Origin of the sequence: Allobosea sp. 117 (assembly GCF_000702305.1) — a bacterium.
GTDB lineage: Bacteria > Pseudomonadota > Alphaproteobacteria > Rhizobiales > Xanthobacteraceae > Ancylobacter.
Genome location: NZ_JNLC01000010.1, coordinates 904070 through 960864 on the forward strand (window position 1 = coordinate 904070; position 56795 = coordinate 960864).

Sequence of the window (56795 nt, forward strand, 5' to 3'; positions counted from 1 at the left end):
GTGAAGGGGTGCGGGCGCGGCGCCTTGTCGGCATAGAGCTTGTGGTAGCTGTCGTCGACGGCGTGGAAGCCGACCGAGGCGGCGAAGATGGCGCCGGCGCGGTGGCGCGCCACGCCTTCCAGCGCCGGACCGGCATCGGCCAGCGCCTGCCGGGCGACGACGACGGCGAATTGCGAGGTGCGGTCGACGAGGCCGAGCTGGCGCGGCTCGAAATGCTCTTCCGGCACGAAGCCTTTCACCTCGGCGGAGATCTTCGCCTTCATGGTGGAGACGTCGACCGCCTGCGTCACGCCGATGCCGACCTTTCCCGCCTTCAGGCCGGCGAGGTGGGTGGCGACGTCATTGCCCAGCGCGGAGAGCGCGCCGAGCCCGGTGATCGCGACGCGGGCGGACATCAGGCGGGCTTCGCCTCTTTCGCCTGCAGCAGCGCGGCGACGTGCTCGACCAGCGCGCCGACCGTCACGTCGTTGCCGTTCAGCGGCCCGTCGTTCGGAATCTCGATGTTGAAGCGGCTTTCCAGCTTGAAGATCGTCTCGATCAGGTCGAGCGAGGAGATGCCGAGATCGGCCACCGGGGTTGCGGGCGTCAGCAGGGCGGGATCGACGCCGACGTCGCCGGCGATGAAGTCGATGATTTCCGAAACGCGGGGGTCGTCTGTCTGCATGCGCCTGCTCGATGTTGCCGGATAGGGGCGGATTCGCGCACCCAAGCCCAGTTTCTTGACGTTCGTATCACAAACAGGTGCCGCTCGGACAACCTGCTGTGGAAAGCTCAGCCGGCTTGCCGCATCACCTGCGACAGGAAGGCATAGGAGGCCTTGGGCGTGCGCGCCAGCGTCTCGAAGTCGACATGGACGATGCCGAAGCGCCGCCTCTTGCCTTCCGCCCACTCGAAATTGTCGAGCAGCGACCAGACGAAATAACCCTTCAGCGCGCAGCCCTGCGCGATGGCGCGGCCGGCGGCGGCGAGATGCTCGCGCAGGAAGGCGACGCGCGGGGCGTCGTCGATCTTCCCATCCTGCGGCGCCGGGTCGTCGTAGCAGGCGCCGTTCTCGGTGATGTAGACGGGCGGATTGCCATAGCCGTCGCGCAGCCGCGCCAGTACCTCGACCAGCCCGTCCGGCTCGACCGGCCAGCCCATGGCGGTGGTCGGCGTGCCCTTGGGCAGCGGGCCGAAATTGGCGCCCGAGAGCACGCAGGCCGGATCGTCGACGATATGGGCGCGCCCGTAATAGTTCACGCCCAGAAAGTCGATCGGCGCCTTGATGGTATCGAGGTCGCCCGCCTTGACCAGCGGCGCGAAGGAGGAGGCGACGATCTCCGGGTAGCGGCCGTGGAACAGCGGGTCGAGATTGACCGTGTTCCACGCCGCGTCGAAGCGCTGGGCGGCCTTCGCGTCGATCTCGCGGTCGCTGGCCGGATGCACCGGCTGCAGCGACAGAACCGTGCCCAGATTCCAGCCGCGGTTCTCGGCGCGCAGTGCGCGGATCGCGGTGCCCTGCGCCAGATTCTGGTGGTGCTGGGCCATCACATAGCTCGCCCAGCCGGTCTGGCCCGGCGCGTGATTGCCGAAGGCGTGGCCAAAGATGGCGTGGACGGAGGGCTCGTTGAACATCGCCCAGTTCTTCACGCGGTCGCCGAGCCGCGCCGTCGTGGCGCGGGCATAGTCGGCGAACCATGAGGCGATGTCGCGATTGTGCCAGCCGCCGCGGTCCTGCAGCGCCTGCGGCAGGTCCCAGTGATAGAGGCAGGCCCAGGGGGTGACGCCCTTCTCCATCAGCCGGTCGGTGAGGCGGTCGTAGAAGTCGAGCCCGGCGGCGTTCACCGCGCCGGTGCCCTGCGGCATCACGCGCGGCCAGGCGATGGAGAAGCGGTAGGCGCCGAAGCCGCCATCGGCGAGCAGGTCGACGTCCTCGCGGTAGCGGTTGTAATGGTCGCAGGCGACGTCGCCATTGGTGCCGTCGGCGATGCGCCCCGGCTGGCGGCAGAAGCCGTCCCAGACGGACGGGGCGCGCCCGTCGGCGGCGACCGCCCCCTCGATCTGGTAGGAGGAGGTCGAGGCGCCCCAGACGAAGCCGCGCGGCAGCTTCGGCAGCTCGGCTTCGGGCAAAGCGAATTCGGCGTGCACGGTGCGCGGCAGCAGGGGCAGGGCAGTGGCGGCCGCCGCGGCGGCGAGCAGGTCACGGCGTCGTATCATCGGAACGCGGATCCCCCGGTGGGTCGAACCAAACGGACGGCAATTCGAACGGCACTGGTCAGCCGGCGAGCGCGCGAAGCAGCGACAATGCCGCGAGAGCCCCGGCCCCTTGCAGCGCGGCCCCCAGGCTGAACCGCGCGAGCCCGCTCGGCGGCGTCATGCGTCCGCCGACGGTGACGAGCCAGAACAGTCCGTCATTGATATGCGGCACCGTCATGGCGCCGGCGCCGACGGCCAGTGCGGCCAATGCGCGCCCCGCCTCGTCGTCGAGGCCGAGGCCGCCGAGGAGCGGCGCCGTCATGCCCGCCGCGGTGATGGCGGCGACCAGCGAGGAGCCCTGCAGCGTCTTCATGACGGCGGCGAGCGCGAAGGGCAGTACCAGCGCGAGCGCTGGCATCGGCTGCCAGCCCAGCAGCCGCTCGGCGTTCATCTCCGGCAGGCCGGTATCCTGGATCAGCTTCTGCAGCCCGCCCGCGGCGCCGATAACGAGCACCAGCACGGCGGCGCGCGCGAGCGCCTGCCCGGCCCAGCCCTCGTCGGCAAGGCCACCGCGCTGCCAATGCCAGCTCAGCAGGAGCAGGAGGCCGGTGCCGGCCAGCAGCAGGATCAGCGGCCGGCCGAAGGCCAGCAGGAATTCGCGGTTCGAGCCGCCGCCGAAAGGCTCCGAGGCGATGTCGCCCAGCGATGCGGTGATCAGGAAGCCGAGCAGCACCAGCGTGACGAGCACGAGTGCGAACGCACCACGCCTCGGCGCGTGGTAGCTGTCCGCATCCGCCGCGCCGGCGAAGGGCTCGGGCGCAGGCGCGTCGGTATCAGCCGCGAAATGGGCGAACACCACGCCGATGAGGAAAGGCAGCACCAGCGCCGGTACGCCGAAGGTGAGCGCGTGGCCCCAGTCGGCGCCGAGGATCGTCACCGCCGCGATCATCACCGGTGCCGGCAGGATGAGCCCGTGGCTCGCCGACAGCGCGAGGCCGAGGGTGAGCGCGCCGCGCGGGCTGTCCCCGGAGATCGCCCGGCGCAGCGGGGTGAGCACCGCGAAGGCGGCCGCCGGGCTGGCGCCGAGCCCGCCGAGGAGGCCGACCAGCGCAAGAGGGAGCGAGCGCCGCCGCCAGCCGCGCGCCCGCGCCTGCAGCCATGAGGTAGCGCCGGTGCCGTCGGCGATGGCCGCCATCAGCGCGCCGGCCACCACCACGAGGCCGAGCGACTGCAGGGTCTGCGAGAAGCCGATGCCGAAGGACTTGCCGACCTGGCTGGTCGCCATGCCGGCGCCGAAGCCGAAGAAGGCGCTCGCGACGATGAGGGCGAGGAAGGCGTTCACGTGCCCGCGCGCGGTGGCGATCACGAACAGGACGAGCGCGGCGAACAGCCAGGCGGCTTGGATGAGCGACATGCGATGCTGATGCTGAGCCGAGGAGGAGGGTCCTTGGATTAGCTTGTGCAGCGCCGCATGTCACGCCGGGGCCGGGAATGGGCGCGGAGCTTGCCCCCTCGGGCGCCGTCATCCTGAGGCGTCCCCGACAAGGACAGGCGCGCGGGTAGGGCGGCAGGGCGGCGTCGTTCCCATTGCCGCCCCACGGCGCTGCGGCTAGCTTCCCGCCCCATGATCGCGCTTCCGCTCCGCCTGCTGTTCCTCGCCGCCGCGCTCCTCGCCCCCATGACGCCGCTCCGCGCCGATCCGGCGCCCGGCTTCATCCGCGCGGAGGGCACGCGCTTCGTGAACCCGGACGGGTCGACCTTCCTCGTCAAGGGCATGAGCTTCGGCAACTGGCTGCTGCCGGAAGGCTACATGTTCAAGTTCAAGGTGCAGCGCTCGCCGCGCGAGATCGAGCGGGTGATCGAATATCTCGCCGGCCCGGAGGAGGCGGCGCGGTTCTGGCACGATTTCCGCGACGTCTATATCGGCGCCGACGACCTGCGTTTCCTCAAAGCCGCCGGCTTCACCACGGTGCGCGTGCCCCTCCACTGGAAGTTCTTCCTCGATCCCGCCGACCCGAACCGCGTCGACCCGAACGGCGAGGGCTGGGCGCTGATCGACCGGGCGATCGGCTGGGCGCGCGAGGCCGGCATCAAGGTCATCCTCGACATCCATGCCGCGCCGGGCGGCCAGACCGGGGTGAACCACGACGACGGCATCGGCTATCCGCTGGTGTTCTACGTGCCGGAATATCGCCGGCAGACCATCGCGCTGTGGACGGCGATCGCCACGCGCTACAAGGACGAGCCCACGGTGCTCGGCTACGACCTGCTCAACGAGCCGATCTCGCCCTATCACGACGCCGACTATCTCAATCCACGCCTCGAACCGTTCTATCGCGAGATCACGCAGGCGATCCGCGCGGTCGATCCGAACCATGTGGTAATCCTGGCGGCGGCGCAGTGGAGCACCAATTTCGGCGTCTTCACCCGGCCCTTCGACGCCAATCTCGCCTACACCTACCACAAGTTCTGGGCGAGCCCGGAGCGGCGCGAGGTGCAGGACTACGTCAATTTTGCCAATCGCTGGGGCGTGCCGCTGTTCCTCGGCGAGACCGGCGAGCTGACCGACGAATGGAACGCGAAATACCGCGCGATGAACGAGAAGTTCGGCATCGGCTGGAGCTTCTGGACCTACAAGAATCTCGATTCCCGCTCCACCGTCGTGTCCATCGCCAAGCCGGAGGGCTGGGACGCCATCGCCGCCTTCGGCTCGGTGCCCGAGAGCGACTGGGCCTCGATGCCGAAGCCGCCGCGCGAGGAGGTGGCGAAGACGCTGCGCGCCTATATCGAGAATGCCCGCTTCGCCAACGCCACGGTGAACCGCAGCTACGTCGCCTCGCTGGGGCTCAAGGCGCCGGAATAGCCCCTCGTTCCCCGGACAAGCCGCACGATGTGCGGCGCCGATCCGGGGCCCAGGAGAGACTCGGCGAAGCCGCCGAATTCCTTCAGGGAAGCGCCTGCGGCGGAGTCTCTCCTGGATCCCGGCTCTGCGCTCCGGCTTCGCCTGCGCTTGGCCGGGACACGGAAGCGCTGAGCGACCGCGCAAAAGCTTCCGGCCCCGCTCAGCCGTTCACCTTGCCGAGCGTCGCCACCAGCTCGGTGATCTTGCGGCGCTGCTCGTCGGCGTCGCCGGAGCGGATGGCGTGCTCGACGCAATGCGCGACATGGTCGCGCAACACTTCCTCCTCGACCTTCTTGAGCGCCGCCCGCACCGCCGCCACCTGGGTGACAATGTCGATGCAGTAGCGGTTCTCCTCGACCATGCGCGAGAGGCCGCGGACCTGACCCTCGATGCGGTTCAGGCGTTTTCGACAGGAAGAGCGCGTGTCGTTCTGCATGCTTGTCATATACCCCCACAGGGTATATATCGCAAGCCGGATGGATACCCCATGAGGGTATGGTGAAGGAGAGGGCGATGGCCGGGCACGATCACCACGGAGCGCATGGGGCGGGCAAGGACGCTGGCGGCTCCTGCTGCGGCGGCAAGGCCGCGGACGGCACGGACGCCAACCATGCCCCCCACCATGCCGCGGAGCAGGGTTCCTGCTGCGGCGGGCACCACGACCATGCGCCCCACGACCATGCGCCCGGCGCTCACGCCGGCCACGACCACGCCTCGCACCAGCACGCCGCTCCCGGCGCCCCCGCCCCACACATGGCCAAGGACCCGGTCTGCGGCATGGATGTCGATCCGCACACCGCGACGCTGAAGGCCGATCACAAGGGCATCACCTATTATTTCTGCTCGGCCGGCTGCCGCACCAAGTTCATCGCCAGCCCGGAAAAATATCTCGGCGATAAGGCACCCGCCGAAGCGGTGCCGGAGGGCACCGAATACACCTGCCCGATGCATCCGGAGATCCGCCAGATCGGCCCCGGCACCTGCCCGATCTGCGGCATGGCTCTGGAGCCGGTGACGGTCAGCCTCGATTCCGGTCCGAACCACGAACTGATCGACATGACCCGGCGCTTCTGGATCGGCCTCGTGCTGACCGTGCCGGTGGCGCTGCTGGAGATGGGCGCGCACTTCATCCCGGCGCTGCATCACTTGGTGCCGGCCGGCACCTCGCACTGGGTGCAGCTCGCCCTCGCTACTCCCGTGGTGCTCTGGGCCGGCTGGCCGTTCTTCGAGCGCGGCTGGCAGTCGCTGGTGACGCGCAACCTCAACATGTTCACGCTGATCGCGCTGGGCACCGGCGTCGCCTATCTCTACAGCCTCGTTGCCGTGCTGGCGCCCGGCCTGTTCCCGCCGGCCTTCCGCGCCGAGGACGGCTCGGTCGCCGTCTATTTCGAGGCGGCGGCGGTGATCACCGTGCTCGTCCTGCTCGGACAGGTGCTGGAGCTGCGCGCCCGCGACGCCACCTCCGGCGCCATCCGCGCGCTGCTCGACCTCGCCCCGCGCACCGCGCGGCGGATAAACGCCGATGGCGGCGAGGAGGAGGTCCCGCTCGATCAGGTCGCCGCCGGCGACCGGCTGCGGGTGCGCCCCGGCGAGAAGGTGCCGGTCGACGGCAAGGTGGAGGAGGGGCGTTCGGCGATCGACGAATCCCTCGTCACCGGCGAATCCATGCCGGTCACCAAGGCTGAGGGCGACCGCGTCATCGGCGGCACGCTGAACCGTTCCGGTGGCCTCGTCATGGTGGCGGAGAAGGTCGGGCGCGACACCATGCTCGCGCGCATCGTGCAGATGGTCAGCGAGGCGCAGCGCTCGCGCGCGCCGATCCAGCGCCTCGCCGACCGCGTCGCCGGCTGGTTCGTGCCGCTGGTGGTGCTGTGCGCCGTGCTCGCCTTCGCGGCGTGGATGATGTTCGGCCCCGAGCCGCGCTTCTCCTACGCTCTGGTGGCGGCCGTGGCGGTGCTGATCATCGCCTGCCCCTGCGCGCTCGGCCTCGCCACGCCGATGTCGATCATGGTCGGGGTTGGGCGTGGCGCGCAGGCCGGCGTGCTGATCAAGGACGCCGCCGCGCTGGAGCGGCTTGAGGCGGTCGACACGCTCGTCGTCGACAAGACCGGCACGCTCACCGAAGGCAAGCCGTCGGTCACCGCCATGGTGCCGGCGGAGGGCTTCGAGGCCGAAGAGGTGCTGCGCCTCGCCGCCGGCGTCGAGCGCCCCTCGGAGCATCCGCTGGCGCACGCCATCGTCGCCGCCGCAGAGGCGAAGGGCATCGCCATCCCTAAGGTGATGGGCTTCGATTCCCCCGTCGGCAAGGGCGCCTATGGCATGGTCGAGCGCAAGCGCGTGGTGCTCGGCAGCGCCGCCTTCCTGAAAGAGCTCGGCATCGAGACGAGCACGCTCGCCGCGCGGGCGGACGAGCTGCGGGCCGAAGGCGCCAGCGCCATCTTCATCGGCGTGAACGGCAAGGCGGCGGGTATCTTCGCCATCGCCGACGCGATCAAGGCGACCACGCCCGAGGCGCTGCGCGCGCTGAAAGAGGACGGCATCCGCGTCGTCATGCTCACCGGCGACAACCGCACCACGGCGCAGGCAGTTGCCCGCCGGCTCGGCATCGACGAGGTGGAGGCCGAGGTCGCGCCCGAGGATAAGAGCGCGGTAGTGGCCCGGCTGAAAAGCGAGGGCCGCGTGGTGGCGATGGCCGGCGACGGCGTGAACGACGCGCCCGCGCTGGCGGGAGCCGATGTCGGCATCGCCATGGGCTCGGGCACCGACGTCGCCATCGAGAGCGCCGGCGTGACGCTGTTGAAGGGCGACCTCACCGGCATCGTCAAGGCGCGGCATCTGTCGGAGGCGACCATGTCGAACATCCGCCAGAACCTGTTCTTCGCCTTCATCTACAACGTTGCCGGCGTGCCGATCGCGGCGGGCGTGCTCTATCCGGTGTTCGGCCTGCTGCTCTCGCCGATGATGGCGGCGCTCGCCATGTCGCTCTCCTCGGTGAGCGTCATCGGCAACGCGCTCAGGCTGCGCGCGATGCGGCTATAGGCAGTGGCTGTACAGGCGGGTTCCTTTCCCCGGACAAGCCGCGCGTCAGCGCGGCGCCGATCCGGGGTCCAGGAGGAACTCTTCTGCCGAAGGCAGGCTCAAGCGAGCAGGTCGTCCGTGAGATCACGCCACTGCGGATTTGCCGCCTCGATCAGATCGAGCTTCCAACTGCGTCGCCACTTCTTGAGCCGTCCCTCGCGCATCCGTGCCTCATCGATCGAGGCGAAATATTCGACATGCACGAGGCGCCTCACGCCGTAGCGCAGCGTGAAGCCCGGCACGAGGCCGGAGCGGTGCTCGGTGAGCCTGCGGGCGAGGTCGTTGGTCACGCCCACATAGAGCGTGCCGTTGCGGGCGCTGGCGAGAATGTAGACGGCGTAGCGCTCCATGAGCCCTCCCTTCCGGAAGGTATCATGAAGCGCCCGCGATGCGGGCGAAGTTGCACGCTGGGTCCCGGCTCGCCCTGCGCTGACGCTTCGGGCGTCCGGGACACGCGTTCCCCAGACAAGCCGCGCGTGAGCGCGGCGCCGATCCGGGGGGCAAGGGAGCACGATCTGCCGGAGGCAGGCTCTATCGCCTCACTCCGCCGCCATCTTGTAGGCGGCGGGGAGCTCGACCGGCATGGCGGAGGAGACCGTCTCGGCCAGCATCTGGGCGGTCACCGCCGAGAGCGTCCAGCCGAGATGCCCGTGCCCGGTGTTGTAGAACACGCCGGGCAGCTTGCCGGCGCCGACGCGCGGCAGCATGCTCGGCAGCATCGGGCGCAGGCCGGCCCACGGCACCACGCGGTCGGTGCTCACATCCGGGAACAGCTTGCGCGTCCAGTCGACCAGCGGGCGGATGCGGTCGGCGCGGATGTCGCGGTTCTCGCCGTTGAACTCGGCCGTGCCGGCGACGCGGAAGCGGTCGACGCCGAGGCGCGAGGTGACGATCTTGGTCTTGTCGTCGAGCAGGCTGACCCACGGCGCGCCCTTCTGGCTCGCCTCGTCATCCAGCATGACGGTGATGGAGTAGCCCTTCACCGGATAGATGTTCACCCGGTCGCCGAGCATGCTGGCGATGGCGCGCGAGCCGACGCCGGCGCAGACCACGAGGCCGTCGGCGGTCAGGCTGTCGCGGGTGGTGACGCCGTTCTCGTCGGCCGGCGGGCTGGTCCAGGTGATCTCGACGCCGGTTCCGAAGTGCCGGATCGCCTCGACGCTCGCCTCGTTGACGAAGCGCACGCCGCGCTGCTTGCAGGCGTCGGCGAGGCCGCGGGTGAACAGGTGGATGTCGCCGGTGGAATCGGAAGGGGTGTAGAAGCCGCCATAATAGTTGCCGTGCAGCGTCGGCTCGATCGCCCTGATCTCCTCCGGCGTCACCGCCTGGCGCTCGAGGCCGCCCTCGACATAGAGCATGTTGGTCTTGGCGGCGCCGTCGAAGCTCGCCTTGTCGCGGTAGATGTGGAGGATGCCGCGCTTCTCGTGCTTGAAGTCGATGTTCTCGCGCGCCGCCATCTCGAACATGTAGTCGCGCGACTTGATGGCGAGGCGGGTGGTCTCGATGGTGTTGGCGCGGTAATTGGCGATCTGGGCGAGGAACTCGGCCATCCAGCTATATTTGTGCCAGGAGGGCTTCGGGTTCATGAGCAGCGGCGCGTCCGGCGTCAGCATCCACTTGATGCCCTTCAGCACGGTCGCCCAGGAATTCCACACCTCGGCGTTGGAAGCGGAGAGCTGCCCGCCATTGGCGAAGGAGGTCTCCATCGCCGCGTAACGGTTGCGATCGATGACGGTGACGTCGTAACCCTTCTCGGAAAGGGCATAGGCGGTGGTCACGCCGGTGATGCCGGCGCCGATGATGGCTACGTGGGGTACGGACTGCTGGCGCATGGGGCTCTCCCGCGCTTGAGGACGACAAGGATCGGACACTCGTCCGTTCCGGCTGTCCCCAAATCTGTCGCGGTACCTGAGAGCTCGCCCCGAGACCAACGGAAACAGACCGTCACGCCGCCTCGGGCTTCCCCTTCGGTGGGTGCCTGGCAAGCCGCGCCGGCACCTCTCTCCAGATTGTCCTGACTATGCGGTCCCTGGTGCCTGAGAGTTTCCTTGGGGGGTTGCTCCGTCGGCGCCGACGCACTCGAGAGAGCCGTCGAACTCTCCCGCATACTCATTATCGGACCTCTATTGCATCGCACACGGGCACGATGAATTCAAGTGCAATCGTCATGCGCGACGCGCATGGGAAGGCCATGAGCCCAGCATTCACGGGCTTTTGCACGCCGGGAGGAGGGGCGCGTGGGGCGGCTGTGGAAAATCGGGGCAGCCGGCAGGGACTATCAGCCGGCCGGGACCGGCGATAGAAGCCGGGACGCCGGGTGGCCGACGGGAGGTGCCAGCATGACATTGAGGATCGAGCCGGCCGGCGAGGCCGACGAGCGCGCCGTGGTCCATCTCTGGCGCGCCTGCGGCCTCACCGTTCCCTACAATGATCCGGCGACCGATATCCGCATGGCGCGCGGCAGGCCGGCCTCCGACGTGCTGGTGGCGCGGCTCGAATGCGGGCGCGTCGCTGGCTCTGTGATGGTCGGCCATGACGGCCACCGCGGCTGGCTCTATTACGTCGCGGTCGATCCGATGATCCAGCGCCGGCAGGTCGGCGCCGAGATGGTCGCCGCGGCCGAGGAGTGGCTGCGCCAGCGCGGCATCGCCAAGGTGCAGCTCATGGTGCGCGAGACCAATGTCGGCGTCGTCGCCTTCTACGAGAAGCTCGGCTTCGAGGTCGCCCCGCGGATCCTCATGTCGAAATGGATCGACGGGCGGGAGTAGCGAGCCGCAACCTCACCGCCGCCCGCCGGCGGGGGACAGCCGCACGCCGGGGGCGGGGCGCTCCAGCAGCACCTCGCGGCGGAAGCGCACAAGGCGCGCCGGTCGCCCGCCGGTCTCCGCCGCCACCTCGCCGGTCTCCTCGACGAGGCGCTGCTGCTCGATCAGCCGGCGGAAGTTCTGCTTGTGCAGCCTCACCCCGGAGAGCGCCTCCACCGTGCGCTGGAGCTGGCCGAGCGTGAAGCTCGGCGGCATCAGCTCGAACACCACCGGACGGTACTTGATCTTGCCGCGCAACCGCGCGATGGCGAGCGCCAGCATGCGGCGGTGATCCACCGCCAGCTCGACCCCGGGCAGGAAGGTCGAGGCGCGCTCGCCTTCGAGGCCGCGCTCGCGCAGGCCCTCCGCCACCATGCCGGCCTCGTAGAGCAGCTCGTAGCGCTCCAGCACGCGCTCCTCGTCGCGGCTCTGGCCGAGCCCGAAGGCGAGCGAGATGCGCTCCGAACGCATGCCGCCAAGCGCCGCGCTTGGTGCCGCCGCCGCCCAGGCGCGCAGGCCCGGCTCCAGCACGTCGAGCACGGCCGGGCGCCCCTCGCGCCAGTCCTCCCAGGGGAAATAGCGGTACCAGCTCTCCCAGCTCGCTTCCGCGTCGCCGGCCGGGCGTGCTTCGCGCACCAGCGCGAGATAGGCGACCGAGAGGGCGCGGGCGGCCTGCTCGCCGTCAGTCTCGCGGCGGTCGCGGTCGCCGAAAGTGTAGAGCTGCTCGACATGGCCGAGCACCTGGTGGGTCTGCCGCTCCACCCATGTGCGCAGGCCGGTCTCCAGCGTGCGGTGCCCGCGCTCCAGCGGTCCGGAGGGCAGCGACTCGCGCCCGGCGTGGCGGATGACCAGCACCTTCGGATCGTCGCCCGTCACCGCGACGATCACCGCGCTCAGCCCGATCGACAGGCTGTCCTCGGCGGCGCCCGGGTCGCTGGAAAGGATGCTGGTCTGCGGTGCGGCGGGCATGAGCGGGTCGATGCGGAGCCTTGCGTGGCGGGTTGTTTCCCGGCGGTGATTCCGGCAAATCGCCGGCGCCGCAATCTAGCACGCTTGCGCGCCGCGCGGCGCGGTGGCATGCCGCCTTCGCACGAACGAGATGGAAAGGCCCTCCAGCATGGCGATCAGGCGCGTGACCCTCCCCGGCGGCGAGAAAGTGCCGCAGCTCGGCATTGGCACCTGGATGATGGGCGAGCGCGCGGCCGCCCTGAAGGACGAGACCGAATCGGTGCGCCTCGGCGTCGAGCTCGGCATGAAGCTGGTCGACACCGCCGAGATGTATGGCGAGGGCAAGTGCGAGAGCTTCCTCGGCAACGCGCTGGAAGGGTTGCGCGACGAGGTGTTCCTGGTCAGCAAGGTCTATCCGCACAATGCCAGCCGCGCCGGCGTGATCGCCGCCTGCGAGCGCAGCCTGAAGCGGCTGAAGACCGACCGGCTCGACCTCTATCTCCTGCACTGGCGTGGCGGCGTGCCGTTCGAGGAGACGGTGATCGGCTTCGAGCACCTGAAGACTCAAGGGAAAATCCGCCACTGGGGCGTCTCCAATCTCGACACTGACGACATGGAGGAGCTGTGGGAGGTGCCGGGCGGCGATGCCTGCGCGGTCAACCAGGTGCTCTACAACCTGACGCGGCGCGGCCCCGAGTTCGACCTCATTCCCTGGCTGCAGGAGAACGAGGTGCCGGTGATGGCCTACAGCCCGATCGAGCAGGGCCGCATCCCGACCGGCGGCGCGCTGGCCGCCATCGCGCAGAAGCACGGCGCGACGCCCTATCAGGTAGCGCTCGCCTGGGTGCTGCGCTTCCCCGGCAACATCGTCATCCCCAAGGCCTCGAAGCCGGCCCATATGCGCGAGAACCGCGGCGCGGCGGACCTCGCGCTCGACGCCGACGACCTCGCCGTTCTCGATGCGGCGTTCCCGCCGCCCACCCGCAAGCGCTCGCTGGAGATGCTGTGAACCGCGCCGCCGCTCGGACCGCTCAGGCGGCCGGGCAGCGGGCCGTCCGGCGCGGCACGTCGGCGATCAGGTAGGCCGCAACGGCGGCGACCACCAGGGCGCCGCCGAGGAGCGCAGATCCCCCGGCCTGTTCGTCGAAGGCGAGCCAAACCCAGAGCGGCGACAGCACCACGTCGAGAAGCATCAGAAGGCCGGTCTCGCCCGAGCGTAAGCTGCGCCCGCCCATCAGTGTCAGCACGTTGGCGAGGCCGGAAGTGAGGACGCCCAGCAGGGCGCAGATCAGCAGAGAATCCCTTGAGGGCAGGCCGATGGGGGCGAGTGGCAGGGCGATGAGCGCCGCACCGGCCGCCGAGACGAGGCTCAACAAAGTGAGATCGAGCGTGGGGTGCTTCTTCGCCTGCACCAGCAGCCCGGCCCAGCTCGCCGTCATGAAAAACGAGACGGCGATGCCGGCGATATCCGTCGCCGAGATCGCGGCGCCGGCCGTGATGACGATGCCGGTGGTCGCCAGCGCGGCCGCGGCGCCGAAGCGCCGGCTCAGCGGCTCGCGCAGTACGACGAGGCCCATGGCGGCGGTGACGAAGGGCAGCGCGGCATAGATGGTCATGACCGTCGCGACCGAGGTGAGCTGGAGGGCGCCGATATAGGAGACGTTGCCGGCGATCGCGAGCCCGACGGTGAGGAGGCCCGCCTTCGAGAAGGTGGCACGAATGCTCTCCGCCCTGTTGCGGCTGGCGATCAGCCAGAACGGTCCGAGAGCCAGCGCAGTGAACAGCGAGCGCCAGAGGACGATCGACCAGGAATCGAGCGCGGCCATCCGGACGAGAAGGCCGACGGAGCTCCACAGCAGTGTGGCGAAAAGCACGAAGACGAGGCCGGCCGAACGCGTGCGCATGATGGACATGGCTGCCTCACTGTGTTCCGATTTCAACATATGTAGATTGGAGTAGACCGGTCGTCTAGTATGAATGGCAAGATCTCCACGCGCGACAGGATCGTCGCGGCCGGCAGGAAGGCGATGCTGGAACAGGGCTATGAAGGCACCGGTATCGGCCCGCTGCTGGCATCGGTCGCGGTGCCCAAGGGATCCTTCTACCACTTCTTCGCCAGCAAGGAGGATTTCGCCGCCGCAGTACTCGCCGCCTATGCTGACCAGTATCGTCAGCAGCGGCAGGAGCTGTTCGCCGACGCCGGCCTGAGCCCGATGGCGCGGATCGAGCGCCATCTCGTGCAGCTCGAGCGGGACACGACGTCGGAGGCGAACGCGGCCGGATGTCTCTACGGCGTTCTCGCCCAGGCGGCGCCCGGCCTCGGTGCCGAGCTGCGCGGCCGGCTGAATGAGGTTTTCGCGGCATGGGAGCAAGATCTGGCCGCGCTCATCGTCGAGGCCCAGCGTGCGGGCGAGGTCGACGCCGCGCTCGATCCGGTGGAAACCGCCGCCCATGTGATCGACGGCTATGAGGGTGCGGTCATCCGGGCGCGCGCCGGTGACGAGCCGGCGGCCTTCGCCCGCTTCCGCAAGTTCACGCTGGCCATGCTCAAGCGCGCCACCGGTGCGGAGCCTCGCTGAGCGCGTGTGAGTATAACCCTATCGACAGGCGGCCGTCCTGACCCGATAAGGCGCTGCGGCGGATATCCGCCGCCTGCCTCTTCCTGCCGCCGGACGCCCCCCGTGCCCAATGCCTCGCTGATATCCCTCGATCGCGTCACCCTCAGGCGGGGCGGGCGCGTCGTGCTCGACGGCATCTCGCTCACCTTCACCGAGCCGCGCATCGGCCTGATCGGCAATAACGGCTCGGGCAAGAGCTCGCTGGTGCGCCTGCTGAACGGCCTGCTCGCCGCCGACGAGGGGCGCGTCGTGGTGCACGGGCTCGACGCGCGCGAGAAGGCCGCCGAGCTGCCGCGCAAGGTCGGCTTCATCTTCCAGAACCCCGACCACCAGATCATCTTCCCGACGGTTGTCGAGGAAATCGCCTTCAGCCTCGAACAGGCCGGCCGCACCCGCCGCGAGGCCGCCGGCGAGGCCAAGGCGGCGCTCGCCCGCTTCGACCGCGAGAGCTGGGCCGACCGGCCCGTTCACGCGCTCTCCGAGGGCGAGAAGCAGCTTCTGTGCATCATCGCCGTGCTGGTGATGGAGCCGGCGGTGATCGTGCTCGACGAGCCCTTCTCCAGCCTCGATCTGCCGACCCGGCGCCGGCTGGAACGCCTCATCGCGGGCCTGCCGCAGCAGGTGCTCATGATCGCCCACGAGCTCGACGCCTTCGACCTCTATGATCGCGTCGTCTGGCTGCATGAGGGCCGCGTGCGGATGGACGGCCCGCCGGTCGAGGTGGTGAGCGCCTATCGGGACATGGTCGAGGCGGAGGCGGGCGGATGATCTCGCTCTACCTCGCCGAGCGAACCTGGCTGCATGGCGTCCCGGCGGGGTGGAAGCTGCTGGCCCTCGCCCTCATCAGCCTCGCCGTCACGCCCTTCGACAGCCTGCCCTTGATGGCCGGCCTCGTCGCGGCGACGCTCGCCCTCTATGCCTCGCTCGGCCGCGCCGCATTCGCGCAGGTGGCATTGCTCAGGCCGATGTGGCCGCTCTTCGCCATCCTGATCGCCCTGCACTGGTGGAACGGCGACATCCTGCTCGGCCTCGTCGTGAGCTTGCGCATCGTCGCGATGATCCTCATCGCCAATGCGGTGACCATGACCACCCGCATGGACGCGATGATGGACGTCATCGAGCCCGCTTTGCGCCCGCTCGGCTGGTTTGGCATACCGCCGCGCAGCGTCGCGCTCGCCGTGGCGATGATGATCCGCTTCGTGCCGCTGCTCTTCGCCCTGTGGGAGGCGCTGAACGAGAGCTGGCGCGCCCGCACCGGCAAGCGGGGCGGCTGGCGTCTTCTCGCGCCCTTCTGTATCCAGACGCTGCGCCTGTCGCACCACACCGCCGAGGCGCTGGCCGCGCGAGGCGGGGTATTCCGGGGAGAACGCCGATGAAGGACCGCACGCTCGTCCAGATCGCCCTCTACGCCGCCATCATCGCGGTGCTCGGGCTGCTGCCGAGATTCGACATTCCGCTCGCCGGCGGCGTGCCGATCACCGCGCAGAGCATGGGCATCATGCTGGCGGGGGTTATGCTCGGCGCCTGGCGCGGGGCGCTGGCGGTCACGCTGTTCCTGTTCGTGGTGGCGCTCGGCGCGCCGCTGCTGGCCGGCGGACGCGGCGGGCTCGGCGTGTTCTTCGGCCCCTCGGTCGGCTTCCTGCTCGGCTATCCGGTCGCCGCTTTCGCCGCCGGCCTGATCATGCAGCGCTTCCGCAACCAGCCGGTGCTCCCGGTGGCGCTCATCGCGGCGGTGATCGGCGGCATCGTGGTGCTCTACCCGCTCGGCATCATCGGCATGTCGACGCTCGGCAGCCTCTCGCCGCTCGACGCCGCCAAGGCGTGCCTGATCTTCATTCCGGGCGACACCATCAAGGCCGTGCTGGTCGCCCTGGTCGCCCAGACGGTGGCGCGCGGCTATCCCGAGGCGCTGATCTCGCGCGGGGCGTGAGGGAAAGCGTGCCTCCCGCCCCGCGCGCCGTCATCCCGAGGTGCTCGACCGCAGGGCGAGCTTTGAGCGATGCTCGTCTTGCCGCGCAGGGGAACCATCCTTCGAGGCCCGGCTGTCGCCGGGCACCTCAGGATGACGTGGTGTGGGCTAGGTCGTGAGCCCCTCGGCGTCCTCCACCTGCACCATCGGCGACCGGCTGGCGGCCTTCGCGGCCGTGGCGCCGGGGCGGGTGGCGCTCGTCTGCGACGACGAGGCGATGGACCGCGCGAGCTTCGCCGGCGCCGTCGCCCGGCTGGCGAGTGAGATCGCCGCGCGCGTGCCGCAGGGCGCCGGGGTGGCGCTCGACCTGCCGAACAGTCCTGAACTGGTCGCCGCCTTCTTCGCCTGCGCCGTCTCGGGCCGGCAGGGGCTGGTCTATGATCCCGGCTGGCCGACGCCCTATCGCGCCGCCATCGACGCCGCGCTCCGGCCTCCGCTGACGCTGGACGAGGGCACCGACTGGCTCGCCGCCGCGCTCGCCTCGGGCGAACCGCCACCGGCCTTCCCGCAGCCGCCCGCGCCGGAGGCACCCTTCTATGTCGGCTTCACCTCCGGCTCGACCGGCCTGCCCAAAGGCTACCGGCGCGGCCATCGCTCCTGGATCGAGAGCTTCGAGGTCAGTGCCGTCGAGTTCGGCCTCACCGAGGACGACCGCATCCTGGCGCCGGGCGGGCTCGCCGCCTCGCTGCATCTCTACGGCATCGTCCACGCGCTGCATGTCGGGGCACAGGCTCTGATGATGCGCCGCTTCCACCCGCGCCGCGCGCTCGACCTGATCGAGGCGCGCGAGGTGACCGCGCTTTACGCGACACCGACGCAGCTTCAGATGCTGATCGAGGCGGCGGGCGGGCGCACCTGCCCGAGCCTTCGCGTCCTCATGATCTCCGGCGCCAAATGGCGGCCCGAGACGCGCGCGGCCACCGAAGGGCTGTTCCCCAATGCCGAGATCGCCGAATTCTACGGCGCCTCCGAGCTCTCCTTCGTCACCATAGGGCGCCCTCGCGACGGCGTGCCGGAGGGCTCGGTCGGCCGCGCCGCCCATGGCGTGCGCCTCTCCATCCGCGACGGCGCGGGCCGCGCGCTGCCCACCGGCGAGGTTGGCGCCATCTGGGTGGAGAGCGCCATGCTGTTCGACGATTATGCCTGCGGCGGCGGCGAGGAGATTCGCCGCGAGGGCAATCGTATGACCGTCGGCGACCATGGCGCGCTGGACGCCTCCGGTTTCCTCACCCTCCACGGCCGCGAGAAGCGCATGCTCGTCACCGCCGGGCTCAACGTCTATCCCGAGGAGGTCGAGGCCGTGCTGGCCCGTCTTCCGGGCATCGACGAGGCCGCCGTGTTCGGTCTGCCGGACCCGCTGCGCGGCGTCGAGCTGGTCGCCGTGCTGCGGATGGATAGCGTGGCGGACGAGGCGGCACTGCGCGCCGCCTGCCGCGCGCATCTGCCCGCCGCCAAGGTGCCGCGCCGCTTCCTGTCGCTTTCCGAATGGCCGCGCACCGCCGGCGGCAAGGCCGATCTCGGCGCGCTGCGCGCAATCGCTGAGGAAAGGCTCAAGGCATGAGCCGGCGCGCTTTCCTCATTGCCGCCCGCCGCACCGCGGTCGCCCCGCGCGGCGGCGCCTTCGCGCGGGTCGACGCGCACGACCTCGCCGCGCCGGTACTGCGCGCATGCCTCGAAGACGCCGGGCTGACGTCGGATGCCCCGGTCGATCAGGTGATCCTCGGCAATGCGCTGGCCGCCGGCGGCAATGTCGCCCGGCTCTGTTCGCTGGCCGCCGGCCTGCCCGAGAGCGTGCCGGCGCTGACCGTCGACACGCAGTGCTGCGCCGGCCTCGACGCCATCCTCCTCGCCGTCCGGCTGGTGGAATCCGGCGCGGCGGAGATCGTGCTCGCCGGCGGCGTCGAGAGCTGGAGCCGCGCTCCGCTGCGCGCCCGCCGTCCCTTCGCGAAGGACGAGGCGCCGGCCTTCTACGACGTGCCGCCCTTCACACCCTGGCCGGAACGCGACCCCGGCATGACGGAGGCGGTCGCCTGGCTGGCGCAGGAGCGCGGCATCACCCGCGAGCGGCAGGGCGCTTTCGCGGTCGAGAGCCACGCGAAAGCGCGCGCGGCGCGGGAGAGGGACGCCGCCGAAATCGTCCTTCTCCCCGAGGCGCCGCTGGAGCACGACGCCTTCACCCGCGAGCTGACGCCGGCGCTCTGCGCCCGCGCGCCGGTGCTCGCCGGGGAAGGGGCGTTCGCCATAGGCGCGGCGACCGTCGCGGTGGAAGCGGATGCGGCGGCGGTGGTGCTGGTCGCCAGCGAGGCGGCCGCCTTGCGCCTCGCGCCCGGCCGCGCACTGGAGGTCCGCGCCGCCGCCTCGGCCGGAGCGGCGCCGGAGCAGCCGGCACTGGCGCTGAGCGCCGCTGTGCGCGGCCTGCTCGCGCGGCAGGACCTCGACGTCGCCGCCTTCGCCCGCGTCGAGCTGATGGAGGCCTTCGCCGCGCAGGCGCTCGCCAATGCCGACGAGCTCGGGCTCGACATGGACACGGTGAATGCCGGCGGCGGCGCGCTGGCGCGCGGCCACCCCATCGGCGCGTCGGGCGCCATCCTCGCGGTGCGGCTGTTCCACGAGCTCCGCGCGCTCGAGCGCGGCGCGCTCGGCCTCGCCGCCATCGCCGCCGCCGGCGGTCTCGGCGCGGCGCTCGTGCTGCGCCGCAACTGAGCCGCGGCGCCTGTGCTGCACCGCAGCTAAGCCATTGATTGCTCAGTATGCCCGCTGTGGTGCAGAGTTCGCTTTCGACTCGGGTTTCATTCGAGCGGGCGAGCGCGTGAATAAGGTCCCATGAACGCCATCTCCCCACGTCAGCAGGACATACTGGGCCTCGCCCGCGCGCAGGGGCGCGTCAGCGTCGACGATCTCGCCTCGCGCTTCGAGGTGTCGCCGCAGACCATCCGCAAGGACCTGAACGAGCTGTGCGTGCGCCGGCTGATGTCGCGCGTGCACGGCGGCGCCATCGTCGTCTCCGGAGTGGAGAACGTCGCCTATGAAGCGCGCCGCGTCATCGCGCAGGGGGCGAAGCGCGCCATCGCCGATGCTGCCGCCCGCATCGTGCCGAACCGCGCCTCGCTGTTCATCAACATCGGCACCACCACCGAGGAGGTCGCCCGCGCGCTGTCCGACCACGAGGACCTGCTGGTCATCACCAACAACCTCAACGTCGCCATGCTGCTCTACCGCCATCCGCGCATCGAGCTGATCATGGCCGGCGGGCGGGTGCGTCACGCGGACGGGGCGGTGATCGGCTCCTCGGCGGTCGATTTCGTGCGCCAGTTCCGCGTCGACTATGCGGTGATCGGCGCCTCGGCCATCGAGGAGGACGGCTCGCTGCTCGATTTCGACTATCGCGAGGTGCAGGTCGCCCGCGCCATCATCGACAATGCGCGGCAGGTCATACTGGTCGCCGATCGCTCGAAGCTGGAGCGCACGGCGCCGGTGCGCATCGGCCATCTGCGCGAGGTCGACACCTTCGTCACCGACGTCGTGCCCTCGCCGCTGCTGCGCGAGGTGTGCAGCGCCGAGCAGGTGGAGCTGATCGAGGTCGGCGGCGGCACCGAGGACGAGGGCTTCTGACCGGCGGCTATTTTCCGGCGGTGGTCTGGTACACGCCGCCGAGGAGGACCAGCGCCAGCACGGCGAAGGCGAGGCCGGCCATGATCAGCGGCGCCACAGATAGCCCGACTGCCCCGAGCGCGGCGGGCACCAGCCAGACCGCCAGGAGATAGGCCGCCTCCACCGCCGCCAGCACGCCGACGAGCGCCGGCGCCGTTCTCGCCATGGCGAGGGTGATGCCCAGCGCCAGCAGCATCAGGCTGACATAGGAAAGCTGGTGGATGACGTGGCAGACCCACAGTAGCGGGATCTGCAGCAGCGCGCCGATCAGCCCCATGACGATGAACAGAAGGGCGAGGTGGCCGCCCTCCGCGCTCCGGGCCGGCGCCGGCCGCAGCCAGCGCAGCAGCAGCGCCGCGGCAAGGCCGGCGAAGAAGAACTTCAGCGAGAAGCCGAGGCTGGTGAAGTCAGCGATGCGGGCGATCCCCGTGGCGTCGAGGCCGCGCCAGAACGGGCCCATCTCGACGATCACGCAGTTCTTCGCGTCGGGCATGAGGAACAGCTCGCGCAGGCCGTAGGCCTTCATGCCGAGCCATTCGTCGACGCCGATCCGACCGTAGGTCCTCGCCAGCGCCTGCAGCACGGTGGTGGTCCGGTCGCCGATGTCGAGATCGCCGGTCAGCCCGGTGCGCAGCAGCGCGTTGACGCCGGGCTGCACGGCGCTCTGCCACCACAGCCACGGCGCATAGACGATGGCGAAGGCGAGGGTGCCCGCGAGCAGCCCGCGCCAGCGCCGCCCGATCAGCCCGAGGGCGAGCACGCCGAAGGGGATGAGGCCGATGACGACGCCGGTATGGAAGAGCGCCGCGCCCGCCGCCGCCGCGCCGGCGAGCGTCAGGTGGAGGGTGGCCGAGCGCCCGTCCTCCGCCGAGCGCGCCCGCAGCAGGCCCCACACGGCGATCAGCCCGAGCGCGGCGGAGAGCATCTTCGGCCAGATGAACACCGTGTTGAAGAAGAAGGCCGGGGCCACCGCCAGCGGCGCGCAGGCGAGCAACGCCAGCCGGCGCCGTCCGGCAAGGTCCTCGACGAAGGCGATGGCGACGCCGAGCCACAGGCACATGACGGTGATGCCGGCGGCCAGATAGAACGGATCGCGCAGCGCCGCCGGCATGCCGATCAGCCGCGCCAGTGAGCGCGGGATCAGCATCAGCACCGAGAGCAGCGGCGGCCGGTCGCCGATCCGCCAGGGCGCGATTGGCGAAAGGCTCGCGCGGTCGCCGGCGTTGAAGAAGGCCTCGGCGACCTTGCCCGGGATCTGGTTGTCGGTCGACCAGCGCAGCGGGCGGAACATGCCGTTCACCGTCCATTGCGCGGCGTCGGGCTGGAAGGCGGCGACGAAGCCGAGATAGGCCAGCATCAGCAGCGCCGAGGCGGTAAGATAGGGCCGGATGCCGAGTCCCGCCTCGAGGCGCGGCGAACGGGCGAGGGCGAGCGCCAGCAGCGCGACGGCGCTGCCGCCGACCAGCGCGATGGAGGCGTGGCGCCCGCCGCTCGCCGAGACATGGAAGACGAGGAACAGCCCCATCGCCCCGGCGCAGAGCAGCGTCAGCGCGGCGAGGAAGCGCGGCGCCGGAGCGAGCCGCGCCGGCAGCAGCGCGGCGATGAGCAGCAGCGGCGCGGTGAGGCTCAGCGCGGCAATCAGCGCGAAGAAGGGCAAAGTGTAGGCGTAGAGCTGGGAGGCATAGCCGAACCAGTCGGTGGCGAACGGCGTGCCGATGCCGACATGGAGGAAGTTGCCCCCCGAGCGGGCATAGACCGCGATCGGCCCCGCGCAGAAACCGGGATCGCTGCGGACGACGCGCAGCCCCCATTCATTGTTGATGCGGCCGATGCCGAGCGAGCGCTCGGCTCCGCTCGCCGCGCAGCGCAGGCCGATGTCGTGGTCCGCGCTCTCGCCCGGAAACCCCGTGAAGGGGATGGCGAAATAGGCCGGCGCCATGAAGGGCGCGCTGGTGATCTCGCCGGCGAGCGCGCCCCGCTCCGGCGTCCAGGAACGCCAGAGCCGGAGCTCGGGCGCCTCCAGCATCGCGCGCGGCAGCGGCCGACCGCCCAGCGTCTCGTTGGTGAAGAAGTCCCGCGCCGCCCAGCCGTCCGGCCCGACCAGCGGCCGGTATTCCGACGGTCGCAGCGTGACGAGCGCGCCGACCGCCGCGAGCCCGGCCCACAGCGCCAGCATCACGGCCGCCAGCAGGCGCGTCACGCGACAGAGCCGGGTTCGGGCGGGGCCGGCGGGAGGCGCGATCGCAGCGGGCTCGGGTCGGGGAGGGGCCGCGATCGATCCGTCCGCCGTCCCGTGTGCCATCGCCATCCGAACCTTTGGAGCGCCGGCGCGCCACGCGCCGGGGTCGTTCGACCTGTGCAAAGCACAGAGCCGGCGCCCCGGCAACCGGGGTGTCGAGTCCGGGCTTGCGGGGCTGGACCCGCCACCCGCTTTCCGTTCATGTAGGCCCGGCAGGGAGGACGCGATGGCCGGCAGCACGATCGACAAGGCGGCGCTCGCGCGCATCATCGACCAGGGCCGCGGCGTCACTGACGCCGATCTGGTGATCAAGGGCGTGCGGTTGCTCGACGTCATCACTGGCGCGCTCGCCGAGACCGACATCGCCATCTGCGGGGATCGCATCGTCGGCACCCATGACAGCTATCGGGGCCAGCGCGAGATCGACGGGCGCGGCCTGTTCGCGGTGCCGGGCTTCATCGACACCCATCTGCATGTCGAATCCTCGCTGGTCACGCCCTTGGAGTTCGACCGCTGCGTGCTGCCCTACGGCGTCACCACCGCGATCTGCGATCCGCACGAGATCGCCAATGTGCTGGGCGCGCCGGGCATCCGCTATTTCCAGCGCTGCGCCGAGCACACCATCATGGACCTGCGCGTGCAGCTCTCCTCCTGCGTGCCGGCGACCGAATTCGAGACGGCCGGCGCGCGCCTCACCAGCGCCGATCTCCAGGCCCTGCGCGGCCATCCGAGCGGCATCGGGCTCGCCGAGTTCATGAATTTCCCCGGCGTGCTGTTCAAGGACGAGGGCGTGCTCGACAAGCTTGCCGCCTTCTCCGGCGGGCATATAGACGGCCACGCGCCGCTGCTCTCGGGTCGCGACCTCAACGGCTACATCGCCGCCGGCATCCGCACCGAGCACGAGGCGACGACGCTTCAGGAGGCGCGCGAGAAGCTCGCCAAGGGCATGACCATTCTGATCCGCGAGGGTTCGGTCTCGAAGGACCTGCACGCACTCATCCCACTGATCGACGCCGACACCTCGGCCTTCGTCGCCTTCTGTACCGACGACCGCAACCCGCTCGACATCGCCGAGGAAGGCCATCTCGACTTCATGATCCGCACGGCCATCGCGCATGGCGCGCCGCTGCACCACGTCTACCGGCTGGCGAGCTGGTCGGCGGCGAACGCCTTCGGGCTCAGGGATCGCGGCCTGATAGCGCCGGGCCGGCGCGCCGACATCGTGCTGCTGGACGACCTGGAGACCTGCGCGGTCCATTCCGTCGTCTCGGCCGGTCGGCTCGTGACGCCGGAGCTGTTCGCAGCGCGCGGCACCGTCGCGCCGGTCGGGCTCGATTCCATGAAGGCCGAGCGGGTGTCGCCGGAGGATTTCCGCATCCCCGCCACCGGCGCCTCGACGCAGGTGATCGGCGTGGTGCCGGGCCGCATCATCACCGAGCGCGTGGTGCTCGACCTGCCGCTCGCCGCCGGCTTCAAGCGGGTCGATCTCGGGCATGACGCGGTGAAGGTCTGCGTCGTCGCCCGTCATGGGAAGAACCGCAATATCGGGCGCGGCTTCGTCCACGGCTTCGGGCTGAAGCGCGGCGCCATCGCCTCCTCGGTCGGCCATGACAGCCACAATATCTGCGTGGTCGGCGCCGACGATGCCGACATGGCCATCGCGGTGAATCGGCTGATCGAGCTCGGCGGCGGCTTCACGGTGGCCGAGGGCGGCGCGGTGCGCGCCGAGCTGGCTTTGCCGGTCGCCGGGCTGATGGCGGCGACCCCTTACGAGGAGGTACGCGCCGGACTGATCCCGCTGCGCGCGGCGGCCAAGGCGCTCGGCTGCACGCTGCCCGAGCCGTTCCTGCAGGTCGCCTTCCTGCCGCTACCGGTGATCCCGCATCTGAAGATCACCGATTTCGGCATGTTCGACGTCGACCGCTTCGAACTGATCGCGGGCTGAGGAGGGCTTTGCCGACCGTTTCTCCTGGGCCCCGGATCGGCGCTCCGGCTTCGCCGTCACTTGTCCGGGGCACGTCATTGGTCCCGGCGCGCCACTTGTGAAGGGCACGACCTGTTTCCCGGACAAGCCGTGCGCGGCACGGCGCCGATCCGGGACCCAGCGAAGACTCTTCGGCAATGCCTTCGCGGGCGCGCGCGCCCGCGCGCTTCAGTCCGCCACCGAGGCCGTCTTGACGAGGGCGCCGAGCATGCCCTTGCGCTTGGCCTCGTAGTAATAGCCCTTGGCGTAGAGCTGCACGGCGCGCGTCTCGTTGCGGCCGGCGACCCGGTAGGCATTGGCGAGATAGGCGACCGCATAGGTCATGTTGGTGTCGGCGTCGAGCAGGTCCGCCGGCTGGCCGCGGAAGCCGAGCCCGCGGGCGGTCTCGACGCGGATCTGCATCAGCCCCCAATAGGGGCCGTTGCGCGCCCGCGGATCGTACTTGCTCTCGCGCCAGACGACGCGGCGGATGAGCTGGGCGGGAACGTCGAAGCGTTCCGAATGCTGCGCGATCAGCGCCTCGATATGCGGCGGCCCCTTCTCGCGCGAGAGGACGTAGCGCCCGCGCAGCGGTGCCTCGGTGATCGGCTTGGCCGGCGGTTCCTCGGGGGCGGCTTCCGGCGCCTCCTCGTTGGGTTCGACGGCGATCCCGGTGCTCGCCATCGCCAGCCGGACGGGGCGCTGGGGCGGCACGGGGATGACGCGCGCGAGGGCCGGCGCTGGTGCGGCAGCGGGCGTCGCTGCCGCGACCTCGGCCGGGGCGGGCGCGGGGGCCGGCCGGCGCGGCGGCAGGGGGATCGCTGCCCGCGCGGCGGTCTTGGGAGCGTCGGCGGCCTTCGCGGCGGCGGCGGCCGGCTGGGGAGCAGGTTCAGTGGTCCGCCCGCGGAGCTCCGGCGCGACCGGCGGCTGCACCCAGATGACGAAGCTGTCGGCGGCGACCGGCTGCGGCACGGCCGGCTGCCGGGCCGGGGTGACGGGCGAAGCGCCGTTCGAGGCGGCCGCATGTTCGGCGGGGCGCGGCGCGGCCTCGGGCTGCGGGGTGAGCAGTTCGGCAGGGATCGCGCCGGGCGCGAACTGCGCCGGAGGCTGCGGCCCGTAGAACAGGGGCTGCACCGGCGAAATCAGCCCGGCAGGAGCTTGCAGCCCGGCCTGAGCCTGCTGTTCGCCCGCCACAGCCATCCCCGGCACCGCAGCCCCCGCCGACATTGCGAGCAGGGGAACCAGCGCCGCGCGACACGCCCTGCGCATCCGCCACTCTCTCCCAATTCGTCCCACGACGTCGTGCCTAGCACAGAATTCCCGGAAACCGGAAATCCGGGCACCTACCGCGCTGGCCGGCGGATCAGTCCGAGCGTTTCGGCGATCCGCCTCGGCGCCTCGGCGCGGCGTGCGAGATGCCACACCGGCGGCACAAGCATCGCGTCCGGCGTCAGCCGCAGGGCGAGGCCGGCGAGCTCGCGGGCCGTGCGCAGCTCGCCGCGCGCGATGTGGGCGAGCGCCGACCAATAGGCCCGTTCGCCGAGGCTGCGGCGCGCGCGCCGGGCGAGGCGCCGGTGATCGGCAAGCCCGGCGCCTTCATTGGCGAAGAAGCTGTCGAAGGCGGCCTCGAATTCGAGGTCCCACGACGGCAGGCTGCCGACGGAAGCGGACTGGTTGTGCGTGTGAACGCGGGCGAACGCCTGCACCGCGTCCGTCTCCGCGGCGTCGCCATGGCAGGCGAACCGCATCCACAGTTCGAGATCGTCGGTGTGGGCGAGGGCCGGGCGGTAGAAGCCGACGGCCTTCTGTATCCGGGTCCGCACGACGCAGCTCGGCCCCGGGCAGTGATTGCGCCCGGTGCGGCAGAAGCGCTCGATGAGATCCCGGCCGCCGACGACCCGCCAGCCGGGATCGGCGGCGGGCATGTCCGAGGGCGAGGCGGGCGCCTCCTCGCCGTTGAAGAGAACCGTGCGGCCATAGGTCAGATGGACGTTCGGGTGCCGCCCCATGATGGCGGTGGCGCGGGCCAGCGCCCCCGGCGCGAGCAGGTCATCGGCGCACAGAATGAGGAAATAATCCGCCGAGGCCCATGCGATGCCCTCGTTGAACGAGGCGTGCGGGCCGAGATTGGCGGGACGCAGGATCGCCTCGACGCGGGGGTCCTCGGCGGCGAGCGCGCGCGCCAGCGCCGCGCTGCCGTCGGTCGAGGCGTTGTCGATGATCAGGACCCGGACCGACACCCCGTCCTGGTCCAGCGCACTCCGCACGCATCCGCGCAGATAGCGCGCATATTGGTAGGAGGGGACGACGACATCGACGCTCGGCATGCGGACCTCCGCGGCGCTCGATGCTTGCGTCAGCCAGGGTGGGCGGCAATCGCCCCAAAGGTGGTAGCGCCCCCGCACCGCCTCCCGCTACGAGCGATGCGGGCAGGGAAGGCCGCCGCTACCCCGTTTGGCCACGCGCCGTTAGCGCAATTGACGAGGCCGCCGCCGCGACGGCCCCGCTAACCTCCGGCAGGAGGCGGCCATGGCCGCCGTCGCCGTCCTTGGCGGACCTTGCCGCCCTTGGCGGAGAACCGGGCCAGCCCTGCTGGCGATCGGAGGAGCGGTGGCGAGTTTGCGGCGTGCATTGCTGCTTGCGACGGCCGAGCGGCATCTGGGGCTGGCGATCAACTTCGCCCTGGTGGCGACCGTATCCCGCCTGCTCACGCCGGGCGAGATCGGCATCTCGGTGATCGGCGCCTCGGTCATCACCCTTGCCGTGTCGCTGCGCCAGTTCGTGACGCCGGACTTCCTGATCCAGCGCCGCCAGATCGACGACGGCGACGTCAGGACCGCGTTCACGCTGCTCTTTCTCTGCACGGCGCTGATATCGGCAACGCTCTTCGCGCTGAGCGAATGGACGGCAGCCGCCTACGGCCAGCACGGGCTGGCCCTCTATCTGCGCATCTGCGCCGTCGCCGCGCTGCTCGATTGCTTCACGCTGCCGATCGTCACCCTGCTTCGGCGCGAGATGAACTTCGCGCCGGTCGCCACCATCAACACCGGCAGCAGCTTCGCCAATGCGGTGGTGACGCTCGCGCTCGCCGCCTGCGGATTCAGCTTCATGAGCTTTGCCTGGGGGGTGCTGGCCGGGTCGAGCGTCGCCCTGGTGCTAGCGCTGCTCTATCGGCCGCAGCCCCGGCTTTTCCTGCCGTCGCTGAAGGGATGGGTCGAGATACTGCATTTCGGCGGCTGCAACGGCATCACCATCGCCCTCGACCGCGCCTATGACGCCATGCCGCAACTGCTCATCGGGCGGCTGCTGCCGATCGCCTCCGTGGGCCTCTACAATCGCGCCAACATGGTCTGCGGCATTCCCGACCGCATCATCCTCGGCGGCGTCTTTTCCGTGGCCCTTCCGGCGCTCGCCAATGAGGCGCATTCGGGCCGAAGCCTCGCGCCGGCCTATCTGCGCGCGCTCACCTTCATCACCGTCTTCCACTGGCCGGCGCTGGTCGTTCTGGCGCTGCTTGCCGATCCGGTGGTGCACCTCGTCCTGGGGAGTCAATGGACCGCGATCATTCCCCTCGTGCAGATATTGTGCGTCGCGAGCCTGTTCTGGTTTCCCGTCATTCTCACGCAGCCGCTGCTGGTCGCGCTCGGCAAGATCCACGAGAACGTCACCTACAGCCTGATAAGCCGCCCTGTCTCGGCGGTCATATTGTGCGGCTCGAGCCTGTTCGGGCTGACGGCGCTGGCCCTGAGTCAGCTCGTCGCGCTGCCGTTCCAGATGCTGGTGTCGTTCGTCTTCGTGCGCCGGCACGTCGAATTCCGCTGGCGGGACGTTGGCGCGGCGCTGTGGCCGAGCTTCCTTGTCACCGCCGCCAGCGCCGCCGGCCCCGCTCTGCTGATCGCGGCGTCCGGCTTCCGCTCCGAACTGTCCCCCGCCATGGCGGTGCTGGCCGGGTTGCTGGCGCTGGTGGGGTGGATTCTCGGTGTCCGGCTGTCCGCGCATCCGCTCAAGGCGGAGATGGACCTCGTCGCGGCGGCCGTTCTCGGGAGCGTGGCGGAAAGCCGGCTGGGCCGCGCCGCCCAGCGCCTGCGCGAAGCTCCGGGACGGCTGGCGGCGCCGAGCCAGGCGAAGGTGCGCAAGTGAGGACGTTCCGCAATCGCGTCGCCTTCTTTGGCCTGTTCGGCACCGGGAACTCCGGCAATGACGGCTCGTTCGAGGCGATGCTCTCCTTCCTGCGGCGGGTCCGCCCCGATGCCGAGGCCATCTGCATCTGCTCCGGGCCGGACTATGTGCGGCGCACATTCGACGTGAGGACGGTCTCCATCGGCGGCGCGGCACCGGGTGCTCCCGCGCGGCGGGCGGCGGGTTCCGTCCCGGGGCGGCTGGTCGGACAGCTCGGCAGCTTCTGGCGCGCGCTGAGGGTCATGCGTGAATGCGACGCGCTGATCATGCCGGGGACGGGCGTGCTGGACGATTTCGGCGACGGCCCCTTCGGGGTTCCCCTGGCACTGCTGGGCTGGTGCGTCGCCGCGCGGCTTGCCGGCGCCCGGATCGCCTTCGTCAGCGTCGGGGCCGGGCCGATCAAGGCCCGGCTCGGCCGCCTCTTCGCGCGGCTCGCGGCCGGGCTCGCGCACTACCGCTCCTACCGCGACGCCGTCTCGAAGGACTTCATGACCGGCATCGGGGTCGATACCCGATCTGATCACGTCGTTCCCGATCTCGCCTTCGCGCTGCCTGCCCCATCCCGGCAGGAGCGCAGCGGCGACGCGCCGCTGACCGTCGGGCTCGGCGTCATGGCCTATTATGGCTGGCGGAACGACCGCAGCGGCGGCGCCGCCCTGCATGCGCGCTATGTCGGCCAGATCGTGCGCTTCGCCCGCGCCCTGCTGCGGGAGGGATACCGCGTCCGGCTGCTGACGGGCGACACCGCCGATCGCGACACGCTCGACGAGATCATGTCCGCGCTGGTGGATGCCGGCCACCCGCCGGACGAGGTCGCCACCGCCCCGATAAACTCGCTGCACGACGTGATGCAGCAGATGGCGCGGACCGACGTCGTGGTCGCGACGCGCTATCACAACGTGGTCTGCGCCCTGAGGATGCACCGTCCGGTCATCTCGATCGGCTATGCCGCGAAGAACGACGTGCTGCTGGGCAAGGTCGGCCTCGCCGGCTTCTGCCAGCATATCGAGGCGCTCGATCTCGAGCTGCTCACGCGCCAGTTCGCCGAACTCGTCGCCTCGCGGGCGGAGCTGGAGGCGCAGATCGGCGCCGCCGTCGACGGGTTCCGGCGCCGGCTGGCGGCGCAGGAGGACGCGTTGCTCGCCGGGGTCCTCGCGCGTCCCTTCGAGGCGGCCATATCGCGCCAGGCGGGAGGCGGATGATGCGTTTCGTCGCAACCGATCTCGCCGGCGTATGGCTGGTGGAGCCTGTCCCGATCACCGATCCGCGCGGCTTCTTCGCCCGCACATTCTGCGTCCGCGAATATGCCGAGATGGGGCTGGAGACCGAGTTCGTGCAGCACAGCCTGTCCCGCAGCGAGCGGCGCGGCACACTGCGCGGGCTGCACTTCCAGCACCCTCCCCATGCCGAGGTGAAGGTCGTGAGCTGCACCAGCGGCGCGATCTGGGACGTCGCGGTCGACCTGCGGCCCACCTCGCCGAGCTACGGCCGCTGGCAGGCCTTTGATCTCAGGCAGGAGAACCACGCGCAGCTCTACATTCCGAAGGGCGTCGCGCATGGCTTCCAGACGCTGTCGGACGGTGCCGAGGTGAGCTACCTGATCTCGGAATTCCACGTGCCGGAGGCGGCCGCCGGCATCCGTTACGACGACCCGACGCTGGCGATACCCTGGCCCTTCGAGCCGATGATGATGTCCGAGCGCGATCTCGGCTGGCCCTCCCTCGCGCTGCTGGAGGCCTGATCGTCGATGAGCCCCGCCCGCGCGAGCGTCTCCGCCGCGTCGGCGATCTCGGTGAAGCGCATGCCGGCGCGCTCGGCCATGTCGAGCAGGCTGTGGCGCCCGTCGGCGAGGTTGAGCACCCAGAGCCGTGCCATGTTACGTGCCGGCGCCTCGGGGTCGCCCCCCGTCGGCGCATAGAGCCCGCGCCGGCCGAGTTGGGGCTCGCCCTTGGGGAAGAGGTTCAGCGGGCGCCGGTCGCGCTCCAGAATGTCGACCGCCTCGGCCAGCAGGGCATAGGAGCGCGCCAGATGCTCCGGCCGGACCAGATCGAGATCGTCGGCCGAGCTGTGATATTCTGGGAAGCGGCCGAACAGGCTGCGCTGGAAGAGGCCGACCGGCAGGTCGAAGCCCGGCGAGCAGAACTGCCGCTCGTCATAGCCATAGGGGAAAAAGTCCATGACCTCCGCGTCCGGACCGGCGGCGGCGAGGACGTGGCGCATCACCCGGTCGATCATCGCGTCGCCGCGCCGGCTCTTCTTGTAGACCGGCCCGCCGCCGTCGCCGACGCAGGAGACCACCAGCCCGTGCCGGATGCGCCCGAGCCGGGGCTCGTTGGCGCTGAGCCACGCCAGCGCGCCGATGGTGCCGGGCGCGAACAGGAAGCGGTAGCTGTAGCGGGTCCGCCGCCCGCGCAGGGTGGCGGCGAAATGGGCGAGCAAGGCGAGCCCGGAGCAATTGTCGTTGGCGAGCGAGGGATGGCAGATGTGCGCGCTCAGCAGCACCTCCGCCTCGCCGCTGCCCCGATGCAGATATTCGCCATAGGTGAGGCTGCCCGGCGCCAGCGTGGAATCGACAACCACGTCGTATTCGCCCTCGGGCAAAGCGAGCAGCGCCCGGTGCGGCAGGCAGAAGCCCCACGCCTCGCGGTAATAGGAAGTGCGGTAGGGCGTGGCGTCGGGATGCGCGGGGTCGGAGAACAGGTGCTCCTTCAGCGCGGCGAGCGGCAGGCGCGCGCGCACCTGAACGCTGTAGCCGAGCAGGTGCAAATTGGAGCGGGCGAAGTCGATCACCCGCTCGCCGCTCGAAACGCAGGTGACGTGCGCCTCGCGGATGTTCCATTCGTCCGGCACGATCCAGTCGAACAGGCGCGTGCCGGTCGGCACCTCGTGCCGCTCGACGTCGATGAGCCGGCCGATGATGTCGAGCGTGCGGCGGACGCCGTCGCCGGTGATGCTGCGGCAGATCGGATAGAGCTCCGCGACGGTCGCGAAGATGTCCTCGCCGCTCGGCAGCGGCCGATCGGGGGTGCTGCCCGTGAGCCGCATGGCGGACCGCTATCCATGTACCGTATGGCGGGCCGTCGCGGCCTCGGCGATGATGTCCGATATCGGTGCGAGCGTCGGCGTGCGGCGCAGCTCGGTATCCAGCCTGCCGCCGGCGATCAGCATCTTGATATGGCCGATGCGCTGATAGGTCGGCCCCTCGAATTCGCGCAGCGTGAGCGCCGAGCGCCGATAGGCCTCGTAGAGCTGCTCGGCCCCGCGGCGCGGATTCCACGCCGGCCGGAACGCCGGCAGGACGCGGGCGATCTTGTCGAAGCTGACCCTGTAGGAGCGCTTGTCCGGCCCGGCATCGGCGGCGAGCTCCAGCCGCGAGCCGGGCACCACCTCGACCACCATCTCGGCGATCTCGCGGATGCGATAGTTGTGGGCGTTCACCCCGACGTTGAACGCCTGGTTGAACACCGCATCGCGGGGCGCCTCCAGCCCGGCGATGAAGGCGCGGGTGATGTCCTCGATATGCACGATGGGCCGCCACGGCGACCCATCGGATTTGAGATGCACGACGCCGGTGGTCACTGCCCAGGCCACCAGATTGTTCAGTACGATGTCGAAGCGCAGGCGCGGCGAGACGCCGTAGGCGGTGGCCGGGCGGAAATAGACCGGACAGAAATCGTCGTCGGCGAGCCGCGCGATGGCGCGCTCGGACAGCACCTTGGAATGGCCGTACGGCGTCACCGGATTGAGCGCGCCGTCCTCGTCGATCATCTCGGCTTCGCTGACCCCGTAATTGCTGCACGAGGAGGCATAGAGGAACCGGCCGACGCCGGCCTGCTTCGCCGCCGCCGCGAGGCGGACGCTGGCGCGGTAGTTGATCGCATAGGTGATGTCCGGGTTGAGGTCGCCGAGCGGATCGTTCGACAGCGCGGCGAGATGGATGACGGCGTCGAACCCGGCCAGATCGTCGGGCGCGACGTCGCGGATGTCCTTGCGGATCGACGGCACCGCGATGATCGCGCCGCCGGCGGCGAAGGTGCAGCGCTCATAAAGGTCACTGTCATAGCCGGTCACCTCGTGCCCGGCGGCGATCAGCGCCGGCACCATGACCGATCCGATATAGCCGCGATGGCCCGTTACCAGCACGCGCATGTCCGTACTCCTGTTGGCTTACCGTCCCCCGTCACTCCGCGGCCTGCGCGGTCGGGGTGTTGTAGCGGCGGTAGACGATCTGCGACGGGCGTCCGACCAGATGGTGTTCGACCCCGTCCTCCAGCGCCCGGCCGTAGATCTCAAGCGCCTCGTCCACAGCCTCGATGGTGCGATCGATGTCCCGGTCGCGATGCGCGTAGCTGACCACCAGCGAGGGCATCAGCACGCCGCGGCGTATGGTTTCCTGCAGCAGCAGGGTGCGGAACGCCTGCGAGGGGCGGCATTCGCCGTCGAGCGCGGCATAGGCGAGATTGCAGGGCCGGCCGAGCACCTTCACATGGTCTGCGAGCCCGCGCCGCCGTATGGCGTCCTCGATGCCGTCGCGCAATCTCAGGCCCTGGCGGTAGAGGTGCTCGACGACCGGCTCGCTCTCATAGATGTGCATGGTCGCCATCGCCGCGGCGAGCGCATGGGTCTCGGCGCCGTGCGTGGTCGAGAGCAGGAAGACCCGCGGCCGGTCGGTGTGGTCGAGCCCGCCAAGCCGCATGAACTCCCGCTTGCCGGCGAGCGCCGACACCGCGAAGCCGTTGCCCATCGCCTTGCCGAAGCAGGACAGGTCGGGATCGACGTCGTAGAGCTGCTGCGCCCCGCCGGCGTGCCAGCGGAAGCCGGTGATCATCTCGTCGAGCACGAACAGCGCGCCATTGTCGTGGCAGAGCTGCCGCAGCGCCTGCAGATATCCTTCCTTCGGGTCGTCGAGCCGCGCCGGCTCCAGGATCAGCGCCGCGATCTTGCCCGGATGCAGGGCGAACAGGGTGCGGGCGCTCTGCAGGTCGTTGTAGCGGAAGGTCAGCGTCAGCGCCTTGACCGCCTCCGGTATGCCGGCATCCATCGCCGTGGTGCCGATGAACCAGTCGTCGGTCGAGAAGAACGGATGGTCGGCGCAGCAGGCGATCCGGTCGCGGCCGGTATAGGCCCGCGCGAGGCGCATCGCCGCCGAGGTGGCGTCCGAGCCGTCCTTGCAGAACTTGACCATTTCGGCGCGGCCGATCAGCCGCAGGAACTGCTCGGCGCAGGCGGCCTCGATCGGCGAGGGGCGCGTGAAGTTGCAGCCGTTCGGCAATGCCCGCTGGGCCGCGCGTACCACCTCGGGATGGGCGTGGCCGAGCCCGACCGCGCGGTTGCCCATGCCGTATTCGATGAACTCATTGCCGTCGACGTCCCACACCCGGCAGCCGAAACCGCGCTCGATGAAGCCGGGCGCCAGCAGCGGATACTGGTCGTCGCCCTTCGCATAGGTGTGGCAGCCGCCCGGTATCAGACGGTGCGCATGCCGGGAGAGCCGTTCGGATGTCCTGAAACTCTGCACGTTGGGGATCATCCCGCGGCCCCTCCCGGCTGTTCTGCGGCGCCGCAGGATATCGCCGGCCGGCACGCGTCGCCGGCCTACAAACGGCGTCGCCGCGCTCGCCCAAATGGCGGGGGGCGAGCGGCGGAAAGGCGTAGCGCCGGCCACCGATAGCCGCCTCACGGCGGATGGCGGCGCAGCCTGACGATGATCCGGGCGGGGGCGGCCTGCCGTGCGTGCGGGCTTCGTCGGGGAGGCGTTCCATGGGCAACCACAGGCCCCGGCGGCACGAGGGCGCCGCCTCATGGCTGGCGGCGGCGGTGCTCGCCTTCGCGCTCGCCTGCATTTCGACGTCGGCCTTTGGCGACGCCATCTCCGGCGAGGTCACCTCCGGCGGCGCGACGTCGCCGGAGCGGCTGCGGCCGGTCGATATGGGCCTGCCCCTGCCGGACCCGGAGCCGGCGCTGCCACCGGCCGCCGATCCCTTCGATCCGCCGAGGCTCGCTACGGCCCCTAACGCGCCGGCGGTCGCCGACAGCCTCGCCACGGCGGGACCGGACGAGACCGTCACGCTGGCCGGCGGGGGCTTCGCGGCCGGGAACATCCGGTTCGCTGTCTTCTCCCAGACCGCCGCATCGCCCGCCAGCTTCGACGTCGTGGACGCGCTCGGCGCCGACGCGGTCTCGGCCTCCTTCACGCTGCCCCGGCGCCTGACCTGGTCGACCTATCTCGTGTGGCCGGAGCAGGACGGCCGGCGCGGCCGGCCCTTCGCCGTCAACCGCACGGAGGCCTGGTGGGTGGGCCCCGACGTCGCGGCGGCCGGCGCGACGGTGTCGGTGTTCGGGCGCAACCTCGCCACCGGGAACGGCACGCAGCAGTCCTTCGTCTACATCAAGCCGACCGGACAGGCCGGACAATGGCTCGAGCCGCTGTCGGTCGATCCCTACAAGGTCGATGTCCGGGTGCCGTCGCTGCAGCCGGGCAGCTATGAGATCTGGGTGCATAACGGGCATGGCGGCCGCTTCGGCTGGAGCGGGCCGCTCGTCCTGACGGTGCGCGCCGCGCCGACCGACGCATCCGCCCGCACCTTCGACGTCCGTTCCTTCGGCGCACGCGGCGATGGCAGCACCGACGACGGCGCGGCTATCGCCAAAGCCATCGCGGCGGCCGCGGCCCAGTCACCCGCGACCCTGTATTTCCCGGCCGGCACCTATGTCGTCGACCGTGTGCTCGACATTCCCTCCGGCGTGCGCTGGCTGGGCGAGGGTCGCGACCAGAGCCGCTTGACGCTGCGCATCCCGCTGTCGAAGCTGCGCGCCACCGCCTTCCTCGGAGGTGGCGGCGCCGACGTGACCTTCGAGCGGATCACCATCGATGCCGACGGGCGGATCGACGATGCCGCCGGCAACATGCTGATGCTCAACGGCCGCGACATCGCCTTCCGGCAGGCGCGCCTCACCTCCTGGGGCGGCATGACCCTGCAGGCGGGTGTGACCCGGCTGTCCTTCGACGATGTCGAGGTGACCGGCAAGGGATCGTTCGTCGGATCGAGCGCGCAGGTCTTCTTTAGGAACAACATTTTCCGCATGACCGACGACGGCGAATCCGCCGTCGCGAGCTGGGGCGGGAACGGCCTCGCCTTCATCGGCAACCAGCTCTTCAATGCCGACGAGACGCGCCCCGACGGCAACGGCATAGGCCGGCTGTTCGTCTCGCAGGGCCATTTCGGCAGCACCCGCAACCTCTATTTCGCCGACAACCAGACCCACAACGCGGCCCCGCGCGACTGCCGCTTCGTCGATTGCAACAAGGGCGAGCAGATCATCTTCGAATATGGCGCGGTGCGGCTGAAGCCGCGCGCCAGCGCGGTCGGACCCGACAGCGTCACCTTCGCGACCCTCACCGAGGACGAGACCCGCCCGCTCTGGCATGTCGTCGTCGCCGCCGGCAGGGGCGCCGGGCAGGCCCGGCGGGTGGTGGCCGTCGAGGGCAACACGCTGCGCCTGGAACGTGCGTGGACGGTGCAGCCGGACACCGCGACCAGCCTGTTCTTCATCACCCCGATCGCCGAGCGGGCGGTGGTCTATCGCAACCGTTTCCAGGGCCGCGCCACCTATGCGGAGCACGATTCCAACTCGACGGGGACGCTGGTCTGGGGCAATTGCCGCGACATCGTGGTCGCCGACAACGACATCGCGAACATGCGGCACGGCATCATGGTGGCGGCCACCTCCGGCACGGCGGAGGACAGCGTGTCCGCGCCCTATTTCGTGCTGGTGACCGGCAACCGCATCGTCGACGGCAATAACGGCCTCTATGCCGGCCTGACCTTCGGCTACGACACCGTTCCGCCGATCCTCGGCGGCATCGGCAATGCGTTCCGCGCGAACACCATCGCCGGCATGAGCCATATCGGCATCGCGCTCGACACCTGGGACACCGTCGGCGGCAGCATCCACGCCACCGTCGTCGAGCACAATCGCCTGCGCGACGTCCGGTTCGGGCTGGCTTCGGCGCTCAAGCTGATCTGGACCGGGCTCGATTTCCGGCCGACGCCGGCGCGCGGCACGCGGCTCGCGCAGACGGTCCTCTACGACAACAGCTTCGATCGCGGCAGCGCCGTCGCGGAGGGCTCGTTCGGCTTCCTTTCCGCCCCGCAGCAGGGCTGGATCGGCCGCGTCAATCTCTGGCGGGATTTTGCGTCGGGCAATGGCGGGCCGGGCGCCGCGCCGCCCTGACGGCGGCCTGAGGGGAGCACCGCGCGCGTCGTCACTCCGTGTCGTCTATGGCGTCGCTGAAGCGCTCGATATCGGGGATGACGAGGTCATTGCCGACCCGCCGCACGAGGCCGATCTCCTGCAGCCGGCCGAACTCCCGCGTCACCGTCTCGCGATTGGTGCCCACACGGGCCGCCAGGCGCGTATGCGTCGGCGCAGGCGAAAGGGTGACGGTGCCGCTGTCGGAGCCGCGCTCCCGGCAGATGCGCAGCAGCTCGGCGTGAATCCGCGCCCGGGCGCCGAGCGTGCTGAACTCCACGACCTGGTCCATGAGGATGCGCAGCTCGCTGGCGAGATGCGCGAGCAGCGCCTTGTAGAGCACGGGATTGCGCACGGCCATCGCCATGAAGGTGTGGCCGTTGATGGCGGCGAACGCGCATTGCCCCACGGCGGTCACGCTCGCCGGAGAGGGGAAGCCGTCGATGAGCGCGAGCTCCCCGAGCAGGGCGGCCTTGGGCGGGCGCCGGATGTGAACCGCCCTTCCCACGCTGGTATAGATCGTCGTCTGCACCTCGCCTTCGAGAAGGAAGTATATGTCCGTGTTTATTTGTCCGAGAGATAAGATCTCTTCTCCGTCGGAATGCGATACCCAGCGGCATTGCGCTTCGATCGTGCCGACTTCTTCAAGCGAAAGTGGAGAGAATAGATTGAGTTTTCGAAAAATTTCTCTCTCATAGTCCCTCATGTCCTCCTCCGCGCGCGTTTCCTTGTTATGTCGTTGGTGGTTTGACGCGTTCCACATGTCGTGCGTCGTCACGCCGATCCCAGCCGCATATCCTTCCAATGCCGAGCCGTTCCCTTTCTTCGGTTTTGCCGGTTGCCGGCCGGCAGGGCACGGCCTTCTGCCGCCACGACGGCGCGCCGGGCGGATTCCCGACGAGATGTGAAAGGCCGATCTTCGACCGGACGGGGGGCGATAGGGATAAGGGGCTGCGCGGCGCGTCATGGACACTGGCGGCGGTCCCGAAGCTCGGAAGCCACGACTGCGCAGTTCCTCTGCCGAAGCGGGAAACTGTCCTTATTTCGGGCCGCTCGCGTCGGCTCAAGACACGCAATCCTTTGATTCAGAGCTTGACGTAAGGTATCCGGATAGCGATCACTTCGAGGCGTGGAAGACGACCAAGTATTACAATTATACACCTAAATTGGTTATAATCTAACTCTCCATTCGGATAGACCGCCGGGCATCCGGATAGCTTGCGTATGCATTCCAGATCACTCCCTCCGTCGAAAAGATCATGGATTTCGCGGCGGCTGGGGAATGTGGCTGGGGAGGCGGCCGGTGACCGCGCCAACATCTCCCCGAACGTGTCGCCGCCATCTCCCGTTGGCCGAATAGGACCGCCGCCGGGCTGGCGCCTAGGCTCGTTCCGGGTGCCGTGTGACGGGGACCAACCCTGGCGGCTGCTCATTCGAGCTTTGGACCGGTCTCGGCGAGGCGCCATGTTGACCTATGCTCTGGCTCCGTTGAGTGCGCTTCTTCTGTCGGCGGCGCTGATTGCCGGCTTCGAGCGGATCGCAATCCCCGCCGGGCTCGTTGATCGCCCGACGGCGCGCAAGGTGCACATCGGCAATGTCCCGGTGGTCGGCGGTCTCGCCATGTTCCTCGCCTTTCTGGCGGTGGGATTACCGGCTGGGGCGGTCCCCGGCGGGCACTGGGAGCTGGCCGCCGCGCTTGCGGTCCTGGTCGGCCTCGGCGTCATCGACGACCGCATCGATCTCGGCGCGCGCACCAAGCTCGCCGTCCAGATCTTCGCCGCGCTCCTGATGACCGCCCCGAACCGGCATGTGCTGGACCTCGGCTTCCTGTTCCCGGGCCTGCCCGGCTTCGCTCTCGCCCTCGCCTGGCCGGTTTCGGTGGTGTTCATCGTCGGGCTGATCAACGCCTTCAACATGATCGACGGCCTGGACGGCCTCGCCGGCGGCCTCGCCGCCTCGGCGCTCGGCTGGCTCGCCTTCATCGCCGGCGCTCAGGATCGCCCCGGCGAATGCCTGACCCTGCTGATATTGCTCGCCGCCACGCTCGGATTCCTCGCCTTCAACATGCGCCACCCCTGGTGCGGCCGGGCGCGGGTGTTCATGGGCGATGCCGGCAGCATGATGCTCGGCGCGGCCATCGCCTATTTCATCATCGTGCTCGGCGAGCCCGGCCCCGCGACACCGGGCCATCACTGGCCGTTCCTTCTGTGGCTGGCGGCGATCCCGGTGATCGACACGGCGAGCCTGATCGTCCGCCGCCTTCTTGCGGGGCGCAGCCCGTTCTCCGCCGATCGCTGGCATCTGCACCATCTCCTGCTGGCGCAGGGGCTGTCCGTCCCGGCGATCTGCCTGCTGCTGGTCGGTCTTTCCGTCCTGATGGGCGCTATCGGCGTCGCCGGGCCCGGCCTCAATCTGCCGGCGCTGGGCATGCTCGTCGCGCTCGTCGTGCCGGCCGCCGTCCACACCGCCTTCGTGACCCGCGAGGCGTGGATCGGGGCGCTGCATCATGGCCGGCCGGTGCGTGCGGCCGCCGTGCCGTCGGCACCGGTCTCGGAGCGGAAGTGATGCGCTTCGCCTATTTCGGCTTTCCCCATGTCGGAGGCACCCACACGGTGTTCCGGCAGCTCCATGCCGGCCTCGCTCCGTACGGCGTCACGGTGCGCTGGCTGGGCATGGCGCCCGCCGCGCTGGCGGCCGCGGAGGATCCGAAATGGGCCGCCGATATCGCCCTGGGCCGCGTCGTCGGCCATGCCGGCGCCAGCCCGCAGGCGCAGGCAGCGGCGCTCGTCCATGCGGTGGCAGCCGGCGGCTATGACGGCGTGTTCGTCAATGTCTGCGCCGACCGCGTCCAGATGAACATCGCCCGCTACCTGCCGGCGCATGTGCTGCGGATCATGATCGTCCACAACATCACCCCCGGCACCTATGCCGCCGCGCGCGCGATCCGCGACCATGTCCACGCCACCGTCGGCGTTTCCGAGCGCTGCCGGTCGGACCTCGTCGAACGGCACGGGTTTGCGGCCGAGCGCATGTCGGTCATCCCGCACGCCTTCGAGGCCGGCGCCCTGCCGGGCGAGCGCCCGGCCCGGCGTGGCGAGGGGTGCCGCCTGCTGTTCCTCGGGCGGGTCGAGGACACCGCGAAGGGCGTCTTCTGGCTGCCCCGCATTCTGGAGCGGCTGCCGGCCTCGGCGACCCTCACCGTCGCCGGCGACGGGCCCGACCTTCCGCGGCTGGCGCGGCAGCTCGCGCGCTTTCCGGACCGTGTCCGCCTGGCGGGAATGGTGGCGCCGGACGAAGTCGGAGAGCTGGTGCGCGGGCACGACTTATTGCTCGCGCCCTCGCGCTTCGAAGGCTTCGGGCTGTCGATGCTGGAAGCCATGGCGGGCGGGTGCGTGCCGGTCGCCTCGCACATTCACGGCGTCACCGACACCATCGTCGACGATGGTGTCGACGGCTTTCTCTTTCCGGTCGGCGACTGGCGCCGGGCGGCCGCCCATGTCGAGGCGCTGATGGCCGACCCCCTCCTGCTGTCGGCGGCGTCAGCGGCGGCGATGGGAAAGGCGCGGCGCGCCTTCGGCCTCAACGCCATGGCCGCGCGCTATGCCGGGCTGATCGGCGCGCTGGCATCGGCGCCGCCGGCCATTGCCGCTCCGCTCGAACTCGGACAATGGTCGATGCCACCCGGCATGCGCGACGGCTGGCGCACGGCCCTGCCGCAACCGGTCAAGAACGCCCTGCGCCTGCTGCGCGAGCGGCTCGCCGGCAACGGTCCGGCACAGGGCCTGCCGGGCGGTCCGCGGGCTATCCGCCGCCACTTCGAAGCCCGCTAGGGGGACGCCATGGCCGTCGCCGAGCACGGACTCGATCGAAGCGGTGTCACCACCAGCGGTATAGCGCCGACGCCGACGCCTGCGGACCGGCCCGAGCCGCGGAGCGGATGCACGCCCGGCATCTCGGCGCTGATCATGACGTTCAACGAGGAGGTCAACCTGCCGGCCTGCCTCGCCTCGCTCGCCTGGTGCGACGACATCGTCGTGCTGGATTCCGGCAGCACCGACAGGACGGTCGAGATCGCCCGGCTGGCCGGCGCCCGGGTGGTGGAGCGGCCCTACGACAACGAATGCAACCAGCGCAATTTCGGCCTGACCGGCATCGGCTACCGGCACCCCTGGCTCTACATCCCCGACGCCGACGAGGTGACGCCGGCCGATCTGCGCGACGAGATGCTGGCGATCGCGCGCGACCCGTCGCGGCCGGAATCCTTCTTCCGCGCCCGCTACAGGAACATGTTCATGGGCCGCTGGATCCGCCGCAGCAGCCTCTACCCGACATGGATACCGCGGCTGGTGCATGTCGATCGCGTCCGCTTCGAGCGGGCCGTCCACATGCGCTGCATGGGCGAGGGGCCCGAGGGCCGGCTGGAAGCCCATTTCGTCCACTACAGCTTCAACAAGGGGTTGTCGGCCTGGTACGACAAGCACAACAAATATTCGCAGGTCGAGGCGCGGGAGGCGTTGCGGAGCCTGCGTGACGGCCGGGTTCCCTGGGCCGACCTGTTCGCCGCGACGCCGGAAGCGCGCCGCCGCGCGCTGAAGGAGCTGGCCCTGCGCCTGCCGTTCCGCCCGACCCTGCGGTTCATCTACATGTACGTGATCCGTCGGGGATTTCTCGACGGCTGGCCGGGCTTCACCTATTGCCGGCTGCTCGCCACCTACGAGCACATGATCGTGCTCAAGACCGTCGAGCTGGAGCGGCGGGAAAAGGGCCTGTCGATATGACCCCCGGGCCCGATCCCGAGTCCGCAGCGGGTCCCGCCCGGGCGGCCGGGCACGGGCGCCGGCGATGGTGGCTGGTCATCGGCTGCGCGGCGGTCGGCCTTGCCGGCCTCTATCTGCTGGCGATGCTCGGCGCCGAGTCGCTGCTGACGGTGCGGGACCGGATCGCGGCGGCCGACGTCATCGTCGTGCTCGGCGGCGACGGGCCGGCGCGCGCCGCCTGGGCGGCGGCGCTCTGGCACAAGCGGGTGGCGCCGCTGGTTCTGGTCAGCGGCGACGGCGACTGCCGGTCGATCGCCGACGCCATGATCGCCGAGGGCGTCGACGCGGCGGTGATCACCCTCGAATGCCGTTCGAAGACCACATGGGAGAACGCGGCGTTCTCCGCCCCTGTCCTCGCCCGGCTGGGGGTGCGGCGGGCGGTGCTCGTCACCAGTTGGTTCCACTCCCGCCGCGCCCTTGCGAGCTTCGCGGCGCATGCGCCCGATGTGCGCTGGCTGTCGGTCCCGGCCGAGCGCGGCGAGGATTGGCTGAGCCTCGCCGGCAGTCCCGACGGTCTCGCCCTGCTGAAGGAGTTCCCCAAGACGCTCTGGTACTGGGTGCGCCATCCGAGCCTATGGTGGCCGGACAACCCCGCCGGGTCCGCCCCCGCCCGTCCGGCCGGCGGCTACGGAGCGGTCGCATGAACGCGATGTTCGCCTGGATGCTGACCGGCACGGTGGCCTGGCTGCTGCTCTGGGGCTTCGCGCGGCCGGAGCGGATGTACCAGTTTCCCTTCCTGGCGGGCGCCATCACCTTCAGCTTCATCCTGCCCCAGATGCCGGCGCTCGCCGACGACATGTTCCTGCCGCCGGACGCCTTCGCCAAGACCATCGGCTTCACCGTGCTCTGCCTGCTCGCCTGCCGGCTCGGCTGGGCCGCCCATGCCCGGCCCTTCCGGTTCCTGGAGGCGCATTTCGACGAGCAGCGCCTGCTTGCCGTGGCGGCCCTGTTCTCGCTGGCCGGTGCCTATTTCTACTTCCAGCTCAGCCGGCTTCCCGGCGATCTGACGGTCGGCGTGCAGATGTCCGGCGTGCCGGTGATCTATCTGTTCTTCGGCCGGCTGCTGAGCTACGGGCTCGGCATCGCGCTGCTCTGCGCGGCGCGCCGGCCCTCGCTCGCCGCCTGCGCGATCATCCTGTTCGACGCGACGTTCTACTTCGACCGCATCGTGGTGACCGGCAAGCGCGCGGAGGCGGCGGAGCTGGTGCTGATGGTGCTGCTGGCGATCTGGTTCTACCGCCGCTGGGTGATCCCGCGCATCGTGGTCCTCGTCAGCCTGCTGGCCGGCACGGTGCTGATGACGAGCATGAGCGACTACCGCGACATCACCCGCGCCGAAGCGTCGCCGAAATGGTCGGAGGTCGCCAGCATCGACGTGTGGACCAATTTCACCGAGCAGCTCCAGCACGGCGGGCTCGAGCTCCGCAACGCGGTGCTGCGCATCAACGACGCTGACGCCACCATGGCGTTCGACTACGGCACGTTCCACTGGAACACGCTGGTGTTCAACTATGTGCCGGCGCAGCTCTTCGGTGCCGAGTTCAAGGACTCGCTGATGGTACAACCGCCGCCGCGCGCGCGCGACTACCATCCCTCGACCGGCACCACCGAGACCGGCATGGCCGATGCCTTCCAGTCCTTCTGGTATCTCGGCTTCATCAAGTTTCTGCTGCTCGCGATGGTGGTGCGCCGCATCTGGGAGAGCGCCGTCGTGGGCTGGGCGGGCGGCCAGCTCCTCTACATGTTCACCGCCGTTCCCGCGACCCATGCCATATCGCACACCACCGACTGGGTTCTGTCGGTGTGGATGCACATGGCGCTCTTCGTCCTGCCCGCCCTGCTGTTCGCCCTCTCCCCGCGGCGGCGCAGCGCGCCTGCTCTCCCGGCGCGGCGCGGTGCGGGTGGCCGCGCGATCCCGGAGGCACGATGATCATGCGCTCGCGCTTTGCCGAACCCGGACTTTCCGTCGCCAGGGCACCGGCGCCGAGGCTCGGCGGGCCGACCTTCAGCCTCGGCGACCGCGTACGGCGCCTCGCATGGAGCGCCTGCTGGCTGCTGCTCGCCGCATGGACGCCGCCGGCGATGCGGGGATGGCGCCGCGCCCTGCTGCGCCTGTTCGGCGCCAGCATCCACCCGACCGCCATCATCCGCGGCAGCGCCCGCATCTGGTGGCCGGCGAACCTCACCATGGGTGCGCATGCCTCCATGGGCCCTGGCGTAATCTGCTACAACGTGGCGCCGGTGATCATCGGCGATTTCGCCATCGTCTCGCAGCGCGCCCATCTGTGCACCGGCACGCATGACGTGGACGACGATGCCTTTCCGCTGGTCGCCGGTCCGATCCGCATCGGAGCCGGGGCCTGGATCGCCGCCGAGGCGTTCGTCGGCCCGAATGTGGAGGTCGGCGCCCATGCGGTGCTGGGTGCGCGCGCCGTCGCGGCCCGCTCGCTGGAGCCGCACATGATCTATGTGGGCAATCCGGCGCGGGCCGTGCGGCGCCGGCGATTACGGAACATGCTCTAAAGCCGCGCCGCCGCTGCCGGCCGCGCGAGCCCGGCATCCGTCTGCCGGGCATGGGCGCGGTAGGCGGCGAGCGTCGCCACGGCGATCTGCGGCCAGGTGTAGTGGGCGTGGATCAGCTCCCGCCCGTTGCGGCCCATGGCCGCCGCCTTTTCCGGCGCGCCCGCTATGTCGATCAGCGCGGCCGCGAAGCGGGCCGGATCGAGCGGCAGTACGAGGCCGGCGCCGGCCGCCGCGACCTCCGGGAAATGACAGGCCTCGGAGATGACCACCGGGACGCCGCAGGCCATGGCCTCGGTGATGGCGATGCTGAAGCCTTCCTGGCGGCTCGGCAGGCAGAAGCAGACCGCCTCGGCATAGGCGGCGAGCTTGGCGGCGCCGAAGCGCGGGCCGGCCATGTGCACGCGCGCCCCCAGCCCGAGCTGCCGGATCTGCGCCCTGAAGGCGTCGCCGGCACCGTCTTCGGGACCGATCACCACGAGGTCGAGCTGCGGGCAGGCGTTCGCGACCATGCGGAAACTCTCCGCCAGTATGTCCAGCCCCTTCTTGCGGTGGAGCCGGGAGAGGAACAGGACGAAGGGCCGGTCGCCGAGCCCCGGCACCGTGCGCCGGAAGCTGCCCGGCTCGGGCGAGGCGGCGAGTTCGGCCGGGCATATGCCGTTCGGGATCACCACCACCGGAGGATGCAGGCCGAGCGGCCCCATCAGTTCGGCCTCGTCGGCGTTCAGCGCCTGCAGGAAGGCGGCATGCTCCAGCATGAAGCGATAGCCGAGTTGCAGTGCGAGCCGCTTCTTCCACGGCTTCTGCGCAAGGCTCCAGCGGTCCAGCATGCCGTGCGGGCTGAGGCAATAGGGTGTCGAGGCCTGCCGCGCGCAGCTTGCCGCGATCCGCAGCAGCGTCTCCCAGACCCCGTGCAGATGCACGAAATCGGCTTCCGCGACGAGCGAAGGCAGCCGGGAGCGCATCCGGCTTCCGAAGATACGTTCCACGCCACCCGGCGCGGGAAGGAGGGTCCACTCCAGCGCGTCGACATGCGGCACCTGCGCGGCGGCGTGAAGCGCGCTCCGCAGCAGCGCGTCGTCGCCGTGGCTGACGATGCGGACATGGTGACCAAGGCCCGCCTGCGCCGCCGCCAGCCGCACCACACCGGATTGCGGGCCGCCATGGGCCGGATCGATGCTGGCGACGACGTGGGCGATCCTCATGGCGACGGCTCCGCCGGGACGCGGGTTGCCGCCGGTGCCGGGTCGTGCCGGAGGGATGAGCGTCCGGCCGCGAGTAGCAGCGGCGAAAGCGCCTCCATCAGCCGGTCGCCATAGCGCTCCAGCGTGTAGTCGGCGCTCCGGCTGGCGGCATTGCGCGACATCTGCGCCATCAGTTCCGGCTCGGCGGCGAAGCGTTCCAGCGCGGCGACGATGGCGTCCGCGTCGCGGATCGGCACGATGAAGCCGTCGAGCCCGTCGCGCACCACGCTGCCGGTGTTGCCGGTGCAGATCACCGGCAGCCCGGCCGACATCGCTTCATAGACCGCCGTCGCCGACCCCTCGCACAGGGACGGCAGCAGGAACACGTCGGCCCAGGCGAACTGGTCGCGCATCTCGCTGCGCGGGATCGGGCCGGTCAGCTCGACGAAGCGGGCGAGCTGCGCCGCCACCGCCGGCGGGACGCCGCACGGGCCGACCATGCGGAACGCTGCCCGGCCGGCGAGCCTGTGCGCGGCCTCGATCACATAAGGCGAGCCCTTGCGCAGCCCGACGGCGCCGACGGTGAGCACGCGCAGCGGCCCGGGTCGTCTTTCGCCCGGGCGCGGAACGGCGAAGCGCCCGTCGACGCCGTAGGGCACCAGCGCGCAGCGCGCCGGCGCGACGCCGCTGTCTATCACCGCACGCATGACGAAGGCCGAGGGGCAGATAACGCGGTCGGCGAGCGCCCATTCGGCGCGCTCGCGCGCGGCGAAGAACGGGGCGAGCCGGTCCGGCCGCTGCGGCGGCTGCCATTCGGGGAAGCGCTCGCTTTCCTCGCGCAGCAGGCGCTCGACCATGTCGCGCGGCGCGATCATCTGTTCGACCGCGGTCCAGAGCCCCTGCGCACGCGCGGCGGCGAGCATCTCCAGCGCGTCGCCGGCGAAGGCGTAGACGCCTGAGGCGCCGTGGAAGCCACGGCCCGCGACCAGCTCGGAAAAGCGCTGGCCGGCCCAGAGAGCGTTGCGGGTCTCGGCCTCGCGGCTGCGGCCAGCGAGTCGTCGCAGCGCGGAGTCGAGGCCGAAGCCGGGAAAGCTGGTGACGCGCTCGGCCGGAACGCCTTCCGGGCGGCGCGCCGCCAGCCGCCGCACGGCGCGCGGCAGCAGCCGCGGCGGCAATCGCGCGATGAGCCTCGGCCAGCCCTGCGTGGCGCAGATGTCGGTGTAGAAGTGCGCCAGCTCGCCCCGCTCGGCGAGGATGCGCGGCACGGCGTAATGCATCCGCGCCCCGAGCTGGCTGACCACCACGCCCGCCATGTCAGCGATCCGCCGGCTGCCGCTCGAGCACCAGCGGCTGCTCGCCGGCCGCGACCCTGGCCAGCAGGGCGTTCCAGTCGCGCACGCCGCGTGTCTCGGTGAAGGCGTTGCCGAACAGCCGGAACGCGTTCTCGCCGGCGACGCGGCAGCGCTCCGGCGCGGCGGCGTAGGCGGCGATGGCGTCGGCGAGCTGTTGCGCCTCGCCGATGCGGAAGGAGAGGCCGCAATCCCCGGCGATCAGCAACTGGGCGATCTCCCCGTCGGGGGCGCCGATGAAGAAGGTCGGCCGTGCCGCCGCCGCGATGCCGAAGAACTTGCTCGGCACCACATAGGGCTCCATCTCCGGCAGCAGCGAGACGAGATGGACGTCCGCCGCCGCCAGGCAGTCGGACAGCAGCTCGCGCGGCTGCAGCGGCTGCATCATCACGTTGCGCAGGCCGCGCTGGCGGACGCCGTCCTCGACCTGCGCGCGGCGGAACCCGTCGCCGACGATCAGGAACACGATGTCGGCGCGGCCGGACAGGCGGGAGGCGGCATCGAGCAGCGTGCCGAATTCGTGCGAGCGCCCGAGATTGCCGGAATAGCCGACCACGAACTTGCCATCGAGCCCCCAGCACCGGCGTAGCACCGAGCGTTCCGCCGGCATCGGACGTATCGCCTCGCCGCTCGCCCAGTGCGGCAGCACGCTCACCCGGTCGGCGGGGATGCCGCGATCCTCCACCACCTTCGCCATGGCGCGGGTCGGCGCCACCGTGCAGCGGGCGGCCCGCAGCGACAGGTCGCGCAGCCGGATCGTGGTCCGCGCGACGAGGCCGCCGCGGGGGATCAGGCCGGCGTCGATGGCGAGTTCCGGGTAGAGGTCCATGATCCAGTTGACCAGCGAGCCGCCGGTCGCCGCCAGCGCCAGCGCGGCGGTGCAGGACAGCAGCGGCGGATCGGTGCAGACGATGCAGATGTCGCCGCGCCGCGTATGCGTCAGCAGCCACATCAGGGCGCTGGCATGGAAGCTGAGATAGTCGAGCGCCCGGCCGGGCAGGGTGCGACGGCCGAACTGCGTGCTCCAGATGCGGTGCACGTCGGTGCCGGACAGCGTCTCGCGCGCCGGGCAGGGCTCCGCCCCGGCCTCGTACCGCGCCCGGCCGGTCAGCACGCGCACCTCGATGCCCTGTGCGGCCAGCGCGAAGGCGAGGCTGCTCACCATCCGGCTGGTGGCCGATTCATCGGGCGAGAAGTAGCGATTGGCGAGGATGATCCGCATCGACGGGAGCCCGCTCGCGGCCGGGATCGCAGCGCGGGGCGAGGGTTCGCCCCATGGTTCGCCCCGATCGGCCACCGAGGCACGCAGGCTCGCCCGCGGCGCGCGGGGCCGCAATTCCGCCGGATGGCGTGTCGCGCCTACGTCGCCGCCGGGTGGATGATCTCAAAGGCGTAGTGCCCGCCTTCGGTCGGGTGAGTCCCGATCGCGGATGGCCACCGGGGAGGTGTGGCACCGCCTCCTTCGACGCGATTGGCTGCCGAAGGCTGACCTGAACGGTCGTCTGCCGATGCTACCCGTCCGGCCTAGACTTGCCGATACGGCGCGATGCGGGCGAGGCGCTTCCGCTGCGCCTTTGGACGGGGTGTCGGATCGGCCGTTCCAGCCGGTCCCGCATCGGTGTGGCGCGGGCCGGATTGTCCGGTGGTGGGGAGTTGGGCATGTCCGAGAAGACGGCCTTGATCGTCGGCGTCACCGGCCAGGACGGCGCCTATCTGGCGGAGTTCCTGCTCGCCAAGGATTATCTGGTCCATGCCGTGAAGCGGCGCTCGTCTTCCTTCAATTCGGCGCGCATCGACCACCTCTATCAGGATCCGCACACCGAGGGCGCGCGGTTCTTCATGCACTATGGTGACCTCACCGATGCCACCAACCTGATCCGCATCATCCAGCAGGTGAAGCCGGACGAGATCTACAATCTCGGGGCGCAGAGCCACGTCAAGGTCAGCTTCGAGACGCCGGAATACACCGCGAACGCCGATGCGCTCGGCACGCTGCGCCTCCTCGAGGCGATCCGCATCCTCGGGCTGGAGGATCGCTGCCGCTTCTACCAGGCTTCCACCTCCGAGCTGTTCGGGCTCGTGCAGACCATACCGCAGACCGAGCGCACGCCGTTCCGGCCGCGCAGCCCCTATGGCGTCGCCAAGCTCTATGCCCACTGGATCACGGTGAACTACCGCGAGGCCTACGGGATGCACGCCTCGAACGGCATATTGTTCAATCATGAAAGCCCGATCCGCGGCGAGACCTTCGTCACCCGCAAGATCACCCGCGGCGTCGCCTCGATCCGTTGCGGGCTGCAGTCGCAGCTCTATCTCGGCAATCTCGACGCCCGCCGCGACTGGGGGCATGCCCGCGACTATGTGCGGGGCATGTGGCAGATCCTCCAGCAGGACGAACCGGACGACTATGTGCTGGCGACCGGCGAGAGCCACACCGTGCGCGAATTCGCCGAGCTCGCCTTCCGGCATATCGGCCGGGTCGTCGAGTGGCGCGGGCGAGGGGTCGGCGAGCTGGGCATCGACGCCGACACCGGCGAGACGCTGATCGCGATCGATCCGCGCCATTTCCGCCCGACCGAGGTCGACACGCTGCTCGGCGACAGCTCGAAGGCGCGCAGCAAGTTCGGCTGGGTGCCGGAGATCGATTTTCCCTCGCTGGTCGCCGAGATGGTCAACCACGATCTGAACGCGGTGCTCATGGAGAGCCGGCGCAATGACCGCTTCGAGTGACGACGGCGCGGCTTTTCCGCTGGATGGCCGACGCATCTGGGTCGCCGGGCACACCGGCATGGTCGGCTCGGCTGTCTGCCGCCGGCTGGCGTTGAGCCGGTGCCTTCTGCTGACCGCCACCCACGCCGAGCTCGACCTGCGCCGCCAGCTCGATGTCGAGCAATGGATGGCGCATCACCGGCCGGATGCGATCGTCGTCGCCGCCGCGACCGTCGGCGGCATCCTCGCCAATGCCAGCCATCCGGCGCGGTTCCTCTACGACAATCTGATGATCGCGGCCAATGTCATCCATACGGCCGACGAGATCGGGGTGCAGCGACTGGTGTTCCTGGGCTCGAGCTGCGTCTATCCCCGGCTCGCGCCGCAGCCGATGCGCGAGGACTACCTGCTGACCGGGCCGCTGGAGGAGACCAACGCCGCCTATGCGGTGGCCAAGATCGCCGGCCTGAAATATGCCGAGGCGATCAGCGCCGAGAAGGGTCGGCATTTCTTTACCGTCATGCCGCCCAACCTCTACGGGCCGGGCGACAATTACGACCCGCAGAGCTCGCATGTCATCCCGGCGCTGATGCGCAAGATCCACGTCGCCAGGCTCTCCGGCGCGCCACGGGTCGAGATATGGGGCACCGGCGCGCCGCTGCGCGAATTCATGCATGTCGACGATCTCGCCGACGCCGTCGTCTTCCTGCTGCAGCACTACCGCGCGACCGAGCTGATCAATGTCGGCACCGGCCGCGAAATCTCGATCCGCGATCTCGCGCGGCTGCTCGCCGAGGTGATCGGCTATGACGGTGCGTTCGCGTTCGATTCCTCCAAGCCGGACGGCACCCCCCGCAAGCTGCTCGACTGTTCGCGCTTCGCGCCGCTCGGCTGGCGGCCCTCGATCGGGCTTCGCGAGGGACTGACGGCGACCTATCGGGACTGGTGCCTCAGGTCCGACGCCGGCGTCGGTGTCGGCGTCCTCTAGAGCCCTTTCCGATCAGCTTGAACCAATCTGATCGACGAGAAAGTGCTCTATCTCAACAGCTTGGAGCATGTTCTCATCGCGAAGGTCTCGCAACTTTCGCGGAACATGCTCCAGGCGCCGGGTTCGTTCCTAGGGCATCGCCACCCCGCCTTGCCGGTCCAGCGCGACGCCCGCGGGAAAGCCCGACGGCCCGGTGGCCTCGCGGCCCGGCGGTGGCGGACCGAAGTTCCGCGTGACGCGCAATATGTCCCGGGGCCGGACTTCCGTGAGCTCGTCGACGGCGACCTCGCGATGCGTGCCGGCATCGTCGCGCACGGTGGAGAGACGGATCGTCGCCGGCGCGCCGGGCAGGTTGGGCTGCGTCTGTCCGAGCTCGGCCAGCGACTGGGTGGAGGCCGCGATCTTCGCCTCGGTGGCGGCGATCTCGACGTCGAGCTGCCGCAGGCCCTCGGCGACCTCGCTGTCGCGCACGTTCTTCAATTCGGCCTTCTGGTAGTCGATCTCCAGAAGCCTCTGCTGCGCCCGCGCCTGGAAGGACTCGAGCTCCAGCGCGTTGCGCTTCATCTCCGAGAGCTCGCGCTGAAGGCCGAACACCCGGGGCCGGGTGCCCATGCCCTTCTCCTGCAGCGACTGGGCGATGTCGGTCTCCTGCTGCAGCAGCTTGATCTCGTTGGCCTGGAGCGCCCGGCTGGCGGCCAGCGAGGAGATCTCGGCCTGGTAGCTGGCGCGCTGGTCGTCGAGGCTCTTCTGCCGCTGCTCGAAGATCAGCTTGCGCAGCGCGAACAGCTTGCCCTCATTGGCGAGGATCCGTTCCACCGTGGCGATGTCGAGGGGACCCTGCGGCTCGGCCCGGCCGGGCGCATAGGCGGCGCCCGCCGCCTCGGCCGACAGCCGTTCGCGCATCGCCTGCTGGCGGAAGCGCTGCAGCCGCAGCCCGTAGAGCCCCTCCTGCAACGCGATGATCTGCAGCGCCGGGGCCTCGCGGGTGCTGCTTTCGCTGCGCCGGACGCCGCCGCCGAGCGCCATCAGCTCCAGCGCGATCATGCCCGGGCGGTACTGATACTGTCCCGGCCGCTCGACGTCGCCGACCACGAAGACCGGCGCATATTCGACGACCTCGATGCTGATCGTGGCGTCGGCCGGCACCCGCCGTTCGAGCGCCTGCTGCAGCCGGGCGACGATCTCGCCCTGCGTCTGGCCGGCGACCGGCAGCTCGCCCAGCAGGGGGAAGTTGATCCGGCCCTCGGGGCCGATGCGGAAGCGCCCCGACAGCGTCGGCTGGTCGAACACCGCCACCGCCAGTGTGTCGCCGGGGCCGACCCGGTATCCGTTCGCGTCCTGCGCCGGCGCCCTGGCCGGCAGCAGGCAGAGCGCCAGCGCCGCTACGGCGGCGAGGGGGGCCTGCGCTCGGGGTTTCGCCCACATCTCTCATCTCCCCTGCGACGAGCAGCCGTCACATGTCGATCTGGCGCGCCTGCACGGCGTCCCCCTGCGACCGGGCAGGGTCGGACTGGGTGGCGTGCCGCGCGCCATAGGAGACGCCATAAGCGGCATGGCGCCCGCGGCTCATGCGGTTGAGCACGATGCCGGCGACATCGACGCTGCACAGGTCGAGTTCGCGCACCGCGCTGGCCGCGGCTTCATAGGTCGTCGACTGCCACCGGACCACCAGCAGCACGGCATCGGCATAGGCGGCGATGGTGGCGGCGTCGGCGCGCATCAGCACCGGTGGCGTGTCGATCAGGACGAAGTCGTAGCGCTGGCGCAGCCGGGCGGCGAGATCGCGCAGCGCGTGGTCGAGGCGGTCCGGCGGCAGTTCGTCCGCCAGCGGCGTCGAGGTGATGACGTCCGCGTTCGACAGCGGATCCTTCTGGATCGCCTCGTCCAGCGTGGCGCGGCCGTTCAGGTAATCGGCGAGCGAGGAGCGGCCCTCGACCCGCATCAATTGGCTCACCTCCGGCCGGCAGGTGTCGCCGTCGACCAGCACGACGCTCCTGCCGGACAGCGCGATGGAGCGGGCGAGCGCCACCGACAGGGTGGTCTTGCCCTCGCCGGGCAGGGCGGAGGCGATGGCGATGACCTTCGCCTTCTTCAGGTGGCGCGACAGCGTGATGGCGGCCTGCAGCTTGCGGATCGACTGGCTGAACATCGAATCCCCGATCGGATAGCGCTGCGCGCCGCCGAACCGCCAGCCGACATCGGGCAGCAGGGCCACGATCGGGCTGCCGGTGGTTTCCTCGATGATCTCGCCGGAGCACACCCGCGCGTCCAGCCGCTCGCGCACGAAGGCGAGGCCGAGGCCGGTGCCGAGCCCGCCGGCGAGGCCGAGGGCGAGCAGCGGCAGCAGCCGGGGGCTGTTCGGGGCGCGCGGCGGATCGGCGCGCGTGATGAGGCTCGCCTCGGGGGCGACGAAACCTTCCTGCTCGATGGTCTGCTTGTACCGGTTGAGGAAGGTGTCGTAGATCGTCCGGGTCGCCGAGGCATCGCGCTCCAACTGGTCGAGCCGGATGCTGTCCTGGTTCTCCGCGGACGCGTCGGCGATGGCCTGGCGCAGCGACGCCTTCAGGTCCTCCTCGCGCCGCCGGGCGACCGTCACGGTGCTTTCCATGCTCTTGACGACGCGCTGCATCTCGGCGGCGATCTGGTCGAGAATGGCCTTGGACTGCACGGCGAGCGAAGGCATGCCCGGGCTGTTCGAGGCGCCGGTCATCTCGAGCTTCTGCTGGCTCCTCTGCAGGGTGGCGAGCTGGTCGCGCAGGCTGACGATGAGCGGCTCGCGCACCACGTCGGCGAAGGTGTCGAGCGCCGCCGGCGTGCGGGCGAGCTCGACCGCCGTGGCGAGCTTGGCCTCGGCCTCGACGCGGTCGGCGCCGGCGCGGGCGATCTCCGCATTGAGCGCGGCGAAGCGCTGTTCGGTCAGGCTGGGGCCGTTGCTCTTCAGAAGGCCCGCGCCGCGGCGAAGCGCGCCGACCTGTTCCTCGGACCGCCCGAGCTTGCTCCTCAGCTCCTCGACCTTCTGGCCGAGCCACTCGCTGACCCGGCGCGTCGCGGCGACCTGGATGTTGGTCTGATAGGCGAGATAGGCCTCGGCATAGGTGTTGGCGAGCAGGGCCGCCAGCGCCGGATCGCCGGCGGTGACATTGACGAAGATCGTGTAGGAGCGCCCGTCATTGCTGACCTGCGTGTTGGAGCGGAGCAGATCCACCAGCGCGGTGTTCTCGGCCGGGTCGAGCACCGCCGTCGCGGCCGCCACGTCGGGAGACGTAGCGGGGGGCGCGTCGGCCTCCCCGTCTCCGAGGATCGCCGCCACATTGCCGCGGAAGGCGAGCGCCAGCTTCGCCCGCATGCTGGGCAGTTCGATCATCTGGCTGAGCTGTTCCAGCGTTTCGGGCTTGAGCCGCCGCAGCACGTTCTCCGCCATCGAGCGCGAGGCGATCACGTCGAGTTCGGTGCGCAGCACCGGGTTCTCCTGCGGCAGGCGCGAGATGACGGCGGCTGAGGGGATGACCTCGGTGATGCGCGCGTCGAGCGCCAGCGCCGACTGGGCGACATAGCGCGCCGGCGTCATCTTGTAGGCGAGCACGGCCAGTCCCAGGCCGAGCAGGACAGGGATCCCGACCAGCGCCTTGTGCCAGACGATCAGGCGGAACGGCGCGAACATGCCGTCGCCTGACCCGGAGAATTGACGATCGGATTCGATCACGACCGGTCTCTATGATGCGAGTTGCGCCAGGGCATTTCCTCGTCGATCGGAGGGAAACGTCCGGTCGACGAGGCGCGGCTTTCCTGCGCCCCGTGCCGATCGGGCGGGGCCGCTCGATCGGCTCGGAAGCGTCCATTCCAGACGTTCGGGCATGTTCCGCCGGAAGGAGCAGCCTGCGTCCCGCGCGGCGGAATGTGCTCGATCTACCAGGATATAGTGTTGTCCATAGTGCCGTTCGCCGAGGTGTCGTCGCCGTTCAGTTGCTTGTTCATGATGAAGGACGCCTCGGTGCGGTTCCGGGCGTGGAGCTTCTTCATGATGCTGCGGATATGAACTTTCACGGTGCTCTCGCACATGTTCAGCTCATAGGCGATCAGCTTGTTCGCCTTGCCGCGCCGCAACGCCTCGGCCACCGCCTGCTGGCGTGGCGTGAAGGTCGTGTCGGTCTGCTGCTTGGCGGCCTGCGACATCTCCTTGATGATCCGGCGCGACCACAGCAGGACACCCGCCGGCACATAGACGCCGCCGGCCTTGACCAGATGCATGGCCTGCAGGGCGACCTCCAGCCGCACGCTGGTCGGAATGAAGCCGTGGGCGCCCGCCTCGATGACGGCGACGATCTCCTCGAAATCGTCGATGTCCGACATGACGATCAGGTGGATGTCGGGGTGGCCGGAGGTGATCGCCGCGATCTGCCGCAGGAATTCGGCCGAGCGCGGCTTCCGCCACTCCTTGCACATGATGATGATGTCGAAATGTTCGCTCGACGCGACATCGTCGAAATGATCCAGCGACGAGAAGTGCTGGACCGACAGGCCGTTGTCGATCATTCCAAGGCTTCGTGCGAAGCATTCCCGCAGCAATACCCGATCGTCGATCAGGGCGATGTCCATGCGGTTGTGCGCCTGGCTGCCGCCATTCGGCAGCACATCGTCATTCATCTGTTGGTCATGCGATGGAAGTAGCGACGTTATTGCCTTGATTGGTAGAATATCGATGCGATTCTGTTGGGCGCTCATTCCAGACTCCCGCGCTTGAACGGACGAACGGGATCGTTGACCCAGCCGGACGGCTTTCGCCGGTCGGGCCATTATGGCGTCGCTGCAGAGCCATGTGGCTTATGTCAGCTTCAGACCGCCTGATCCTCGGTCCGTTCCAATTGCCAGCCCGCCGATGCGTTCCGGTTTTCAGCCTCCCTGCGCCGGATACCGCTACTGTGGCAATAGCTTGGTATTCGACACCAAATAATTGCACTTTCGTAACATCTCACGCTGTGATGGCCGTCACATGTTGCGTTAATTTTCTATAAACACTTGTTGTTTGTGGGCAGGCTGGAAAGGATGAGCGGCGCTACGCCTTTCGAGGGTGGCGTGCCGCCGGGCAATGGTAATGGGCAACGGTTCGCCCGCAGCGTTCCGTAAATGCCCGGCAAACAACGTGTTGGTCGTGTTGCGCAACGTGACCGCCCATGGCCGAGCTGCCGCTCTGATCGGCTGGCATGCGCACCCGCGCATCGCCTTCTACCTCTTCCGGGTGAGGGCGGCGTCCCGTTTATGCGCATCGCCGCGTCCGCAATAGCGCGAGGGCGGAATCCGCGCGCTGCCTAACATCGGGGGCGACGCGTCGAGGACCCGGCGTCCGGGCCTGGGGACGCTGTGCCTGTCGGATGCGAGGAGGCGACATGGATGCCTCGGCGATTGTCGAGCCCGCGCGTAGCCGTGCCGGTCACGACGCGATCTGCCGTCTGTGCGGTCGGCAGCTTGTCCATTCCTTCGCGGATCTCGGCATGTCGCCGCTGTGCGAAAGCTTCATAGCGCCGCACAACGCCGACAAGATGGAGCCGTACTATCCGCTGCACGCCTTCGTCTGCGACAACTGCTTTCTCGTGCAGTTGAACCAGTATGTCGCGCCCGAGAGCATCTTCGGGGAATACGCCTACTTCTCCTCCTATTCGACCTCGTGGCTGGCGCACGCCAAGGCCTATTGCCACGCCATCGCCGTGCGCCTCGACCTCGGGCCGCAGAGCCTCGTGGTCGAGCTCGCCAGCAACGACGGATATCTGCTGCGCAACTTCCCCGCGCTCGGCGTGCCGGTGCTGGGCATCGAGCCCGCCGCGAACGTGGCGGCCATCGGCCTGGCGATGGGCATACCGACCCGCATCGACTTCTTCGGCGTGCGTCTGGCAAAGCAACTGGTCGCCGAAGGCATGAGCGCCGACCTGATCGTCGGCAACAACGTGCTCGCCCAGGTGCCGGACCTCAACGATTTCGTCGCCGGCATGAAGCTTCTGCTGAAGCCGCAGGGCACCATCACGCTGGAATTCCCGCATCTCGAAAGGCTGATGGACGAGAACCAGTTCGACACCATCTACCACGAGCACTTCTCCTATTTCTCGCTGACCACCATCCGCTTCATGGCGGCGCGGCACGATCTGGCGGTGACGGATGTCGAGGAGCTTGCCACCCATGGCGGCTCGCTGCGCGTCTATCTCGGCCATGCGGAGGCCGGCCAGCCGGTCGGTCCTGCCGTCGCCCGGCTGATCGCGCGGGAGGAGGCGAGGGGCCTGCGCGACGTCGCCACCTATGCGCGCTTCGCCGAGAAGGTGCGACGCACCAAGCGCAACCTGCTCGCCTTCCTGATCGACGCCAAGAACCGCGGCCGGAGGATCTGCGGCTATGGCGCCCCGGGCAAGGGCAACACCCTGCTGAACTATTGCGGCATCGGTCCCGACTTCCTCGACTTCACC

General features: G+C 69.8%; 47 protein-coding genes and 2 riboswitches (2 of these 49 running past the window's edge). Of the genes, 25 read left to right on the forward strand and 22 right to left on the reverse strand.

Annotation, left to right across the window (positions count from 1 at the left end; translation table 11 throughout):
• The 4 genes from U742_RS0106310 to U742_RS0106325 all read right to left on the reverse strand — a co-directional run.
• Positions 1–395, reverse strand: partial view of a beta-ketoacyl-[acyl-carrier-protein] synthase family protein gene (locus U742_RS0106310; protein WP_029351139.1) — the 5' end (the start) only. Its footprint begins 820 nt before the window's first position; only the first 395 of its 1215 coding nucleotides appear in the window; its start codon is at positions 393–395; the stop codon falls past the left edge of the window.
• On the reverse strand, positions 395–664 hold the full coding sequence (locus U742_RS0106315) for an acyl carrier protein (protein ID WP_029351141.1): 270 nt from the start codon (positions 662–664) through the stop codon (positions 395–397). The genes U742_RS0106310 and U742_RS0106315 overlap by 1 nt, the downstream gene beginning before the upstream one ends.
• A 107-nt stretch (positions 665–771) precedes the next feature.
• Positions 772–2196, reverse strand: a complete 1425-nt coding sequence (locus U742_RS0106320; RefSeq protein ID WP_029351143.1) for a GH1 family beta-glucosidase — start codon at positions 2194–2196, stop codon at positions 772–774.
• A gap of 58 nt (positions 2197–2254) precedes the next feature.
• On the reverse strand, positions 2255–3589 hold the full coding sequence (locus tag U742_RS0106325) for a GntT/GntP/DsdX family permease (RefSeq protein WP_029351146.1): 1335 nt from the start codon (positions 3587–3589) through the stop codon (positions 2255–2257).
• A gap of 210 nt (positions 3590–3799) precedes the next feature.
• Here U742_RS0106325 and U742_RS0106330 point away from each other — a divergent pair, with 210 nt between their 5' ends.
• Positions 3800–5038, forward strand: a complete 1239-nt coding sequence (locus U742_RS0106330; protein ID WP_029351148.1) for a glycoside hydrolase family 5 protein — start codon at positions 3800–3802, stop codon at positions 5036–5038.
• A 199-nt stretch (positions 5039–5237) separates the two neighbouring features.
• On the opposite strand, the gene U742_RS0106335 is transcribed toward U742_RS0106330, so the two are convergent.
• A complete protein-coding gene (locus U742_RS0106335; protein ID WP_029351150.1) occupies positions 5238–5513 on the reverse strand; it encodes a metal-sensitive transcriptional regulator in 276 nt (91 codons plus the stop codon).
• Between the two features lie 317 nt (positions 5514–5830).
• Here U742_RS0106335 and U742_RS0106340 point away from each other — a divergent pair, with 317 nt between their 5' ends.
• Positions 5831–8116, forward strand: a complete 2286-nt coding sequence (locus U742_RS0106340; RefSeq protein ID WP_038360777.1) for a heavy metal translocating P-type ATPase — start codon at positions 5831–5833, stop codon at positions 8114–8116.
• Between the two features lie 98 nt (positions 8117–8214).
• On the opposite strand, the gene U742_RS0106345 is transcribed toward U742_RS0106340, so the two are convergent.
• Positions 8215–8505, reverse strand: coding sequence for a GIY-YIG nuclease family protein (locus U742_RS0106345; RefSeq protein WP_029351154.1), 291 nt, complete (start codon positions 8503–8505; stop codon positions 8215–8217).
• Positions 8506–8694: 189 nt separating this feature from the next.
• Positions 8695–9987, reverse strand: coding sequence for a D-amino acid dehydrogenase (locus U742_RS0106350; RefSeq protein ID WP_029351156.1), 1293 nt, complete (start codon positions 9985–9987; stop codon positions 8695–8697).
• A 61-nt stretch (positions 9988–10048) separates the two neighbouring features.
• Positions 10049–10166: riboswitch (glycine riboswitch) on the reverse strand.
• A 2-nt stretch (positions 10167–10168) separates the two neighbouring features.
• Positions 10169–10269: riboswitch (glycine riboswitch) on the reverse strand.
• 225 nt (positions 10270–10494) lie between these two features.
• Between U742_RS0106350 and U742_RS0106355 the strand changes: the two genes are divergently transcribed.
• Positions 10495–10923, forward strand: a complete 429-nt coding sequence (locus U742_RS0106355; RefSeq protein WP_029351158.1) for a GNAT family acetyltransferase — start codon at positions 10495–10497, stop codon at positions 10921–10923.
• A 12-nt stretch (positions 10924–10935) separates the two neighbouring features.
• On the opposite strand, the gene U742_RS0106360 is transcribed toward U742_RS0106355, so the two are convergent.
• Positions 10936–11928 carry an NUDIX hydrolase gene (locus tag U742_RS0106360; RefSeq protein ID WP_029351160.1) on the reverse strand — a complete coding sequence of 331 codons (993 nt, stop codon included), beginning with the start codon at positions 11926–11928 and terminating at the stop codon, positions 10936–10938.
• Between the two features lie 148 nt (positions 11929–12076).
• Here U742_RS0106360 and U742_RS0106365 point away from each other — a divergent pair, with 148 nt between their 5' ends.
• Positions 12077–12916 carry an aldo/keto reductase gene (locus U742_RS0106365; RefSeq protein WP_029351162.1) on the forward strand — a complete coding sequence of 280 codons (840 nt, stop codon included), beginning with the start codon at positions 12077–12079 and terminating at the stop codon, positions 12914–12916.
• A gap of 22 nt (positions 12917–12938) precedes the next feature.
• Here U742_RS0106365 and U742_RS0106370 read toward each other — a convergent pair whose 3' ends face one another.
• Complete coding sequence (locus tag U742_RS0106370) at positions 12939–13820, reverse strand: DMT family transporter (RefSeq protein WP_248310274.1); 882 nt, start codon at positions 13818–13820, stop codon at positions 12939–12941.
• Positions 13821–13880: 60 nt separating this feature from the next.
• On the opposite strand from U742_RS0106370, the gene U742_RS0106375 reads away from it, so the two are divergent.
• The 7 genes from U742_RS0106375 to U742_RS0106405 all read left to right on the forward strand — a co-directional run bounded on the left by U742_RS0106375 (position 13881) and on the right by U742_RS0106405 (position 20106).
• Positions 13881–14486, forward strand: a complete 606-nt coding sequence (locus tag U742_RS0106375) for a TetR/AcrR family transcriptional regulator (protein ID WP_029351166.1) — start codon at positions 13881–13883, stop codon at positions 14484–14486.
• A 102-nt stretch (positions 14487–14588) separates the two neighbouring features.
• Positions 14589–15293 carry an energy-coupling factor ABC transporter ATP-binding protein gene (locus U742_RS0106380; protein WP_029351168.1) on the forward strand — a complete coding sequence of 235 codons (705 nt, stop codon included), beginning with the start codon at positions 14589–14591 and terminating at the stop codon, positions 15291–15293.
• Positions 15290–15901, forward strand: coding sequence for an energy-coupling factor transporter transmembrane component T family protein (locus tag U742_RS0106385; RefSeq protein ID WP_029351169.1), 612 nt, complete (start codon positions 15290–15292; stop codon positions 15899–15901). The genes U742_RS0106380 and U742_RS0106385 overlap by 4 nt, the downstream gene beginning before the upstream one ends.
• Positions 15898–16455: a biotin transporter BioY gene (locus U742_RS0106390; protein WP_029351171.1), complete on the forward strand. Its 558-nt coding sequence runs from the start codon at positions 15898–15900 to the stop codon at positions 16453–16455. The genes U742_RS0106385 and U742_RS0106390 overlap by 4 nt, the downstream gene beginning before the upstream one ends.
• Positions 16456–16609: 154 nt before the next feature.
• Entirely contained in the window at positions 16610–18055 is a 1446-nt protein-coding gene (locus U742_RS0106395; RefSeq protein ID WP_029351173.1) for an AMP-binding protein, read from the forward strand.
• A complete protein-coding gene (locus U742_RS0106400; protein ID WP_029351175.1) occupies positions 18052–19197 on the forward strand; it encodes an acetyl-CoA C-acyltransferase in 1146 nt (381 codons plus the stop codon). The genes U742_RS0106395 and U742_RS0106400 overlap by 4 nt, the downstream gene beginning before the upstream one ends.
• 120 nt (positions 19198–19317) lie before the next feature.
• Positions 19318–20106 carry a DeoR/GlpR family DNA-binding transcription regulator gene (locus U742_RS0106405; RefSeq protein WP_029351177.1) on the forward strand — a complete coding sequence of 263 codons (789 nt, stop codon included), beginning with the start codon at positions 19318–19320 and terminating at the stop codon, positions 20104–20106.
• Between the two features lie 7 nt (positions 20107–20113).
• Here the strand turns inward: U742_RS0106405 and U742_RS0106410 are convergent, their stop codons facing one another.
• Positions 20114–22345: a hypothetical protein gene (locus U742_RS0106410; protein ID WP_029351178.1), complete on the reverse strand. Its 2232-nt coding sequence runs from the start codon at positions 22343–22345 to the stop codon at positions 20114–20116.
• Between the two features lie 265 nt (positions 22346–22610).
• Here U742_RS0106410 and ade point away from each other — a divergent pair, with 265 nt between their 5' ends.
• A complete protein-coding gene (gene ade / locus U742_RS0106415) occupies positions 22611–24329 on the forward strand; it encodes an adenine deaminase (protein WP_029351181.1) in 1719 nt (572 codons plus the stop codon).
• A 207-nt stretch (positions 24330–24536) separates the two neighbouring features.
• Here the strand turns inward: ade and U742_RS23510 are convergent, their stop codons facing one another.
• Together U742_RS23510 and U742_RS0106425 are read right to left on the reverse strand one after the other, a co-directional pair.
• On the reverse strand, positions 24537–25616 hold the full coding sequence (locus U742_RS23510; protein WP_248310275.1) for a lytic transglycosylase domain-containing protein: 1080 nt from the start codon (positions 25614–25616) through the stop codon (positions 24537–24539).
• A 74-nt stretch (positions 25617–25690) separates the two neighbouring features.
• Positions 25691–26674 carry a glycosyltransferase family 2 protein gene (locus tag U742_RS0106425; protein ID WP_029351183.1) on the reverse strand — a complete coding sequence of 328 codons (984 nt, stop codon included), beginning with the start codon at positions 26672–26674 and terminating at the stop codon, positions 25691–25693.
• Between the two features lie 292 nt (positions 26675–26966).
• Between U742_RS0106425 and U742_RS0106430 the strand changes: the two genes are divergently transcribed.
• From U742_RS0106430 to rfbC, 3 genes are read left to right on the forward strand one after another with little or no spacing between them, the layout of a single operon-like run.
• Positions 26967–28487 (forward strand): oligosaccharide flippase family protein, encoded by a 1521-nt coding sequence (locus U742_RS0106430; protein ID WP_197028185.1) that lies wholly within the window; start codon positions 26967–26969, stop codon positions 28485–28487.
• On the forward strand, positions 28484–29728 hold the full coding sequence (locus tag U742_RS0106435; protein WP_029351187.1) for a polysaccharide pyruvyl transferase family protein: 1245 nt from the start codon (positions 28484–28486) through the stop codon (positions 29726–29728). The genes U742_RS0106430 and U742_RS0106435 overlap by 4 nt, the downstream gene beginning before the upstream one ends.
• Positions 29728–30267: a dTDP-4-dehydrorhamnose 3,5-epimerase gene (gene rfbC / locus U742_RS0106440; RefSeq protein ID WP_029351189.1), complete on the forward strand. Its 540-nt coding sequence runs from the start codon at positions 29728–29730 to the stop codon at positions 30265–30267. Before U742_RS0106435 ends, rfbC begins: the two co-directional genes overlap by 1 nt.
• On the opposite strand, the gene U742_RS0106445 is transcribed toward rfbC, so the two are convergent.
• Genes U742_RS0106445 through U742_RS0106455 form a run of 3 tightly spaced genes read right to left on the reverse strand, consistent with a single transcriptional unit; the run spans position 30168 to position 34056 of the window.
• The gene (locus U742_RS0106445; RefSeq protein WP_081852850.1) at positions 30168–31571 is read right to left on the reverse strand and encodes a DUF4910 domain-containing protein; all 1404 of its coding nucleotides are present in this window, start codon (positions 31569–31571) and stop codon (positions 30168–30170) included. The genes rfbC and U742_RS0106445 overlap by 100 nt on opposite strands.
• Positions 31572–31580: 9 nt before the next feature.
• Positions 31581–32675, reverse strand: coding sequence for an NAD-dependent epimerase/dehydratase family protein (locus tag U742_RS0106450; protein WP_029351193.1), 1095 nt, complete (start codon positions 32673–32675; stop codon positions 31581–31583).
• A gap of 31 nt (positions 32676–32706) precedes the next feature.
• Positions 32707–34056 carry a glutamate-1-semialdehyde 2,1-aminomutase gene (locus U742_RS0106455; RefSeq protein ID WP_029351195.1) on the reverse strand — a complete coding sequence of 450 codons (1350 nt, stop codon included), beginning with the start codon at positions 34054–34056 and terminating at the stop codon, positions 32707–32709.
• A 230-nt stretch (positions 34057–34286) separates the two neighbouring features.
• Here U742_RS0106455 and U742_RS0106460 point away from each other — a divergent pair, with 230 nt between their 5' ends.
• Complete coding sequence (locus tag U742_RS0106460; RefSeq protein WP_051660895.1) at positions 34287–36761, forward strand: glycosyl hydrolase family 28-related protein; 2475 nt, start codon at positions 34287–34289, stop codon at positions 36759–36761.
• A gap of 31 nt (positions 36762–36792) precedes the next feature.
• Here the strand turns inward: U742_RS0106460 and U742_RS22840 are convergent, their stop codons facing one another.
• The gene (locus tag U742_RS22840; RefSeq protein WP_197028186.1) at positions 36793–37485 is read right to left on the reverse strand and encodes a Crp/Fnr family transcriptional regulator; all 693 of its coding nucleotides are present in this window, start codon (positions 37483–37485) and stop codon (positions 36793–36795) included.
• A gap of 758 nt (positions 37486–38243) precedes the next feature.
• On the opposite strand from U742_RS22840, the gene U742_RS0106470 reads away from it, so the two are divergent.
• The 6 genes from U742_RS0106470 (at position 38244) to U742_RS0106495 (ending at position 44119) form a co-directional block, all read left to right on the forward strand.
• Positions 38244–39344: an MraY family glycosyltransferase gene (locus U742_RS0106470; protein WP_051660896.1), complete on the forward strand. Its 1101-nt coding sequence runs from the start codon at positions 38244–38246 to the stop codon at positions 39342–39344.
• Positions 39344–40609 carry a glycosyltransferase family 4 protein gene (locus U742_RS0106475; RefSeq protein WP_081852854.1) on the forward strand — a complete coding sequence of 422 codons (1266 nt, stop codon included), beginning with the start codon at positions 39344–39346 and terminating at the stop codon, positions 40607–40609. The genes U742_RS0106470 and U742_RS0106475 overlap by 1 nt, the downstream gene beginning before the upstream one ends.
• 135 nt (positions 40610–40744) lie before the next feature.
• A complete protein-coding gene (locus U742_RS0106480; RefSeq protein WP_038360792.1) occupies positions 40745–41557 on the forward strand; it encodes a glycosyltransferase in 813 nt (270 codons plus the stop codon).
• Positions 41554–42240, forward strand: a complete 687-nt coding sequence (locus U742_RS0106485; RefSeq protein ID WP_051660897.1) for a YdcF family protein — start codon at positions 41554–41556, stop codon at positions 42238–42240. Before U742_RS0106480 ends, U742_RS0106485 begins: the two co-directional genes overlap by 4 nt.
• On the forward strand, positions 42237–43526 hold the full coding sequence (locus U742_RS0106490; protein WP_029351207.1) for a hypothetical protein: 1290 nt from the start codon (positions 42237–42239) through the stop codon (positions 43524–43526). Before U742_RS0106485 ends, U742_RS0106490 begins: the two co-directional genes overlap by 4 nt.
• A gap of 2 nt (positions 43527–43528) precedes the next feature.
• Positions 43529–44119, forward strand: coding sequence for an LbetaH domain-containing protein (locus U742_RS0106495; protein ID WP_029351210.1), 591 nt, complete (start codon positions 43529–43531; stop codon positions 44117–44119).
• On the opposite strand, the gene U742_RS0106500 is transcribed toward U742_RS0106495, so the two are convergent.
• From U742_RS0106500 to U742_RS0106510, 3 genes are read right to left on the reverse strand one after another with little or no spacing between them, the layout of a single operon-like run.
• On the reverse strand, positions 44116–45321 hold the full coding sequence (locus U742_RS0106500) for a glycosyltransferase (RefSeq protein WP_029351212.1): 1206 nt from the start codon (positions 45319–45321) through the stop codon (positions 44116–44118). The genes U742_RS0106495 and U742_RS0106500 overlap by 4 nt on opposite strands.
• Positions 45318–46613 carry a glycosyltransferase family 4 protein gene (locus U742_RS0106505; RefSeq protein ID WP_081852856.1) on the reverse strand — a complete coding sequence of 432 codons (1296 nt, stop codon included), beginning with the start codon at positions 46611–46613 and terminating at the stop codon, positions 45318–45320. The genes U742_RS0106500 and U742_RS0106505 overlap by 4 nt, the downstream gene beginning before the upstream one ends.
• A gap of 1 nt (position 46614) precedes the next feature.
• Positions 46615–47871: a glycosyltransferase family 4 protein gene (locus U742_RS0106510; RefSeq protein ID WP_029351216.1), complete on the reverse strand. Its 1257-nt coding sequence runs from the start codon at positions 47869–47871 to the stop codon at positions 46615–46617.
• 437 nt (positions 47872–48308) lie between these two features.
• Here U742_RS0106510 and gmd point away from each other — a divergent pair, with 437 nt between their 5' ends.
• Together gmd and U742_RS0106520 are read left to right on the forward strand one after the other, a co-directional pair.
• Positions 48309–49379 carry a GDP-mannose 4,6-dehydratase gene (gene gmd / locus U742_RS0106515; RefSeq protein WP_029351218.1) on the forward strand — a complete coding sequence of 357 codons (1071 nt, stop codon included), beginning with the start codon at positions 48309–48311 and terminating at the stop codon, positions 49377–49379.
• A complete protein-coding gene (locus U742_RS0106520; RefSeq protein ID WP_029351220.1) occupies positions 49363–50346 on the forward strand; it encodes a GDP-L-fucose synthase family protein in 984 nt (327 codons plus the stop codon). Before gmd ends, U742_RS0106520 begins: the two co-directional genes overlap by 17 nt.
• A gap of 129 nt (positions 50347–50475) precedes the next feature.
• Here the strand turns inward: U742_RS0106520 and U742_RS0106525 are convergent, their stop codons facing one another.
• From U742_RS0106525 to U742_RS0106535, 3 genes are all read right to left on the reverse strand, one after another.
• Complete coding sequence (locus tag U742_RS0106525) at positions 50476–51771, reverse strand: polysaccharide biosynthesis/export family protein (protein WP_029351222.1); 1296 nt, start codon at positions 51769–51771, stop codon at positions 50476–50478.
• A 28-nt stretch (positions 51772–51799) separates the two neighbouring features.
• On the reverse strand, positions 51800–54007 hold the full coding sequence (locus U742_RS0106530) for a GumC family protein (protein ID WP_156034141.1): 2208 nt from the start codon (positions 54005–54007) through the stop codon (positions 51800–51802).
• Positions 54008–54252: 245 nt separating this feature from the next.
• The gene (locus U742_RS0106535) at positions 54253–55140 is read right to left on the reverse strand and encodes a LuxR C-terminal-related transcriptional regulator (RefSeq protein ID WP_081852857.1); all 888 of its coding nucleotides are present in this window, start codon (positions 55138–55140) and stop codon (positions 54253–54255) included.
• 590 nt (positions 55141–55730) lie between these two features.
• Between U742_RS0106535 and U742_RS0106540 the strand changes: the two genes are divergently transcribed.
• Positions 55731–56795, forward strand: the 5' portion of a protein-coding gene (locus tag U742_RS0106540) for a class I SAM-dependent methyltransferase (protein ID WP_029351230.1). 228 nt of this gene lie beyond the right edge of the window; 1065 of the gene's 1293 nt are visible here — the first part of the coding sequence; it begins with the start codon at positions 55731–55733; its stop codon lies off the right edge, out of view.

Bases quoted from the DNA above. Each gene is read 5' to 3' on its own strand.
- U742_RS0106530 (WP_156034141.1), bottom strand. From the start codon at position 54,007: ATGTTCGCGCCGTTCCGCCTGATCGTCTGGCACAAGGCGCTGGTCGGG.
- U742_RS0106345 (WP_029351154.1), bottom strand. From the start codon at position 8,505: ATGGAGCGCTACGCCGTCTACATTCTCGCCAGCGCCCGCAACGGCACG.
- U742_RS0106400 (WP_029351175.1), top strand. From the start codon at position 18,052: ATGAGCCGGCGCGCTTTCCTCATTGCCGCCCGCCGCACCGCGGTCGCC.
- U742_RS0106485 (WP_051660897.1), top strand. From the start codon at position 41,554: ATGACCCCCGGGCCCGATCCCGAGTCCGCAGCGGGTCCCGCCCGGGCG.
- U742_RS0106480 (WP_038360792.1), top strand. From the start codon at position 40,745: ATGACGTTCAACGAGGAGGTCAACCTGCCGGCCTGCCTCGCCTCGCTC.
- U742_RS0106340 (WP_038360777.1), top strand. From the start codon at position 5,831: ATGGCCAAGGACCCGGTCTGCGGCATGGATGTCGATCCGCACACCGCG.
- U742_RS0106470 (WP_051660896.1), top strand. From the start codon at position 38,244: ATGTTGACCTATGCTCTGGCTCCGTTGAGTGCGCTTCTTCTGTCGGCG.
- U742_RS0106495 (WP_029351210.1), top strand. From the start codon at position 43,529: ATGCGCTCGCGCTTTGCCGAACCCGGACTTTCCGTCGCCAGGGCACCG.
- U742_RS0106500 (WP_029351212.1), bottom strand. From the start codon at position 45,321: ATGAGGATCGCCCACGTCGTCGCCAGCATCGATCCGGCCCATGGCGGC.
- U742_RS0106475 (WP_081852854.1), top strand. From the start codon at position 39,344: ATGCGCTTCGCCTATTTCGGCTTTCCCCATGTCGGAGGCACCCACACG.
- U742_RS0106320 (WP_029351143.1), bottom strand. From the start codon at position 2,196: ATGATACGACGCCGTGACCTGCTCGCCGCCGCGGCGGCCGCCACTGCC.
- U742_RS0106405 (WP_029351177.1), top strand. From the start codon at position 19,318: ATGAACGCCATCTCCCCACGTCAGCAGGACATACTGGGCCTCGCCCGC.
- U742_RS0106325 (WP_029351146.1), bottom strand. From the start codon at position 3,589: ATGTCGCTCATCCAAGCCGCCTGGCTGTTCGCCGCGCTCGTCCTGTTC.
- U742_RS0106450 (WP_029351193.1), bottom strand. From the start codon at position 32,675: ATGCGCGTGCTGGTAACGGGCCATCGCGGCTATATCGGATCGGTCATG.
- U742_RS22840 (WP_197028186.1), bottom strand. From the start codon at position 37,485: ATGAGGGACTATGAGAGAGAAATTTTTCGAAAACTCAATCTATTCTCT.
- U742_RS0106460 (WP_051660895.1), top strand. From the start codon at position 34,287: ATGGGCAACCACAGGCCCCGGCGGCACGAGGGCGCCGCCTCATGGCTG.
- U742_RS0106335 (WP_029351150.1), bottom strand. From the start codon at position 5,513: ATGCAGAACGACACGCGCTCTTCCTGTCGAAAACGCCTGAACCGCATC.
- U742_RS0106315 (WP_029351141.1), bottom strand. From the start codon at position 664: ATGCAGACAGACGACCCCCGCGTTTCGGAAATCATCGACTTCATCGCC.
- U742_RS0106510 (WP_029351216.1), bottom strand. From the start codon at position 47,871: ATGCGGATCATCCTCGCCAATCGCTACTTCTCGCCCGATGAATCGGCC.
- U742_RS0106520 (WP_029351220.1), top strand. From the start codon at position 49,363: ATGACCGCTTCGAGTGACGACGGCGCGGCTTTTCCGCTGGATGGCCGA.
- U742_RS0106385 (WP_029351169.1), top strand. From the start codon at position 15,290: ATGATCTCGCTCTACCTCGCCGAGCGAACCTGGCTGCATGGCGTCCCG.
- U742_RS0106330 (WP_029351148.1), top strand. From the start codon at position 3,800: ATGATCGCGCTTCCGCTCCGCCTGCTGTTCCTCGCCGCCGCGCTCCTC.
- ade (WP_029351181.1), top strand. From the start codon at position 22,611: ATGGCCGGCAGCACGATCGACAAGGCGGCGCTCGCGCGCATCATCGAC.
- gmd (WP_029351218.1), top strand. From the start codon at position 48,309: ATGTCCGAGAAGACGGCCTTGATCGTCGGCGTCACCGGCCAGGACGGC.
- U742_RS0106370 (WP_248310274.1), bottom strand. From the start codon at position 13,820: ATGTCCATCATGCGCACGCGTTCGGCCGGCCTCGTCTTCGTGCTTTTC.
- U742_RS0106525 (WP_029351222.1), bottom strand. From the start codon at position 51,771: ATGTGGGCGAAACCCCGAGCGCAGGCCCCCCTCGCCGCCGTAGCGGCG.
- U742_RS0106505 (WP_081852856.1), bottom strand. From the start codon at position 46,613: ATGGCGGGCGTGGTGGTCAGCCAGCTCGGGGCGCGGATGCATTACGCC.
- U742_RS0106390 (WP_029351171.1), top strand. From the start codon at position 15,898: ATGAAGGACCGCACGCTCGTCCAGATCGCCCTCTACGCCGCCATCATC.
- U742_RS0106365 (WP_029351162.1), top strand. From the start codon at position 12,077: ATGGCGATCAGGCGCGTGACCCTCCCCGGCGGCGAGAAAGTGCCGCAG.
- U742_RS0106360 (WP_029351160.1), bottom strand. From the start codon at position 11,928: ATGCCCGCCGCACCGCAGACCAGCATCCTTTCCAGCGACCCGGGCGCC.
- U742_RS0106490 (WP_029351207.1), top strand. From the start codon at position 42,237: ATGAACGCGATGTTCGCCTGGATGCTGACCGGCACGGTGGCCTGGCTG.
- U742_RS0106425 (WP_029351183.1), bottom strand. From the start codon at position 26,674: ATGCCGAGCGTCGATGTCGTCGTCCCCTCCTACCAATATGCGCGCTAT.
- U742_RS0106535 (WP_081852857.1), bottom strand. From the start codon at position 55,140: ATGGCCCGACCGGCGAAAGCCGTCCGGCTGGGTCAACGATCCCGTTCG.
- U742_RS0106350 (WP_029351156.1), bottom strand. From the start codon at position 9,987: ATGCGCCAGCAGTCCGTACCCCACGTAGCCATCATCGGCGCCGGCATC.
- U742_RS0106455 (WP_029351195.1), bottom strand. From the start codon at position 34,056: ATGATCCCCAACGTGCAGAGTTTCAGGACATCCGAACGGCTCTCCCGG.
- U742_RS0106355 (WP_029351158.1), top strand. From the start codon at position 10,495: ATGACATTGAGGATCGAGCCGGCCGGCGAGGCCGACGAGCGCGCCGTG.
- rfbC (WP_029351189.1), top strand. From the start codon at position 29,728: ATGCGTTTCGTCGCAACCGATCTCGCCGGCGTATGGCTGGTGGAGCCT.
- U742_RS0106375 (WP_029351166.1), top strand. From the start codon at position 13,881: ATGAATGGCAAGATCTCCACGCGCGACAGGATCGTCGCGGCCGGCAGG.
- U742_RS0106445 (WP_081852850.1), bottom strand. From the start codon at position 31,571: ATGCGGCTCACGGGCAGCACCCCCGATCGGCCGCTGCCGAGCGGCGAG.
- U742_RS23510 (WP_248310275.1), bottom strand. From the start codon at position 25,616: ATGCGCAGGGCGTGTCGCGCGGCGCTGGTTCCCCTGCTCGCAATGTCG.